The following is a 57,671-nucleotide window of genomic DNA, read 5'->3' on the forward strand; positions in this document are numbered from 1 at the left end:
GTTATCCGCCGCCACCGGTGCGCTGGGCAAAGTCGGGCAAATCGTACTCGAAGAACACCTAAGGACTTGTGTGACCGAAGCGATCGAAAACGGCGACGCACACGATCGCGACGAGAAACTCGAAGAGCTAATCAAGCTGTTCCGCAAATACGCTGGGGTCATCGATTGACGTGACATTTTGGGTCTGCACCCTCGCCGGCTTTCTGCTCACTCTAATCGGAGTCTGGGAAACGTTTATGGCGGTCCTGCACCCAAGGGCCGTGGTGGGTCCAGTCACGACCATCATCAACCGCGCATTTCATTGCGTGGTGGATGCATCAACGATCAAACACAGTCGCTGGGTTGTCTTCACCGGCCCCGTGCTGATTACGGTCCAGGTGCTGTGCTGGGCCACCTTGCTATTGATCGGGGTTAGTTTGATCGTTTGGCCTCAGTTGGGCGAAGGCATTGTGCAAAATGGCGACAAGCCCATCGATCCCTCGTTCAGCACCGCAATCTATTACGCGGGGTTTACCATCACCACACTGGGGGTCGGTGACTTGGTGCCCCAAAACGTCGCAATGCGAATGTTGACGATCACGACGGCGGGGCTCGGGTTCAGCTACTTCACGCTGGTCCTTGCCTACGTCATCTCGATCTATTCCAGGTTGGCTCGCCGCAACCAATTTGCCTGCGAAATCGATTATCGGACACAGCGGACCGGCGACAGCTTAATTTATTTGAAGCCCTACCTGGTCGGCGACGACCCCTCGTTAATCCATCAAGATCTGTACACGCTCGCATCCCACATGGCCGAGTTGCTCGAGTCACATCACTTCTATTCGGTGTTGCATTACTTTCGCTTCAATGAACCGCGGTACGCGATGAGCCGGATGTTGCGATTCTGTTTGGAAGTCGCCTCGCTGCTGAAGGCATTGCGTGAAGCGGGAGGTGCAAATGCATCGTCGATCTCCGAGCCCGAAGAGCGTCTGTGGCACGCCAGTCGACAGATGCTCGACGACACCAGCAAACATTTCATCGTCCATCCCTCAACCGATCACGAAATCGATACTTCGATCGCCAAGCGTTTGTATCAGCAACTACAGTCCGTGTCACCGAATTCCAGCCCCTCCGATCCAGCGAATTTCATCGCGGTGTATACCGAAACATGCAAACTGTGGTCCCGCGATCTGCGTTCGCTTGAAATCGGATCGGGGGATTAGCGGTCACTTACATTGCCAACATCACTAGCGCCATCGCGATCATCACACTGTTCTCGATGATGGTGACCGCCGACATCGGCAAATTGAATGCGGTCCCCAGACAAGCACACTGAATCGCTTGCTTCTTTCTGACCGCCGCAATCACTCCCACCAACCCGATGCTCATCACAATCGCGGTCACGACGTTCGCCGCCATCAACTGCGTCCCGGTGACAAATAACAACCCCAGAGTCACTTCGATCCAAGGGTAAGCGAGCGCGTAGGGACGTGATCGGCGGGCGATGATATCGTAGGTTGAAAAGGCGTCGGCGAATTTTGAGATATTCAGCAACTTGAAAAACGCAAACCCCAAAAAGAAGAATCCCATGAAGTAACTCATCGCACGCGGCCATTGCCAATCATCGTGAATGGACTCAACCAACACCGTGGCGCCAATCACATAGCTGACGACAAGGAACAATGGCTTGTACGTCGCCAAGCTAAACGCGGGTTTTGCTGCGGGGGTCGCAATCGCTACGGTTTCCGGTTCATGGGGAATGACCGATGCAGTAAAACCCGCTTGCCCGATCAAGTCAACGATATGCTCGGGGCGGCCTTCGGGAGCTAGTTCGACGTGAATCAGTTTTCTCGGATCGCTCAAATCCGATTTCCATTGCCGGACACTCGGTTCGTTGTCCAAAAAGGGAGTGACCTTGCTGAGGCATCCACCGCAGGTCATCGAGGTCGAAAACGTCGTGTTCATGATTTCATGTTCCGTTGTGATTACAGGTGTTTGTTTCACCAACGATTGCTTCAATGATGGGACAACCCGGGACTCTTCCCCGACCCGAGCAATCGTGAACAAGCTGAGAGAGCGTGGCTTCCATCTGTTTAAGATCCGCAATTTTTTGCTGGATCAAACCCAACTTGGCTTCCGCCATTGCTTTTACTTCCCGCCGTGACGCTCCGGGCTGCTCGGACAATCCAAGCAATTCTTGGACCTCGGCAAGCGTGAATCCAAGATTCTGAGCTCGCTTGATAAACCGAATGCGATCCACCGTCGCGTCAGGATATTCGCGAAAGGATGTCTTTATCGGCGTCGGCTCGTCGATCAATCCGCTGCGTTGATAAAAGCGAATCGTCTCGACTCCTACGCCGGACGCCTTGGCAACTTTCCCGATCGTAAACCCCGCCATCTCATCTTCCTCCACCACCTATTATCGACTCCGTACAACAGTACAGAGTCAAGTGTAATTTGATCGAGTTAATAGAAAACGTTATGTCCCCGCGCTAGACCAAAGAAACCGTTCGATCTCCACGCCCGGAACAAAGTGCCCATAGAACCGAGGGAAATCGTAACCCACGTCTCAAATGTGCCGACGACGGTGTCCCTCAAACAACCTGCGAGTTCTCAAATGGCTCAAGCATAGTGCGGACAACGGGTTGTGTGGCCGACGCCGCCCCTGATCGACGCGAAAGGCGTTGGCCAGCCAAACGATTATACAACGAGAGCCCGCGTGGAATGACGAAGGAAGGCGTTTGCGGCATGGATGCCGCAACTCCGCGGCCACACATTGCTAGGCGTCTTGAGCGTCCGCTCCCGTGTCAGCGTCCGAACAACGTTCTTCGATAGCAACAATGCCAAACCATCTTTCGATCCGGCGCCGACAACGATTCTCAAATGCAGCTTGGGTATTGGTCGTGCGACGACGAATACCAGATTCAATTACAACTGTTCTGCCGACAAGGATAAAACCATAAAGAATCGCTGACACAGCACAAATCAATCTGTAGTGTGGGAAGACGACGTAGATCGCCAAGAGCAACAGAACGGCGAAGACGGCCGAAACAATCGTTGCCAAATGATGGCGATTCTTTTCATGTCGCGGATGCGGTTTGGTGGTCATCACCTCTGTCGCCTAACGGAAGGTTTTTACGTCACCGCCCTATACGAAGCGAGTGACTATGAACTAATGAAATTGTACCAACGCGAACGCCCGTTGCCACAGAGCGAAGGTGATCGCGCAGCGACTAGCGTAAAAACCATGTTGGGCGACCGTCGCATTACTCTTCACGCCATTCATGACCGATGAATTCACAGTCACAAGTCATCAATTGGAAGTTGCATTTTGGACATTGCTCGTAGTCACAATCGAAACTATGCAGCTTGCCATGAATGGTAGAGCAGTGGCGACACGGCCCATTGCGAGATTCGATTGGCGTCCGAAACGTCTCGGAGCCGTATGGGATGCGTACGTAACTCCCATCAGCGTCGCGGACCACCGTGTCGCTCTGTTCCGCGATTAGAGCTTCCGCCCAGTCGCGAGTCATCATTTGGCCAAACAATGGAACCAAGTCGTCGTCGCTCATTTGCGGTAGGTCGCCAAACGGAGTTATGTACGACTCGGTGCCGTACTTTACGGGGAGGAGGCCCCACGCTGGAGACTCGCTTCTGATTGCCACGATTCTATTTCATTCTTGCTGGCAAGGTACTGTGGGGTGCTAATAAGTTCAGTGTGTAGGAGTTGACCTTGCTAAGCATCGCTTCATTGATCAATCAAGCGAAGCTGAATTTACAGGAAGATGAGACACAGAAAAATGGTCAGCCCCCAAATGCAGCATCATCATTTTTCTGTCATCCATTTTCCTGTATTCTCCCGACCGCGTAATAAAGTAATACTCGGCGAAACATTTAAGCGGAGTAGTGCGATGCATCGAGCTGCACTCCCCGCTAGCGTTTCGTAGTGTCACGCGACGTCGCGTTGACGAACCAGCCGCCTCCCGCCACGAAGCGGCTCGCCTTGAACATGAGGTTTGGATCAGGCTCGTCCCTCGCTGACCCAAAACCCTAAGCAGTTATGCAACGGTGCGTGATCTCAGAGTTGCCCAAGAGGGAGTAGGTAATTGGAAAGCATCGCAATGCAGGCAATCGCAAAGAATAGCCATGCAGCAACGTGTACGCGGACGCGGATGAACACCGGCATGAGAATCAGTGTGGATACCACAACCACGGACCACGAGAATGCAAAGTTGCGGGCGGTCGTGATAATCGTCGTGTACCAAGTCGACTGCCACGCAGAGTAATTCGGAACGGCCAACGCAAAGAATGCAGCGGTGAACGCGATGGCAGCGAAGGCACCACGAATCGTGAACTGTGGATGGACGTTACGCGGTTTGCTGCTAATTGGTTGAGTCGGCCAACGGAAGGGTTTGCCGACGGCGATTCTCAACGAAGCGAAAGACGTCGAATAATCAGATCATTCTACCACCGCTAGCCCACGTGGCCTACAATGGAAGGCGTGCCGAAGGACCGTGCGGCAAAACCATGTTGGACGACCGGCGAACCTCGGAATTATGTTGGAGTAGACAATGAGCACTGGTATCCCAAACAGTATGGAGCCATTCGTACAGAGAATGGTCGCTGGTCGTCGATATTTAAGTGAGCAGGAAGTGGTAGCCGAAGGGTTACGAATGCTTGAGGCTCGTGAGACCCTTCGCGAGGAAGTTGCGAAAGGCTTTGCGAGCCTTGATGCTGGAAAGGGTGTACCAGCAGATCAGGTGTACTCCCGCGCAGAGAAACGTATTGCAGAGATTGAACGAGGAGAGAGGTAATGGCCAAGGTCGTCTACGCACCGGAAGCAGATGACGACCTGGAGTCGATCGTGGACTACATCGCACGAGACAAGCCACAAGCGGCGAGAGATTGGCTGATGGAGTTGCGAACTACTTGCGAGACGATTGCAACCCAACCGGGTGTAGGCGAGGAACGGAAAGGGTTCGGAATTTCGGGTTGCAAGTCGTTCAGTGTTGGGCAGTACGTGATATTCTTCTGACCGATCGACGGTGGAATTGAAGTATCTCGCGTCATCCACGGAAGCCGCGACTCGTAATACGATAGGTCGCCCAACGGAAGGTTTTTACGCCACCGCCGTTGCGATGCCATTCAGTTTTGAACAACGAGCGATTCTACCACCAGAGGGCGGCTTGAACAAACGACAGCGGTGTGCCGAAGGTCTAGCGTAAAAATCATGTTAGGCGACCGAACACTCGCGTTGAATCTCGGCCAACAGCGAATCATCGCGACCAATGGAGAGCACGAGGAAGTTGACAAATGTGTTGTCGTTGTAGGCCGTGGTATTGAGAAAGAAGTTGGCGATCGAATCAATGGATTCGTTGTCGTGCCACGTTGTCATCACAAATTTCTCGGGGGTCAGCTCTGGGTCGAGCTCCAAGTTCGCGTAGTCTACCGAGTCGTCCCAAGAAGAGCAGTCATGCCCCATGCAGACCGCATATCGACAGCCGAACCTGACGAGGGCGAGACTGATTGCGTATTGATCGGAGGAAGAAATGTCGGCGTCATTGTTGACGATCAGAGCGACGAATGCGTCACCACCAAAGGGCGCGGCATCGAGCGTGTACGGCGGGGCCAAACAAGTATGAAAAACGGCTTTACCGCTTGCGCTAGTGGCCAAGTTTTCCATTGGATTCGGGTAGGTCGCCTAACGAAAGGTTTTTACGACATCGTCGTAAACGAAGCGGGTGACTTTGAATGAAGATAGATTCTACCAATGCGAACGCCCATTGCCAAAGAGCGAAGGTGATCGCGGACTTGCACCAGATGGGACGCGACCGAAGCGATCGACGTGACCAAACGAAATACTCCCCAACGACGACAGCCGCGACTTTGCGTGAAAACCATGTTGTACGATCGTCACGCTACCGCTTTCGTCCACGCCACTTCGCAGGATCGGACGCGGTATGAAACACACCGAGCACTTCCGTTGCAAGTCTGGAATGTTCAAACACAACAAGGTACGGATACCGATCAACACGGGCGGCTCGCAATGGCGGGTCAACCATACCATATGATTCGGGCCGAAGCTCAACAGCATCAAGACGAGAATCAACCGCAGCCCGAAAACGGCTCCCCAGTTCAGGGGAAATATTGTCATACCAATTCGCGGCCGCCTCAAGGTCATCGGCGACTAGTGGATGAAAGCGAAGCGGTTCAGCCATTGACTCGCCGCCATAGCTCGTCTCGATCAATGGCAATTGAGGGATCAGCCTTCAGCTCCGCGCTGCGACGTTGTGCTTCATCTCGCTGCCACGGCTGAAGAACCACCGGCTCGTCGGACGCACCGATGTCGTCCCAAAGAGCTTCGACGATGCGGAGTTTCTCGGATACCGGAAGTTTCCGGAGGTCAGTTAGGTCGATACTCATATAGATTCACCTAGGGCGTACAACGGAAGGTTTTTACGACACCGCCGTTGCGATGCCATTCAAGTTTGAACAACGTGAGATTCTACCACCGGAGGGAGGCTCGAACAAACGACAGCGGTGTGCCGAAGGCCTAGCGTAAAAACCATGTTAGGCGACCGGTGAATCGGCGGAAGCGTCACCACGAGTGATGAGTTCAAGCAATTCAGTGGCGAGCGGGTTAATGTCGCGCAACCCACAGATATTGCCCGCGTGTTGCCCGCCGACGAATACCGACAGCCAAGGAATGTTGAGGACGCCAACAGATTTGGCAAAGTCAAAGCACGAAGGATCGTCGATGTTGCAGGACGTGAAATGAACGGAATCCGGCAAGCGGTCGCGAATCTCTGTGAGTCGTGAATCCATGGGTGGGTCAACGCCATTCCAAACGGCCCAAAAGTGGACGATGACAATTGGGTGAGCCGTCAAGACATCCGCGATAGTGTCGGAAGTGACCGGCGGCGATGACGGAGAGAAGTTAGCGACTGGACGATGCATTGGGGTGTCGGTCATGGCCAATACGGTAGGTCGCCTAACGGAAGGTTTTTACGACATCGTCGCCACCGAAGCGAAGATAGTCTGAATCTATTTTTGATTGTATAATGAAGACGCGGTCGAATCCACGGCGAAGATGTCCCCGAAGGGGCCTAGCGTAAAAACCATGTTATGTGCCCCTGCGCATTGGAGTGAATGATGAATCTTAATTTGCCGAGTGACATCAATGCGTTTGTAAAATCGTTAGTTTCTGAAGGTCGATTCGATTCGGAAGAAGCGGCGATCATTGAAGGCGTCCGGATGTTAATGGGGCGTGAGCAGTTGAAAGCCGAAATTCAAGTTGGTATTGACCAATTAGATAACGGTCAGCACCTGGATGAAGAAACCGTATTCGCAGAAGTGAACGCAGAAATCGACAAGGTCGAATCTACGCAGCAAGGAAGCTGATCTTATGCCGAGGCTTCGGTACTCCGCACAATCGAAAGACGATTTGAAACAAATCGCTCGATTCATTGCCAACGACAAGCCCGATGCTGCACGGCGATGGGTTTCCAAGCTTCGCGAGAAATGTCGACTCGCATCACAGCACCCAGAGATTGGAGATGAGCGTCCAGAACTGGGCGAGGGAATCCGGTCGACCTACCTGGGCAGCTACGTGATATTCTTCCGACGCACCAATGGATTCGTGGACATCGTCCGTGTCATTCGTGGCGACGTCGACAAACCAAATATCTAGGGGCACATAACGGGAGGTTTTTACGTCACCGCACTCCACCGAAGAGCACGACGTTGAACTACGAAAGATTTTACCAAAGCCAACGCACGTCGCCAAACAGCGAAGGCGATCGCGATTGCACCAGATGGCACGCGACCGAAGCGTTTGACCGTTAGTCACCGAAAGACTCTCCAACGACAATAGCCGCGACCTTGCGTAAAAACCATGTTGTACGACCGTCTACTACCGACGCAGCAGCGCGTTCGCCAGCAGGCCGAAACTGCACGCTGCGGCAAACATCAGAATGCCACCACCAGTGTAGTCGTTTGCGTTTGCCATAGCGGCGACACCGCCGATGGTGGCGATAACGCCAACGGCGATAGAAGCGAGTACGGCGCACCCAATCAGTTTGGATCCAGGTTTGTCTGGCTCATTCTTCGGTGATGTTGCCATGTGAATCGGTTAGGTCGCACAACGGAAGTTTTTTCGACACCGCCCTAAACGAAGCGAACGATGTCTGGACTACGAGAAATTGCACCAACGCCGGCCCGCGTGACCAACCAAGGAAGGTGTGCCGAAGGCCTAGCGTAAAAACCATGTTCGCCGCCGCCTACCCCTGAGTGACCTCGCAGGCGAGGTTTGAGAAATCGCGATTCGCCAAATCTTCGTTGCGGATGAAAACGTACATCGGGTCTGCATCGTTTATGTTGAGATTCATCTCGAAGTTGGAGTCAACTCTCAATAGCAAACGCCATTCATCAACATGCGATTGAATCATCTCGCGATTTGAAGTAAGCCACACAACACCATCATGCATGTCGCGATACATTGCGACTAGGCTCTTGTCATCACGCCATTCTTCAATGTAAGCCTCGTATTCTTCCATCGAATCCCAGTAGTCGTTGTAGACGAGCGGGCGTTTGCCAAGTAGTGCGAGCACCACCTGGCGATAGAGGTTCTCCTGGTCGTCACCAGGATTGGCAAATCCAAGCAACTGTCCAATTTGCCCATCAGCACACAAGTCAGATTCAAGGTCCATCAATCGCATTTCACCGTCATCGTCGTCAACTTCGGCCGTGTTCTGTTCGACGTGAGAACGAAACTGCTTGCGATAGCTAGCGATTGAAACCGACGGGACAGCAGAAATTCGTTGCGGAATTAAGTCAACGAGGTATTCGTTGCACAGGGATTCAATTGGCGGATTCGAGCGACGTTCTAACTGCGAGGTGTCTCCGTCGTAGAAGATTGTGTCAAGGATGGCAGGGCTGGCTGCAGCCTCCATGAAGCGAACAAAGATGTACAGAACGCCCGTTTTTGGGAGAACGTCATCACCGTCAACGTTCGGCAGTTCGGCGAAATTGATTTGTGCGACGAAGTTCGCAAAGCGGGCATTGTCGTCAGGGTCAGTGGGCCAGGACGCATCTTTCGGGAGATCGGGTTCACCACCAAACCGAGTGTTGCCAGTCGTGGAGAAATCATCCGTTTCAGTGGCAACGATCGACAGGCACGGTGCGGCGTTGGCACGGATAGCGTCACCAACCGATTCAAGGCTGTGACTCGCGATCGCTTTGTCGAGGGATTTCAAAAGCGTGGGCGAAAGTTCAGGCATGATTTCAGAGAAGACTGGCGGCGGCTAACGGAAGTTTTTTACGACACCGCCCTGAACGAAGCGGGCGATGTTTGAACTGCGAGAGATTGTACCAATGCCAGCCCGCGTTGACGAAGTTAGAAGGTGTGCCGCAGGCCTAGCGTAAAAACCATGTTACGCGACCGAAGACTACGGAATAGAGTTGAGATATGAATAGCGAAAGGCACAGACGAGGCAGACGTGCAGACAAGCAACGCCAGCCCAGCCTACAAATTCGTTGACGACATTGTTTGGATTGGCAGTGAAGATGATAGCGGCAGACAACAGGCACCCGGACGCAAGCAGGAAGAACAGCAGTGCGGTCGTTCGCAACCACCGTGTAGATGGTGAAATGGGTGGACGCTCAAAGGACTCAACGGCCTCCAGTGCCTTTCGGGTCGAACCAGTCAGAAGGTCGACTGCGATTGCGAGTAAAAACGTAAGCATCTGCTTTACGGTAGGTCGCGTAACGGAAGGTTTTTACGTCACCGCCATGAACGAAGCGAGTGACCACGTGAAAGTGAAATTGTACCAACGCGAACGCATGTTGCCAAAGAGCGAAGGTGATCGCGAAGCGACTAGCGTAAAAACCATGTTGTCCGCCCGTGAACCGGCATTACGGCCAGCGAAAATCAAACTCGCCGCAATACGATAGTTTAGAGGTTGAGCGAAGTGTTGCGTCAAAGCCACCGAGAGCATTCGGAAACACCAGAAGCAGAATGTTTGCGTCGGGAACAGCGGATTGAACAACATTCAAATCGCCATCGTTGACCAAGTACGTTTCAAGATATTTGTAGCGGCGATGCCCGTCGATGGTCTCGATGAAGTCCGAATCAAGGTAGGCGTCACCAAGGTCATTGCGAAAACCCCAAACCGGGTTGCGATCCTCCCACGCCGCGTACTCCTCGTCACTGACGGAATCGTCCGGTTTGGGCTCCCATTGCGCTTCAGTGTAAAGGCAAGCGTCAGCACGCGATGGAAACGAACCAGTGAAGACGTGCAGTTTGCCTGCCATCAGGGAAGACTCGGTGCGGACAACGGAATGTTTTTACGACACCGCCCTAAACGAAGCGAGTGATGCCTGAACTACGAGAAATTGTACCAATGCCAGCCCGTGTGACCAACCAAGGAAGGTGTGCCGCAGGCCTAGCGTAAAAACCATGTTGTGCGGCATTACGGTGTCCATGCGAATCGGCCATCTTTGTACCGCGAGGAGTTGTCGGAGGCCAATTTTTTAGACCATGAGCTGTAGGTTGAACTGTATTGCCACCATTCATGCGTGTGGTCTTCGGGAACCGGATATTCAGCTCCAACAACAGGTTCGATTGTGTCGCTGTGAAGACTCCACCAGCGGTAAACGCGAATCAAGACGCGTCGATTGCCGCACAAATGGCACGATTGGCTAGACGTCTCGCGCCAGTGGGGCGTGGTTGGAAGAAGCAAAACGAGCAATGTCACGACCACCGCAATGACGCACCATTCCGATTTCGTTGGGTAGCGAAAACGCATGAACGATTGCCCGCACAACGGAAGGTTTTTACGACACCCGCCCCGAACGAAGCGAAAGAGTGTCGAATCGCCAAACATTGTACCAACGGATCGCCGCTTGAACAAAGAGCGCGGGTGTGCCGCTGTCTCCATCGGAGAAGAACGTCACCGAAGCGATTGACGTTCATGGCCGGAAGATTCTCCAACGGTGAGCGGCCCAGCGTAAAACCATGTTGTGCGACGTTTTACTCAGAGGGAGTTTCATTTGGAGGATCGGCGTCTGTGGCCAGCCAATCACGTAAACGCAGGCCGTTTATCGCAAGATAGACCAACCCAACGGCCGACATCACCGCCAGTTGAGGGCCGATCGCCTCTCGAACGTTTTCGCGGAACGTGTAGTCGTTCGCACCGAACGCGGTGCCGATTGCGCGAGCAAGTACCATGAAAGGCACCAAGAGGAAGTATGGCAACATCATCACGGAATCGTTTAGGAGAACGCGATACCATTTACGACGTGCCATAGGATTACGCTGAGTCGCACAACGGAAGGTTTTTACGACACCGCCGTTGCGATGCCATTCAAGTTTGAACAACAAGAGATTCTACCACCAGATGGAGGCTCGAACAAACGACAGCGGTGTGCCGAAGGCCTAGCGTAAAAACCATGTTGTACGCCGTTCACCGCCGCAAAATATGGCGTGCTGCCCAATGTGCGAGTGCCAGCGTGCATCCAACGCAGATTGATGCTGCTGCAATTCCCCAAAACGAGGATGGCAGAGCGTGAATTACGGCTTTCAACTCCTGTGTTGGGCGAGAGTGTTTCCCAGACACGACAGCAGGAGCCATAGCGAGAATGATTGCAGACATGATGACGCCAACAACGCCGGTTTCTGGCACCGACAAACGGACACGCTTACCTTGCTGATTGCCGATTGGACGAGACGTTTCCGGATCGGGAGGTGAGTATGGATTTTCCATGAGGCGCACAACGGAAGGTTTTTACGTCACCGCCGTAAACGAAGCGAATGACTCTGAATTGCCAAATAGTTTACCAACTAAAACCCGCGTCGCGAAACATGGAAGGTGATCCCGAAGGGACTAGCGTAAAAACCATGTTAGGCGACCGGCGACTGAGGCCAGTCATGATGGAGATAGCCAACCAATTCATGTGCATCGTCGTAAATCTCGAAACGATGCCGGAGGCTTGCATCCGCGAGCACCTGTGACACGCGGCCAGCATCACGCAACATTTCAGAAAACGTGTCAGCCTCGAATTCAATTTGCGGGTCGCCCAAATCGCCTCCATATTCCTGAAGGACAAAGTGGTCGAAATCATTGAGGCAAATAGAATAGCGCCCAACAGTCACGGTGAGTCCAGCGCGGGTGAGAATACTGGCCATGTCGTGCATTGACGGCCAGGAATCGAGTTCGCCAAAGAGTTGGACGTCATCCATTTGAGAAGACTGAGGTCGCCTAACGGTCGGTCTGGCCGACGCCGCCCCTCAACGAAGCGGTACACGTTGGCCAACCAGAGAATCATACAACCACAGTCCGCGTCAAATGAAGTGGGAAGGCGTTTGTGGCATGGATGCCGCAACTCAGCGGCCAGACCATGTTGGCGGACGCCGTGCGACCAAGAACGCCAAGCCCGCGAGTGGTGGAAGTACGAAAACGAAAAGCAGAAACGGGTTGAATGCAAGAGAAAGCCGCGGCGCTGCAAAGATTGCCGTTTGAACAAGCACTGCCAGAGCGATTGTCAGCCAGTAATCGCGCAACGTTGTGGACGAGTTGGAAAACGTCGCAACGAAGCAAAGCGGGAGGGCGAAGAGAACCGTAGTGACGACAGCGACAACCAGCCAGATGTTGAGGCTGAATTCAAAAACGGACCAACGCGTCGGAAACTTTCCGCTTGGGTTTGAGAGGTGCCAGGCCCAAAGGTACGAAAGGAATACACCGGCGACGATCGAAGCGACGAGAAACGCAAGGCCCAGTTTTTGACGCGAGGATGACGGTTTCATGGAACGCCTGCGTCCGCCAACGGAAGGTTTTTACGACACCGCCCTAAACGAAGCGAGCGAGTGTGAACTACGAGAGATTGTACCAATGCCAGCCCGCGTTCCCAAACAAGGAAGGTGTGCCGAAGGCCTAGCGTAAAAACCATGTTAGGCGGATCTTGACTTCCGGACAGCGTCGCTATACCAATCCGGCGGATTGAGTTGCGAATCAAACCAGCCCCAATCAACGAGCGTCTCAACAAAGGCGTCACGCTCATACGGAACGTACACATCTGGATTGATGAGAGAGTAAAAGTAGCCGTCTTGCAGCAAGGATTCGCCGAGCTGACCGCTACCAATCTGGTTGGAGAAGACGTCTACCACCGTACCGTGCGGCCGCCCAAATCGCTTAACCAGTGCCGGGAATTCCAGTCGTGGATATTCGGGGCGAGTCAGCGAATAAGGCGCAACCACCTCAATGCCGAGATCGACGGCGGCATCGCGCCATGCAGCAGCCAGAAGAGCAACGACATCGGTCATTCTCGGTACGCCTAACGGAAGGTTTTTACGACACCCGTCCCTGCGGAACCGAAAGATGTCGAATCACCGAACATTGTACCAACGGTTCGCCGCTTGAACCAAGAGCGAGGGTGTTCCGCTGTCTCCATCGGAGTAAAGCGTAGCCGAAGCGGTGGACGTTCATGGCCGAGCGATTCTCCAATGGAGAGCGGCCAAGCGTAAAAACCATGTTGACCGACGCTGAATCGCCAGAAATCTAACCACCGGAAAATAGCCCTATGCACCACCGGAGCAGCAGAACGAGTTGTAGCAACAGCAGAGCCAGTGATGTCGTGAATGGCAACATGAACGGAATGCCCATACAAATGCTGCCATCCGGAACGAAGAGCCAATCGTACAACAACGTGAAAGCCATGATCGCGAAGATTGCGCCCCACCACGCGACGGTGAAGTGCAGGATCCAAGGCGCGGCAACGCCAAACGCAATCAACGACCAGTGAAGAGTCGAAACCCAGAGTGGATCGCGATAGTCATGATCGTCAGCGGTTGCCATTGTGGAAAGCCTGCGTCGGCCAACGGGAGGTTTTTACGTCACCGCCGTAAACGAAGCGAGCGACTTTGAACAAGTGAAATTGTACCAACGTGAACGCTCGTTGCCTAAGAGCGAAGGTGATCCCGAAGGGACTAGCGTAAAAACCATGTTGTGTGCCACTGGAGCGGGTTCAATCGCAATCTTCGTGATAACGAAACCCGCCACACGAAACGCATTGAAACACGTAGAAGGTCAGCGGGCCAAAGTCAGTGTCGCCAATCGCATCCCAGTCAGGCAACCGAAACCAATTCGCGATAGCATCCGCGGGCGATTCGGAATCAGGAAGCGCGCCTGCAGGCAAAGTACCGAGGAAAGCACACGGTCGGTTGCAGCAGAATTGCCAACGTTCCCCTTGCCATGAGTAGTAATCAGGCGTCCGAATGATCTCGAACAAATGTTGAGAGTCGATCCGGACGTGATACCACGTTTCGTCAGGGAAGTTCGGATCAACGGGTTGCGGAATGAGTTCGTAGTTGCCCAGAACGGGCGGATTGCCGAGTGGAAGCCCGTGAGTGCGACCCAACCTAGCATCCTCTACGCGTACCATCCCGAGTTCGGTGTCGATAGCATTGTCGACCTTGCCGCCGCGAAAACACTGGTAGCAAGCGTCGCAGAATCGGATCGTCGCGGGCGTACCGCAGACGCTACAAGTACCAGCGGGATCGGTTCTGGCATGGGCGACCGGAGCCTTGAACAACGGGAACGGCATGCCGAGGTCGTCAAACGTTTCCATGAATGATTTACTTGTGGCACACAACGGAAGGTTTTTACGACACCGCCCTGAACGAAGCGGACAATGCCTGAACTACGAAAGAATGTACCAGTGCCAGCCCGCGTGACCAACCAAGGAAGGTGTGCCGCAGGCCTAGCGTAAAAACCATGTTGTGCGGCCTACGGCTTGGAATCGCCGAAAGCCTCGATGTCGTGCGATTCGGCGTCGGGAAACCAATGACGGTGGAAATCCTGAGCGACCTGTCGATCAGAGAAAACGTTCTTGAAGTGCCAACCGTCCCGGACGCCGTATCCGACCGAGCGCACCAACGCAGTTGTTGGCACGTTGTCGCGCAACCAAAGCGAGAATGCTTCGGCGTCATCAGTTCGGACGTCGATGCGGTAGATTGCCATTGGTTTCGTGATTAGTAGGCCGCACAACGGAAGGTTTTTACGACACCGCCATAAACGAAGCGAGCGATGTATGAGCTAAGAAAATTGTACCAATGCCAGCCCGCGTGACCAACCAAGGAAGGTGTGCCGAAGGCCTAGCGTAAAAACCATGTTGTCCGACCCTACGCTGCGAATTCGGCCAACGCGCGTTCGAGTGCCTTGATTACGCGTTCTCGCTTGCCGGTTTTCTGCAGGTATTGAGGAACGCGTTCGTACCAACGTTGCGTCACGTCATGTTCGCCCCACGTGGGCATCCGAGTGCTTGGATGGATTTTGTCGCGGTAGAACTCGAGCGCGACTTGGATTTGAGCAACCGACCAGAACTCAAAGGTGAACCCGCAAACACGCACGAAGTACGCAACGCCGGGGTCGAGTGTGGGATGGCCAGACGGTTCTGGTGGAGGCGCAGCGTAAGGCGAGTCCACGAAGCCGCCGCCCATTGGGTGGCCACCGTGAAAATGGTTGGCAGGGGCCGAACGTTCGCCTTTCCAGATTTTGGCCATCAGAGTTTGCTGGGTTGGACAACGTAGTTATGTACGACGATGTGTCGTACTTTATGGGGGTGAGGCTCCACGGCGGAGGCTCGCTAAACGAGATTGCTGATTTTAATCGCTTTTTACTCTCGGGGGACAGATCGTTGCTGCAAAATTTTTCGGTTTGTCGTATGCGTTTTGTGTTCGGGGGCGGCAAATGTGCGAACGCTTAGCGACGCGTCTGGCGGAATCGACGGGTTTTGACTGAAGCTTATTCCGGATGACGCCCCGTTGCGGTGGGTTACACCGGCTGGCGCCTGGGGAATTTTAGGTAGCGGCAGGTGATTTGTGTTTGCAACATTTTGAAAAACTCGGCGGTGGCGAATCGCTCTTGCTGTTCTCGCGTGAGCCAGCGGAGTGAGTCGCTCCACTGCTCTTCGGGCGGAATCGATAGCGTCACAAATCCTGGCCGCTCCATCGTCGCGGTGATGCCGGTGAAATAGATCGGACGATCTCCGTTTTGCACGCCGATCGTCACTCGGCTCGATAACAAATCGCCTGCCGCGTCGTATTCGGGTTTGAAATGCAATCGCAAAAAACCGGCTCGCTTGGCATCGCGTGTTTTGATTGGCCTTGCAGGGATCGCGGAATCGACGGAGGCGGTGGGATCAACGCTGGCGGCCGAATCGATTTGATCCAGCGGGCTGGGCAGCATGCCTTCGCCTGGGCGAGCGATGTGCACGTAGATCGTCGTCGTTTCCAGATTGACATGTCCGAGGGCTTTTTGGATACGGCGAATGTCGCAGCCATTTTCATAGCTGTGCGTGGCAAAGCAGTGACGTAGTGTGTGCGGCGTGGCGTGTTTTTTGATCTCCGCAATTTTCACCGCTCGAGCCATGATCCGCTCGGCCGTCCGCGGCGAAAGATATCGTCCTCGTTTTTCGCCCGGAAAAACATACTCCGCCGCGTCGTGCTGCTCGCCGAGATTTTTCAGCAGCGGCCGGTAGCTGTTGGGCAATGTGACCGATCGATCGGTGCATCCCTTGCCTTGCCAAACGCTGATCACTCCGCGATCAAAATCGATGTCGCGATACCGCAGTCGCACCACTTCACTGACCCGCATTCCGGTTGCGTACATCAACCCCAAGCAAAGTTTGTCTCGCAGAGAGGGTGTCGCTTGCAGCAGCCGCTGGATCTCGGCCGTACTGAGGATCACTGGTTTGCGTTTTGGTTTTCGGGGCGTGGCGATCCCGAGCGTGATCTCGCGAAAACACATTTTGTCGAATACCGTGCGAATGACCGATAAGTGCCCCGAAACGGTGGAGGAGTCGAGGCCCGCATCCACCAAGTATTCGAGGTAATCACGAACGTGCTCGCGGGTGATCGCGTGCGGTGCGTTGCCAAACCAACGTAAAAATGATTTCAGATTGCTACGGTAATTCGATTGCGTGTTGAAGGTAAAGAAGTTGATTTTTAGTTCACGCCGGATGATTCGCATAAACTCGGCCGCGGTGGGACGAATGGAATCGAGATCGATCACGGCTAGCCGGCTCGACAAAAAGTCCTCGATCGCTTCGCGAGGCGCGTAGCGGCCGCGGGGCTGCGTGTACAGTCGGCCATCGCGGTAGACGCCCAGCCAACGCGTCGACAAAGGACTTGTGCCGCTGTGAGAAGAAGTGTTCATTGCCTGGGTGCCCCGCATCCAATGAGAAGAAGATGAGTCGCGTAGATCCGCCTTAATGAACGCGGATCGAAACGCAAAAGCGGGGAACCAGCCTACCACAATTTATGGGTGTTGCCTAAACGAATTGGCTTTACAAGCATTGCAAAGGTGGTTACATGTTGCCGCACGTTTCAATTGGGCTGGTCTCGAACGCTGGCATGGGCGCCGGCTGAAGCCTGGATTTTAGCGGGATGAGTAAAATGCAATGGTAGGTCGCGGAGTTTTAAACGCAGAAACGCTGAGGGCGCAGAGAAGTAGCGGGGGGGGGTAAGAAGCATTTGCTCTGCGCTCTCAGCGACTCTGCGTTTAGTCTTATCCGCGTCTAGTGCGGACTGCTGCGGGTGAATGAACGCTATCGGCTTGGAAAGCCGAGCGGCTTGCACTGACACCTTCTATGGACCTGGGCCGATGCGGAAAAGGCAGGGGCGGCGTGCGTGTCATCATGGCCAAAGCCACGAATCCAACGGACACCACCCCCGCGAGACCAGAAGGGGAGTTGGGAGACAAGGAAACATTGGTTCACCTCAACCTCCACCGCTCTTACTCCCAACGTGATTAACGTAGTGCAGGTGCTTCAACGCCTTGTGACTTCAGAATCGCCAAATACTTTGCCGGATCGGCAGCGATCTTTTTCGCACAGCCTGGGCAGCAGATGTAGATCGCTTTGCCAGCCGCATTGACCTTGAACGGGCCGCCCATTGCATCGAGCGGTTCGTCCATTACCGGGCATTGCTTTTGTGCGGCAATGTAAGGTGCATCCGCCGGGCTGACTTTGAACACACCCTCACGCACCTGTTCCCCTTGGGCGGGAACGCTCGCTGTGGCATGCTTTCCGGCAGTCGTCGATTCCTCCGCAGGCGCCGAGTCGCCGTAGACCATGGCCAGATATTTGGCTGGCTCTGCTTTGATCTTTTTGACACATCCCTTGCAACACAAGAAAATAGGTTTGTCCCCAATCGTCACTTTGACCGGCTGTCCCATGCTGCCGAGCGGCTCATCCATGACAGGGCACGTGGCCTGCTTTGCCACCAAGGCAGCGTCCGCAGCGGTGGCGCTGGCGACGGTGATTTCCGGGCGTCCGGCTGCATATTTCGCAGGATTCGATTTCACCGCGTTGACGCATCCGGCGCAACAGACATAGACCGTTTGTCCGTTGATATCGACGCCAATGGGATCGCCCATGCTGCCCAGTGGTTTGCCAGAAACAAGACAAATCTTTTGTCGCGCAATCGCCGCGGCGGCAAGCTGGGTTTCGCTGGCCGGGACCGTCGCCACTTCTTTAAAGACAACGGCTTGGCCACTCGTGGACGGCACGCCGACCAATTGAACATCGATCTCGATTTGTCGTCCTGCGATTGCCGACAAGTTCACTGCTGACGACAAACCGCCTTTGCCGTCGGGAAGCAGATCGTAGCGATAACGTTTTGCGTTTCCTTCGACGCGAAGGGACGCCGCCCCTCGGCCTTGCTCTATCGCAACAGGCGTTCCGGCGCGGTCATACACGAACAATTGGATCCCGCCTTGAGAAACCACGGTCTCCAGTTGCACCCCGCCGGTTTGTCGCAACGATCCTCCATGAGGTCCTTGCACCGGTTGCTCGGCAGTCGCCACGGCCGATGAACCGTGGGCGGCATGACTATGTCCAGCGTGGTTTTCAAGGTTTTGTGCGTTGACCGACAGCGATCCCGTCGCAAAGGCACCGGCAACCAAAGTCAGTGCAAAATGTAAATTGCGTTTCATCCTTGTTCTCTCTCTTAAAATTGGGGGGAATCTTTCGACAGGGTTTCCATTCCAATGGTGTCCGTCACCGATTGGATGCTTGATCACGAGAATCCTTCACGAAGAAGGTGTTTTTTTCGGAGGTAGATGTAAGGGAAATGATTCATTGACCAATAAATCTCGGCTTGCGGCGTTGGCGTTAAACGAGGTTCGATGTCGCGGTGCGGCGCGAACCGCCCAGTGTTTTGCGAACGTTTTTTTCATGCCACTAAACATGAGCATCACTCGCTGCTAAGTGCTTCGGTTCTGTCATCGCGGTGGAATCCTCAACGTTGTCGTCGCTACGCTGCCACAACGTGTCGTTGAATCCCAATCGCATTTTCATTTCCAAATAGCCGCTGTAGAGCGTCGGCACGATGAAGGAGGTAAACGGTTCGGCTAACATCCCGCCGAACACGGGAATCGCCATCGCACGGGCGACGTCGGCTCCACGTCCCGTGGCAATCAAGACCGGAATTAGCGCCGCCAACGTCGTTACGGTCGTCATCATGCAAGGTCGAATGCGTTTCAATCCTGCCTCGTACACCGTGTTGCGAATGTCTTCGACCGATTCGATTTTTCGTTTCCGTAGCAATTGGTGAATGTAGGTCGCCATCACGACTCCATCGTCGACGGCCAAACCGAATAACGCGATGAAGCCGACCCAAACCGCGGTGTTCAATTCCACATTCATCCATCCCACCAAAACCATTCCGCCAGCAAACGCCACGGGAATTCCGGTAAAGACCGCCATCGCAATCGGCAGGTTACGGAACTCCATGTAGATCAGCATCAGGTTGATCAAAATCACCAGCGGAATGATCCACATCAATCGCTGGTTGGCTTCGATTTGATTGCGAAAACTCCCCACGGCTTCGAGCGAATAGCCTGGTGGCAGCGACAGATGATTCGGATGTTGTGGGGGCAGTGCCTGAGCTTCAAGCAATTGTTTTTCAATGGCCGATACCGACTCTAAATCGCCCGCCGCGCCGTTGGCCATAAACGACACGTGTGCCACTAAGCGAGCGTTCTCGCTATTGATTGCACCAGGGCCCCAGGTGGTCTCCAGCGTCGCCAGTTCCTCCAACGGTACCACCGCACCGCTGTCGGTAACGACTGGCAATCGACTCAATTGATCGATGTGTTCTCGCAGGTCTCGGTCATAACGCAGTCGAACGGGGTAGCGTTCACGTCCCTCGACCGTCTTGATCAAATTCATGCCGCCCAGTGCGGTTTCGATGACTTCGTTGACCTTCGAGGCACTCATCCCATACCGCGACGCCGCTTCGCGATTGACCGAAAATTCGACATACGGTTTCCCTAGCACGATGTCGGGGTTTACCGTCCCTGCATTGATATACGGAGACTGCTTTAGCGTTGCGGCGACAGCCATCGCGGCATCGGCGAGCGTTTGTAAATCATCGCCATACACGCGAATCGCCATCGGAGCTTTGATGCCGCTTTGCAGCATCACCACTCGGCCTTCGATCGGTTGCAGCGCCGAGGCTGGCGTCACCCCAGGCAAGGTGGCGACGCGATTGATTTCGTCCCAAACGTCACGCGCCGTCACTCCCTCGCGCCACTCGCTTTCGGGCTTCAACATCACATAGGTTTCCACCATCGCGGCGGGCGCTGGATCGAGTGCCGATTCAACGCGTCCGATCTTCCCGAGCACATCTTTGACCTCGGGGATCTGGCCGATCAGTACGTCTTGTGTCTGCAACACCTGCATCGCCTGTGAAAAACTGGCGGCCGGATAAAGCGTCGGCATGTAGAACCAACTGCCTTCGTCCAGTGCGATCCAATCATCACTGCGTAATCCCGTGAAGATATGTTTTGCATCGACGTAGCCCGGAAATTCGTTCAGATCGGCACCGAACCAACTGGCGACCTTTTCGACCGGCCGCATGACCGTGGGCATGCCGACATAGGCTCCAGCGCCCAACACCAACAAGATCGCAGGAAACGACAACGCGATGACTTTGTTGTTCAGGGCGTAACGTAAGCGGGCAGCATAGATCCAGCGGACAAATCGGCTCGACGGGATCTCTTCGATCGGACGAATCCGCTCACGCAACAGTTGCCACCCCAGTACAAACCCCAATACGGCTGTCGCTGCGGATACGGCCCAGACGGGAATCGCCAACCACTCGGCAAGACGACTTCCCCATAGAAAATGAGCCGCCGTCGCGAGCAGAATTGCCAGCGCGATGCCGGCAACCAGCGCGGTTCGCTTTTGATAGTTGGCACTGCGAAGCAACAAGCGACTAAGTGCAGGCACAATCGTTACCGCGGTGATCATCGCCGCCGCGATCGCAAACGTTTTGGTATAAGCGAGCGGTGAGAACAACTTGAAGTCGCGTCCGGTCAAAAAGAAGACAGGCAGAAAACTAACGATCGTCGTCGCCACCGCAGTCACCACGGCGGGAGCCACCTCGATCGTCGCCTCGTAGACGACGTCGCTTCGCGATTTCAGAGGGGGAGAGGAAAGTGAGGAGTGAGGAGAGGTCAGTGAGGAGACGGGCAGTTCCCTCTCTTCACTCCTCACTCCCTGCTCCTCACTGCTTTTTTCCCACTCCGCCAAATGCTGATAAATATTCTCCGAGACGATGATCCCCATATCGACCATCGTACCGATTGCAATCGCAATCCCCGCCAATGACATGATATTGGCTTCAACCCCGACGACGTGCATAGCGATGAACGACATCAAAACCGCGGCGGGCAAACTGATCGCAACGACAAAGCTGCTGCGAATGTGCAATAGGAACAGCAGGATGATCACGGCGGTAATCAGAATCTCGTCGCGCAGTGCGTGCGTCAGCGTGGCCATCGTTTCGTCGATAAGGCTGCTGCGGTCATAGACGCCCTGGATCGTGACACCACCGAGTGCCGGCTGGATCGCCGCGATTTTTTCTTTGATCCGATCGAGCACCGCACGCGGGTTTTCGCCGTACCGCATCACCACAACGCCACCGACCGCTTCGGCGCCGTTGTAGTCCAGGGCACCCCGTCGAAAATCAGGCCCGAGTTGGACGCGTGCGACGTCCCTCAAGTGCACCGGCACGCCATCACGCTGCAGAATCACCGTCTGTTCCAAGTCGATGATCGCTTGATTTTTATCGCCGTCGCTGCCCAAGAATCCTTTGCCCCGGACTATGAATTCCATCCCCGTGGTCTCGACCGTCTTCGCGCCGACGTCCAAGTTCGATCCTTTGATCGCCATCGCAACCGCATCGAGTGTGATGTTGTGGAAGCGCAGTTTGTCGGGATCGACTTCGATCTGGTACTGGCGAACGTAACCGCCGATCGAGGCCACCTCGCTGACCCCTTCGACCGCTTGCAATTCAAATTTGACAACGAAGTCTTGCAGACTGCGAAGCTCCGCCAACCCCATTCCGCCCTCGGGCGGCTGAAGGACGTAGTAGTAGATCTGTCCAAGCCCCGTTGCATCGGGACCGAGCTGTGGAACCACGCCGTCGGGTAATTGCGACGCGGCGCTACCGAGCTGTTCGGAGACACGACTGCGTGCCCAATAGAAGTCGATCTCGTCCTTGAACGTGACTTGCACAAAGCTGTACCCAAACATGCTTTTGCCACGCACTGATTCGGCACCCGGCACGGCCAGCAGTGACACGCTGAGCGGATACGTGACTTGGTCTTCGATGTCTTTGGGCGACCGACCTGGCCACGGCGTCAACACGATGACTTGGTTCTCGCCCACGTTCGGGATCGCATCGATCGGAATGGCTTGATAAGCAAACCATCCGCCGACCGACAGACAGATCGTCATCAGCACCACGAGCCAAGGCTCACGAACGCAGAAACGAATCAGCAGGTTAAGCATTTGATAGGATCAGTGAGGAGTGAGGAGTGAGGAGAACGGAGCGGAAAGAAAAGGTATCATGAGGTCGAATTTCCAGTTTCGCGTATTAGGAAGTTACAATCATGAGCATTATTAAAAGCCATCGAGATTTGTTGGTGTATCAAAAATCCTTTGCTGCAGCTTGCGAGGTGTTCCAGACAACGAAGCAATTTCCTCGAGAGGAAATATTCTCGTTGACAGACCAAGTCCGCCGGTCTTCTCGAAGTGTTTCTGCGAATCTTGCGGAAGCGTGGAGAAAGCGTCGGTACGAAAAACATTTCCTCAGCACAATGAACATTGCCGAAGGCGAGGCCGCTGAAACTCAAACTTGGATCGACTTTGCAGTGGCTCATGAATACATCGACTCCAATGTGGGCAACGAACTGAACGAACGATACGAAGAGGTGCTACGAATGCTTGTTGCCATGATTAACCATCCCGAAAAGTGGACCCTGTAAACCAACTCCTCACTCCTCACTCCTCACTCCTCACTCCTCACTCCTCACTCCTCACTCCCCCCCAAAGACTCCTCACTCGCCTTCCCGAGGGCTAAATCACGGACGACTTCGCCGCAGTGCAACATCTCGCTGCCCCAGTACGGGTTGACTAACTCACCGCCCGGCTGCATCCAATCGCCCCCGTCGCCGAGCACCATCGGACAGTAATAATGCGTCAGCTTGGTTGCCGTTTGCGGCCCGCGTGCGATCGCCGCAGCACGCAGCATCGCGTGACTGACCCCTCGAAACGCTTCACGTGCGGTCTCGATCGATCCGTCCATTCGTCCTGCGCTGCGTCTTGCCGACGCCAACTCTTTCTGTACGCGGTCGGGAACATCGCCCAACAATTCCAATTGCGAAAGATTTTCGAGCAATGTGTTCAGCGCCACAGGCGACGGCGTCATGTCGGCAGCCAACGCACTTTGGATCTCAAAGTAGGCTTGATAGGCTTGGTCAAACCGTTTCCCACTCTCGTTGGCCAACATCAGCGGTTCCGCTTGCGGCAACGCCATCGGACCGGGTGCGTAACGCGGTGCCCGACTGGGGTCCATCAGCGATGGATTGCCGGCGAGTTGCATCTGTGAATCGATCAAGAAATTCCCACCCGTCGCCACGGTTTCGCCCGCCGCCAAGCCTTCGACGATTACAGCTTCATCGCGATTCATCGCACCGAGCGTCACCCGCCGAATCTCAAAACGGCCTGGTTCCGTTTCGACATACAACACGCTGTTGCTGCCGGCCAACAGCACGGCATCGCGGGGCACCGTTACCACCTCTTGCTGCGCAAGCGGCGTCGGGGAAAATCCCAGTGTCGAAGTGGACACCAAGTCCATCCCACACAACGGACACTCACCAGCGTTATCGCGGATCACTTGCGGATGCATCGGGCTGATGAACTTGCCCGCGAGTGCCGGGTCGTAAACCAAGTCGGTGGCCACTGTGGGAACGGTAATGCGTGCGGTCGCGTAGTCGCCTGGACGAAGTTTGCCATCAAAATTCAAGATCTCAACTCGCACGCGAACGGTGCGAGTTCGCGTGTTGACCGTTGGATCAATAAATGCCACACGACCGGTAAAAACCTCGCCAGGTCGCGACTGAATCTCGGCTTCGACTTGCTGGCCAAACCGAACCACCGAAGCATCGTCGGGAAACAGATCTAACATCAACCACACCGACGATAAGTCCGCGATACGATAAATCTTTTGACCTGTTTTGACGTAGTCACCTTCGACGGCAGATTTTTCGATCACGGTGCCGGTTTGAGGCGACTTGATGCGAATGCGTGACTGCGGTTTTCCACTCTTGCGAAGCGTTTCAATTTGTGATGGAGTCATCCCAAGTTCGGTAAGATTCTCGCGAGCCATCTCGTTCAAATTGGCATCGTTGGTACTGAATCGTCCTACCGAACCACCGTCGATGCTGGTGATGAATTCGGTCTGTGCCGAATAGAGTTGAGGACTGTAGATCAGTGCCAAATCGTCATCTTTTTTGACACGAACGCCAGCGTAATTGGCGTACATTTTCTCCAATCGGCCATCGACGTAGGCCGAGATGGTCGCCAGTTTGCTTTCGTCATAATCAATCGCACCGATCGTGCGAATCACGCGATTGACATTGCCCATTTGGGACGTCGCGGTTTGGATACCCACCAACCGACGCGCCGCCGCTTCGATCGTGACCGATTTCCCATCTCCGCCGCCACCGCCAACCGCCTCGACCAGTTCCATGGCACAAACCGGACACTTCCCGGGTTCGGTCGATGGCGGAGTGCACATCATCGGACAGATGTAACGCTTGTTGGCGTCGCCCTCACTGGCCTGCGAAACCTCACTTTGCGTCGCTCCGAAAAAACCATCGGGTGTGATCCATCGAGACCGTTGGGCGACCCCAATCATCACCAACAACAGCGCGCCGACGACCAACACAGCCGCTGCCTTTGCACCGATCCGAACCACCCATTTCCATCCGCTGCGATCCTCGTCCAACGCTTTGGGGATCGATACATCGCCAGCAATGTTTTCAGGTTCTTCCGCTGGACTCGATGAAGAATCGGGGGCCGATGAAAGAACAGGTTCGTTCGTCAAGGGCGTGCTGGAGTCGTTAGGTTTTGGTTTACCGGTCATCATATATTCCGTTGCGGATTTCGTAACCACTGTCAAACGGGATCGAAATGGGTCGATAGAGATGGGGGTTGCGCAAACAGGTCATCGCATGGAAGACGAGTCAGGAAAGCAACAACGCGACATCATCACGCAGCACTTCTAAAGAATGCACCAACGCGAAAATCAACAGAAGAAGAGAGTTGCGATGAACGCGCAACTCAAGCGCAGACGCTAGATACGCCAAATACAGAGCACACGCTGAGAAAAGTGCTCCGCCGGTACATCGACGCCAACTAGCTCACCCTCGGGGCGAACGCTCGAGAGCGCAGCTTCGGCGTCAACGACACGAACAAAGTAACTGAGAACATCAAAGTCCCGCAGCTCGTTGATCGGAGGACGCGGACTCGAATCACTCAGCGGTGGCGAGGTCACACCACACAGACACGCGGAAAGATTGCGGGCGTCTGCTTTGTGACTTTCTGTGATCGCTTGCTCAGCAAGCAAAACTTTGTTCGCTGATTTGGCCGACGGCGACGTCGCGATGGACGGGGATGTCACCGCCGCAGCATCATCGTGATCGCAGCTTGATGTTTTCTGATCCGTTGGGGCAGTTTCAGTCGCAGCCGTTTCATCCGCGGCAGTGTTACTGGCACAGCAGCAACCACACTGCGTCGCTGCTATCGCGACTTCGCAACATCCACACCCTTGGCACATCAAGCTCGCAGCGGATTTCGTAGGGCAAGATGCTTCGGCCAGACATAACGCCATCGGCTGGATCATCGTTGCGACGATCAGCGAAAGAATGACGGCGATATGACTTAAGCGGAAGATCACTACTGAAACGCTCCGATGAATATACCCATGACCGGTATACGCATTGTATCGGTCATTTGCCCGATTGGTTCAAGGGGAATTTACGGACTGGGCAAGTTTTACAGTGGCATTATAGCTACACCAAATCAAAAAGTGACGCTTTTCATCGCGGGAACTGGCATGCAAACGCTTCAACCAATCCGAAAAAAACGCCTGTTACTGTTAGCCATCCTAGTAGCTTCCGCCGGGGGGTGCACATCAGCCCGCAACCGTACCGCTCCCTTGGCAAACGCGTCCGTTTTACCGGTTTGCGGACCTGTGGATGCGGTCGCAGCGGAAAAAAACACGGGAATCGCCACCGCGAATGACCCCGAATCCCCCATTCGCCCGGTCCGTTACGACGATGCCGCAGTCTTTGCTGCGATGAATTTGACGCTGCTGGACGAAGCCGAGGGCAACCTCGATGCAGACGATCAAGATGCGAACCAGGCAAACCAATCGCCGCAGCTGAATCCGGCCACCCCTCCGCCGCAGCCAAATGAACCATCGTCCAGCCAACAGGAAACGGCGTCCTCCGGCGGCCAACCGGTCGAATACTTTGTTGGCATCGCGTTGGCGGGACATCCAAGAATCCAAGCCGCCCGACATCGCGTTGCCGCGGCAACCAACGTGATCCCGCAGGCCAACGCACTGCCGGACCCGATGTTCAACAACACCTTTTGGCCACTGCATGACCAAGCCCTGCAAACCGCGGGCGGACGGGTCGCGCATCAAATGTCACTTTCCCAAGGCGTCCCCTGGCCTGAAAAGTTGCGCAGTAAAGCAGCGATCGCCAGCCGCGAGGTCCAAATCGCTCAAGCGGAGGTGGACCGCATCGAACGCGAGATTACCGAATCGGTACGCATCGCCTACTACGAACTCTGGTACGCGACCCGAGCAATCCAAATCGTCGATGAGACAACCGAACTGGTGGATGACTTAACGAAGGTGGCCGAGGCGCGCTATCGCAGTGGCGGGGCGCAGCAAGACGTACTGCGAGCGCAATTGGAATCGGATCGACTCGAAGATCAACGCATTCAGCTGACCCAACAAAAACAGATGGCGCAAGCCGATCTCGCGGCGTTGTTACAGCAACCGGTGTCGATGACCCCAGAAACCAGTAAAGAACTAGAGCTTTCCGATGCCTCTCGCCAACTGGATCAATTGATCGCATCGGCGGAAACGTGCAGCCCTGAACTGCAAGGCTTGGCGTGGGAAATCCAGCGTGATCGCGAACGACAACGACTGGCGTGTTTACAAAAGTATCCGGACTTGCAAGTCGGCGTGAATTTGTCGATCCTCAGCGACGATGACAACGTGCTCAGTGGTGTTGCCAACGGTCACGACAACCTTAGCTTCACCGTCGGCACGACGCTGCCGATCTGGCGAGACAAGATCAATGCGGGCATTCGCGAAGCGGCCCATCGCACCAACAGCACCACCAATCGCATGGAAGCCGAACGTGACTCGTTGTACGGCCGGTTGCGACGTTTACTCGCCCAAGCCGACTCGTTGGTCCAACAGCGACAATTGTACGAAGAACGGATCATTCCCCGCACTGAAAAAACGTTGCAGCTATCCGTGGCCGATTACCGCGGCAAACGCACCGACTTCTTTAGCTTGATTGAAACCTACCGCGAACTGTTGATGTTCGAAACCCAGCTCGCCCGATTCGACGCCAGTTTGGCGACGACGATCGCCAAGATCGACCGCACCGTCGGATGCCCTTAATCTAGCTAAAAAACCAATAAATCAGAGGGGAAAACTTTTTTTCAATTTTCTGATGAGAATTCTTTTGAGTGTTCTCTCTTAGAGTATACGAAACACTCATAAAGAGGAAAAATGAAATGAAAGAAGCAATATGGTTACGATTTCAAGGCAGCCAGGCGGAGTCGATTCAGCAGGCAATTGAGAATCGAGGCGAATTCACAGCGACGGTTGCTAGGTCGGAAGTGAAACCAAAGAAGCACCAAGTGTGCCTTGTCTCACTGCAGTACTCGGAAATGTATCAGATCGGTGACGTCCCCGATTTCAGTGTCGATTACGTTGGGATTTCTCGATCAGGTTCGCTGGTGGCAACCGACGAGAAGCGGATCAAGGTTAGCAATCTGATCTCAGCCGGTCGGATCGACGTTCAATCGTTAGTTGACAAAATGCCTAAACGGCATGGCTGCCGAATCCCCTTGGGCTTCGGCGCCCCAATTCGTTTGCCACCCAAGCTGACTGAAGAACTCTTGGGAGCCATCCAGGGTGAATCTCAAACGGTCCGGTCGGGTATGCCAGGGATTCGTTCACGCCTCGCCGAAATGGGACGCATCGAACTGAATCCCGAGGGCGGACTTGAAGTCTTTGAACGGGATGCGGTCATCACGTCACTCGAAACTTTCGGTGGCACGAACTTCCGAAAAGCAATTTTACAAGGCACGCAACCAGCTACCGCAACAACGCCGAGTTTTCTTAATCGTTTGTCTCACTACGATGTCCGAGAAGACACGCAGATCAACTTCGATGCAGTCACTTTCCCTGGATTCAAGGTTTCCCACGCAGAAATATTCGGAGCCGTCCAGGTGGTTAATTCGACCGGGCAACAACTTACAATCTTAAACTGCAATCGTCAGCCCCTCGAACACACCTTGGGCGTCGATCTGATTTACTACAGCCATAATTTTCGATCGTTTGTTTTGGTTCAGTACAAACGACTCGTAGCTGAAAGTGGTGGCAAAGCGGTCTATCGGCCCGACTCCGATCGCAACTACGCCGTTGAGTTAGAAAAGATGAACAAGGCGACCGAGGACTTGGGCCGATTGCCATCGACGATTAGAAGCGTGAATGACTACCGGCTTGGATCAGACGCCTTCTTCTTCAAATTTTGCGAAGCCCGTCAGAAAAGTTCTTTGGACGCTGGGATGGTTTCAGGCATGTACATTCCGCTGGGTATTTGGAATCAATTTGCCGGTTCAGATCAAGCAAGAGGACCACGTGGCGGTCTGCGTATTGACTGGGATAACCACCCACGTTCTTTTAACAACAGCCGGTTCTGCCAACTGCTAAAGGAAGGTTGGATTGGCTCATCAGCCGAGCAGACGGAGCGTTTGGATGAAATCATCGAAGGAACGCTGGCCGCTCGGCGCATGCTGATCTTGGCGACCACGTCGCCCGGCGAAAGTCGTAGTGATCAATTGCGTGACGACTACGGTCGGTTCACCGATGCAGACGATCCGCTTGGCGAAAGGTAGTTTGATTCATGGTGTTAGTTCATAGGTCGGCTTCATATCCAGAGCCGACCACGAACTATACATAGAGTACTCCGGCATAGTGAAGTCGATGGGTAGGGTCGTGATAGTTCCAAACTGAAACTGCACCGTCTTCCCGTCTGTGCTGCAGGTGTATTTCTGCTCGACACGATGCTGACGGCCACGGGAATCACGACAGCGAATAAACGCGGTGCCCTTAATCATCCGCTCTGGTTTTTCGCTATTATTCAAGGCATCCGGGATGAAGAAGAAGTTAGTTTGCTGCTCAGGAAGCATGTGCATTGGCGACGTCGGAAAGAGTTTTTTGTCATTCCCTTCGTAGCTGACCTCAACGTGCAACGCTGGACCGGCTCCATAGTTTGTAAGAGTTGGAATGGGCGTATGGTCGATCACGACGCCGTCTTTTCGAACCAAATCAAACCGGCGTCCTTTCACGTCCGTAGCCTCAACCGGAAATGCGAATGTCACACGATCGAACGCCACGAATGGCTGCATCCGCAAATCGCGTTCTGCCTCAAATTGCTGTTGCTGTTGTCGCATTTGATCGACCGCCAAGTCGCGTTGCTCTGCAGCGTGATTCGCTCCAAGTACCAATGCGACGACCGCAACGATAGAGGCGACTACCGCGGCGATCCCCGAAATCGCTGACCAATTCATCTCACGGCTCTTCTTTTTGTCTGTCATTGTTCTCCTTTGTGTATTTCTAGCAACAGCTTCTTGGCACGAGATTAAGTGCAACAGGGCGCGCCAATCATTGAGGTGTGTCAATTAACTTCCGCAACTCGCGCCGCGCTCGATTGAGCCGCGATCCCACGGTTCCCTCGGGGATGCCGAGTGCCAGCGATATTTCTTGGTAGGACAATCCGCTTTCTTCCTTTAGCGTGAAGATGGCTCGCAACTCTGGATCGATCGCCTCAAGTGCTTGCCGGACGATGACCGCGCGTTCGCTCTGTTCCAGTCGATCGGCGGGTTGAATCGTGGGTTCGACGAGCAATTCCTTCGTCCGCCGATGCTTCTCGCGGCGCAAATGCTGCAACGCCTCGTTAGTGGCTAATCGATACAGCCATGTCTCGAACTTGGCTTTACCATCGAATTGGCTGAGTTTTCCAAACGCTTGAACAAAGGTTTGCTGCGTTAGATCCTCAGCGTCTTGCCGTCCTACCATCCGCACCATCAAACGGAAGACGCGATGGGACGTTTGTTCGTAGAGATTGCGACGCGCAGCCCGAGCGCCCGACGCAGCGGCACGGACCGTTGCGTCGTCGATCGATTGGATCGGACTGGGGTCGACTGGATTCTCCATCCGCCAAATTGTAGCGATACCCGGCGGGGGTACCAGACGCTCTTGCCGGCCCCCCCGGCGTTTAGGCGATCAACGGTCTTGTAGAGACTTGCTGCGACGCTCGCGAACTTCAACGCGGAAGCATGCTGGAACGAAAGATGTTCACGACCACGCTGACCACGCCCTCAACGAGTAAACGCGAATACACGGCTCATCGCGGCACGCGACTTGCCCTTCTCTTACTTGTTCGTACTGCGTCGGGCGGTACTGATTTCCAATAACGCTTTTTAGGAGAAACAACATGAAAGGCCATCATAACAAACCACGCAATCCGCTCGCACTTGGAGTCGCTGGAGTGGCACTTGCGTCGCTTGTTGCCTTTTCAATTCAGTCGATGACATTTGCACAAACAACGGGCGAGAGCAACAAAGAGATGTCGTCCAAGTCGATGTGTCCGATGATGACCGGCTTAACAGGAATCAAGCTGACCGCTGACAGTCCACCGTTGCTGATGGCACGAGCGGACGAACTCAATTTGACGGAGCAGCAGAAGCAGCAGTTGAAGCGGATCGCCGAAGAAGCTCAGAGCAAGGCGACAAAAGTGTTGACATCCGAGCAGCGTTCGATTCTTGGCGATTCTCCTGATAAACCGATGTCAATGATGGAAATCGCGATGATGCGGTCCCAAAAAATGCACGGCGAAACGTCAGGCGAGATGTGTCCAATGTGCAAAAAGAATATGGACGAAATGATGAAACACAAAAAGTAAAAGGCCTTATTCATCTCGTTCCCAATAGAGCTTCCCGCCAAACGAGTGAGCATCGCCATGCGCACGGTCGTTGTGCCCCTCGCTCGTTTGCGATCTGGAATTGCGTCGAACCTCGAACACAGGAAACAGTACCGTGACCCAGTACCGTATTTTTGCCGCCATGATCGCGACATCCACGGTCGTGATGCTCTTGTTGATGTACTTGAATACTTATGCGATCGATCACATTTATTGGAGCGAAACCCGCTTTTACATGGCACTAATGATGGGGGCGACCATGGCGACAATCATGCTGGCGTTCATGCTTGGCATGTACAAAAGCAAGAAGAAAAATATCGCCATCTTTGCCACAAGCTTCGTTGTCTTCGCTGCGGCGTTGTATTTGGTTCGAAGCCAACAGACCGTTCAAGACGTTTCTTGGATGAAAGCGATGATTCCTCACCACTCGATTGCCATCCTAACCAGCGAGCGAGCGGAGATTAGCGACCCGCGAGTCCGTGAATTAGCGGATGCGATCATCGCGACTCAAAAGAAAGAGATCGCTGAGATGAAAACGCTAATCGCTGACTTAGAGAACAAGTAAACGACAACGCGTCACGTCGTAGCAATCGCGGCATTCAACCTGCGAGCGTTTCAACCTGCGGGCGCTATCGAATCCATTTCCCAATCGTGCTCGATTGTGAATATCACCTCCGTCGCAAACTTGGCCGATCCCCTTGGCCCCAGCCAAATCGATATCGCGAGTGGAACAAAAAGCGAAGACCCGAGTCAAGATTCGGCTACGGCAACCATGACCGCAGCCGACGTAAACGCGTGCCTCCCCTCGCCGGACGAGATTTCAACTTTCAATCCCTTAGTGATCGTGAGCTTCCTCTTTGAAATCACCCGAGTACGGGGTGCCTTCGATCACACCGGTCATCGTCCCTTCGTACTCTTGGACCACCCCAAGTTTTTCATGCGTGCCGATGAAGCGTGACGCTTTGCCCTCGGGGTCATTGTCTTGCGGAGTCGCTTTAAGGGTGACTACCATTTCGGGATCAACGATACTTAGCTCGATCGATTCGGCATCGATCGGTGCTGGTGTCTTTTCATCGCCTCCGAGCACATAGACGGTCGCTTCGGTCTTGTCGTGATCAACCGTGAATTCAACGTGATACTTTCCCCCGCCCCAATCAGCAACGACGCCGTCATGGGGACCAGCACCGTGTCCATGTCCAGCGACGCTGTGATCGTGGGCTTCACCATCGGCATGATCGTGACCATGTTCGTCGGCAGTTTCGGCTGGAGGCGTTGGAATGGGCGCGGTTTCCTGTTTGCAGCCCACGAAGCCCAAGAGTGAAATCGTAAGCGTTAGAAACATGAAAACTTTCATCAGAATTTTCCTTCATCAATTTGCGATTGTTGATTTTTGATTGGAGATTGAAAGGCAACCATCAAGAATCGCGGCAGTGGGAACAATCTCAATGGTTTATAAATTTGGATTTCGAGAGGCATCGAATTCGTCAATCGACAATCGCCGATTTTCAATCGCAATGGCGTCTTTGCCGCTGAACTTCCAAAACAATCCGGGGTGAATCAAGAACTCACAAAACGTCGACGTGGTCAATCCGCCGAGAATCACCGTTGCCACTGGGTACAGGATTTCGCGGCCTGGTTCTTGCCCGCCCAAGACGAGTGGAATCAGCCCAATCCCCGCAGTCAGAGCGGTCATTAAAACGGGGGCAAGCCGTTCCAGACTGCCACGAACGATCATCGCCTGGCTGAACACTTCTCCCTCTTCTTTCATCAGGTGGAAATAGTGAGTGACCAGCAGAATGCCGTTGCGGACCGCGATCCCGCCAAGCGAAATGAATCCGACCAAACTCGCGACCGTCAAACTTTGTTGGGTGATCAAAAGTGCCATCACACCGCCGATGAACGCGGTCGGCAAGGCGTTCAAAACCTGTAAGACAATCCGCACCGAAGGGAACAGAATTAACAACACGACAAACATACCGACGACCGAGATCGCGGCCAGCACGATGATCATCTGAGTCGCCCGCTGTTGGCTTTCAAATTGGCCGCCGTATTCAATGAAATAGCCAACGGGCAATTGAACTTGAGCAGAAACACGCTGTTTTATCTCGCCTACCGCGCCGGCCAAGTCGCGGCCTTCGGTGTTGCAGCGAATCACGATTCGGCGTCGCGCGTTCTCGCGATTCACCGAGTTCGGCCCCGTCCCCTCACCAACATTGGCGACCTCATGCAGTTCAATTTGGCCGCGTTCGGCATCGCCATCAACATGGGGCAAGTCGATACGAAGTCGATCCAGGTTGGCGTAGTCCGTCCGATATTCCTCTTCGAGACGCACCAGCAAATCGAATCGACGTTGTCCCTCTAAGACCTGCGAAACCACTTCCCCTTGTAGTGCCGTCTGCAAAACGTCGGCAACGTATTGTCGCGTCAATCCGTACAGCGCCAAATCGTCAGCTCGCAATTCGATATGCAGTTCCGCTGTTTCTTGAATCGGTTCGACGATGGGCGGTGTAATACCGGGAACGTCTTCGATCGTCCGCTTCACCTGTTCAGCCAACCGCTGCAATGTGTCGAGATCATCGCCGTGAATTTTAATCGCAATTTGAGCGTACACGCCCGAGATCATATGACTGATCAAATGCGCGAGCGGTTGTTCCACCTCGATGTCCACGCCCGGAACCTCGTCGCTGATCTTTGCTCGCAGTCGAGCGATGATTTCGTCACGCTCGCTTGGCGAATCGGGATTCATACTGAGTATGTATTCTCCCGAATTGACGGGCGATGCGTGCTCGTCCATCTCGGCACGCCCGGTGCGGCGAACAAAGTGCAAAATCTCGCCGGCGGGATGCTCACGGGTTTTCCGCATCGATTGGAACACCGAATCAATCGACCGAGACACTTGATTCGATGCGTCCAGCGACGAACCGGGCGGCAAATTGACGTTGACCTGAATGCTGCCTTCATCAAACGGAGGCAAAAAGTTTTTGCCCATCTGTGACATTTGCCAAGCGGCGAGCCCCACGCCAATCCAGGTCAAGATCAACAGTGTGCCGGGCATCGCCATGCTCAGTCGAATCAGCGGCGTAACCAGATGCTTCAAACCACGAAGCAAGAAACCGTCGCCTTCATGATGGGTCGCACCGGATTGAGGCAGCAGGTAATACGACAGCACGGGAGTGACCGTCATCGACACCACGAATGAAGCCAGGATCGAAACGATATAGGCAAACCCCAGCGGTGTGAACAAGCGACCTTCGACGCCGGAGAGGGCAAACAGCGGCATAAACGACAGGATCACGACGGCGGTGCCGAACACAATCGAGCTACGAATTTCTTTGCTCGCCTCGAAGACCACGACGATGGATGGCTTCTGCGTTTCGCTTGGCAAAGCGTTGTTCTGTTTCAATCGACGAAAGATATTTTCGACATCAACGATCGCGTCATCGACCAACTCACCCATCGCAACGGCGATGCCGCCAAGCGTCATCACGTTGATCGACAACTCGCTGCCGCTGAGCATCCCGATCACGCGAAACACTAGCGTCGTGAGCACTAGCGACAAGGGAATGGCGGTTAGTGTGATAAAGGTCGTACGGAAATTCAGCAAAAACAAAAACAGCACGATGATGACCAAGACGGCGCCGATAACGAGGGCTTCGGCGACGTTGAAGATGCCCCGATCAATGAAGTTCTTCAAGCGAAACAGTTCACTATTGACGACGATGTCCGCCGGCAACGACGCTTCGACTTCCGCAAACGCCTGCGCAACATCGTCGGTCAGTTTTCGAGTATCGATGTGCGGTTGTTTTACGGTGGTAAAGACAATTCCCGGACGACCATCGACGCTGCCGTCGCCCCGTTTGAATTGAGGCCCTTCGGTGACGCGAGCGACCTGTTCGAGCAAAACAGAGCGTTTGGGATGATTACCCACCGGAACCTTCTTCAGGTCTTCGATGACCACTCGCGACTGAGGCCCCAATCGCCCGAGGATGCGAATGGGACGCTCGGTTTCGCCTGTCACGGCAAATCCACCACTCGTGTTGATATTACTGGCCCGCAGCGCCCGTTCGACATCTTGGACGGTGACGTCGTATTCGAGCAGCGCGGTTGGATCGATCAGGATCTGGTATTGTTTGCGGTCGCCGCCAAGCATGAATACTTCCGCCACGCCGGTGACTTTCAATAGTCGAGGACGGACAATCCAATCGGCGACGGTGCGAAGTTCAAGTTGCTGTTTGGCTTCGCTGAAAAAATTCGCTTCGTGGGTACTGCCGTTGATCAGAACCGTGGCCGTTCCCAGCGGCCCCGATTGCAAGCCCGAGCCAGTATTCAGATCGTCATTCCAATGCAGGTGGGTTGGTTCCAACTTAGTCCAGGTCGACAGATCATGACGGTCCTCCGGTTGCCAAATTTGAATCTGCGGTTTGCCGTCAGCTCCCACCAGGATCTCGGCCATCATCTCGGTATTGCCGACCTGAGCTAGTCGTCCGCCGCCGGGGCCATCCTGACGATAAATACCGGCGACGACGATTTGCCCCATGATCGACGATGGAGGGGTCATTTGAGGGCGAATGCCAACGGGCAGAATGCCTTCGAGTGTGGCCAATCGCTCTTGCACCGTTTGCCGGGCCGCGCGAATTTCGGTCGACCAATCAAACTCGATATAGATGACGTTCAGCCCCGCAGTCGACTGGCTGCGGACCGCTTGCACTCCGTTGGCCCCCAACAGCGCGATTTCAATGGGCTGAGTCACCAGCGTTTCAACTTCTTCGGTCGCCAAGCCGGGCGCTTCGGTGATGATAACCACGCGAGGTCGGTCGAGGTCAGGAAAAACGTCAATCGACATTTGTGTGGCAAGGTACGAACCATACACCAACACCGCCAAACTGATCACGACGATCAGCATCCGATAGCGAAGCGAAAACTTGATAATTGAATCTAACATTGAAGATCGTCGATTGAAGATTGAAGATTGCTGAACATTGAATCGCCGACCCTCATTCACCTTTGGCTGTTTTTCGGGATGCGACCATGATTGCCGTGATTTGATTCGCTTCGTCGAGTAGTGCTTCGACTTTCTCCTTTGGTAAAAGGTCGCCTTCAATAATGAGTTCGAGCCAGTAGCAACATTCGTCTGCTTCCTCGATGACGATGCTAAGCTTTGAGACGAACTCAGCTCTCGAACGCCCGCGACACGCGGCTCGATAGTTCGCCCCAACAGATGTCGCACTCCGGATCAATTGATTGCCGATGGGACGCCCGACTGCATCTTTCGGCAAAGCACCGACGAGCTTCATCACCCTCAGTGCAAGCTGCTTTGTCCTCTTCTTCAATTCCGAATCATTCATGTCTGGTTCCTTTCAATCTTCAATCTTCAATCTTCAATCAATGTGCCGCGTGCACCGTACCGTCAGCATGCACATGCACACCGGGAGCTTTTCCGCTAGCCGACTGTGACTTGAGCACCCGATTAAGCGAAGCAGCGGAACTCTGGGCCAGATAGCTACCCGGTGAAATGCTGCCGTCATTGGCGATCACGATTGCAAGACGATCTTCGTGCAGTACATGGACGGGCAGTTGCTTGAACAAATCGCCGTTCTGGCGAAACACATACGCCTCGGGTCCTTCTCGCACCACCGCTTCAGCAGGCAACACAAAGACGTTTTCAAATTGCTCGACCGGAACTCGAATCCGTGCCCGTTGGCCTGGTCGAAAACGCCACACCAGAAATGTGTTCCCCAATTTTTCATAGGCATGCGACTGATTCGAAAGCGGCACGAAGAAATCGAACGTGCGGCTGTCGGGATCGATCGTATTGGAGAGATGTCGAATCACGAACGTTTGCTCTACCACGGGCCAATCTGCCGTGTTGACTTCGGCAAACTCAATCTCGACCGCACGATTCGCCTCGGCCGCCTGCTCTAGAAACGACGCCTCGCGTTTGAACGCATGACCGATCACGTACAACGATTGATGATTGGATAGTTTGGCCAGCAATTGGCCGGCCTGGACCTGCTGGCCCATCTCCACGCTCAACTCTTGAACTTCATAAGCCACGTCGTTGGGCGAGACCGAATCAGTGACCAAACTGGCTTGGCGAACTGCGTTTCCATGACCATCCTCAAGCGACGTTTGAGGCATCAACGGCGGCGCCGTAACTTCGATTGTCGAAACAAACTCACCTTGCTGTTGCACTTGGTCGATCTGATCGGGAAGCAATCCACGGGTCAACAAATCTTGACGCGAGGATTGAATGACCGCTTGCTGGCGAGTCAAGTTAGCCCGCAGCTCAATCATCTTGCCTTGAGAAATCGCTCCCACCGAGGCGGCACTCGACAACCGGTCTAATTCCGCTTGAACGATGAGTGTTTCTTGATTGGCCTTGAACAACTGCGTCTGCGTGTTCTGCAAGTACTCGCTGAACAATCGTAACGTGAATAGCGAGTCGCCGGGACGCATGGTGTCACCGGGAAAGGCGTGGATCGCGGTAACGATACCGACCGCGGGCGAGGTGACACCGCGGTCGGACACGCCAGGACGATCAGCAACGACACCTGGAATCGTGACCGATCGCCAGTACGTCTGTGGCCGCGCGGGCTTGGATACCAAGCCAAGGTTCCTCCTCGCTTGGCCACTGATTTCGAGCACAGTTTGCTTCTCGTCGGACTTGCCCGATGGGCTAGCCGTCGGCGTTTCAACCGCTTCGTGGCTGCCCCATAATTCGGCACGAAAGAACCAGATCGCCGCGACGACGACGATGATGATTGCGGGCCCAAGCAAAGCGTTTAAGAGTGATTTCAAAGGTTTCTTCATCGGTTCATTCTCGACAAATTCGCAGCGGGCAACACCGACCGCGCAGCCGTAGGTGCAAGGGTAAAACAGGCGGGAGCAAGCCAAACGCAAGCGGCAAAATCTCAGCAGCTTGATTTTCATACAGGGCCGGTTCCTACCGACCAAGCCTTCCGAGCGAATCGCCGGCGGGAACCGGACCTACTTCGATCGCCTACTCGAATTTGCGCACAATCAAAACACGCGCAAGGGAGCGTCCGCTATAGCCGAAGCGAGGCTGTGAGAAGATAGATCGGCAGTGCTGCCATCGGATCCGGCGGATCGCTGGTTCGATAACGACACCGCGTATCGACCTCATACGGGACGATGAAAACATCCCAATCCGCAGCCTGAACCTCGATCGTGATCGATTGAGAATGACGCGTCAGTGATTGCTCGGATGCCGCCAGGTAAAGCGCATCCGAATCATGATCCGGCGCTGGCGAGATACCTTGAGCATCCGCTGCTAGATCCTCTTCACCGGCATGACGATCAGCGTGATCATGATGATGTGTTTCGTCACCATGATGGTGGTCGTGCGAATGCAAATGGAGATGCGGACGCAAAGCGTGACCATCCGGTTCAGCTACGCTGGTCCCCGCGTGTGAATGAGGCAGAGCTTGCCCCAGCACAAAAAAGGGAATCAACAGTAGTGAAACAAATCGGATCATAGTGCAAATTTTAGTTACTCATTGCCCCAACGACTAGAGCGGTTCCGGCACGAGTGACGAGAAGCATGGGATTAACGATTCTGAAAACTCCCCCATTCTGCCTCGTGATGTTCACTTTCATCCTTCATTTCAGCGCTTCAGATCAGGCATTTTCGGCGAATCGCTCGTCGTTGATTCCTAGCCGCAGCTTCCATTCCATCACGCTGCAGTACAGCACCGGGACCACCAGCATCGTGATGATCGCGATCGTCATCCCGCCGAAACTGGGGATCGCCATCGGCACCATGATGTCGCTACCCCGGCCGGTCGAAGTGAGCACCGGGATCAGGGCCAGCAGTGTCGTTGCCGTCGTCATCAAACAAGGACGAACGCGTCGCATTCCGGCGATGACGGTAGCTTCGCGAGCTTGATTCGCGTTTGCAATCCGCTCCTTGCGAAAACTTTCGTCCAAGTACGATGCGATCACGACGCCATCATCGCTTGCGATGCCGAACAACGCCAAGAAACCAACCCAAACGGCAACGCTGAGGTTGATCGTGTGAACTTGAAACAGCTCACGCATATTTGTGCCAAACAGCTCAAAATTGAGGAACCACTCGGTGCCATAGAGCCACAACATGATAAATCCGCCAGCCCATGCGATCATGATCCCACTAAAGACCAGCGACGTCGTGATCGCCGATTTAAATTGCAAATAAAGGATCAGGAAAATGATTCCAAGCGCCAGTGGCAATACGATCGACAGCGTCTTTTGAGAACGAAGTTGGTTTTCGTAATTGCCAGCGAACGTATACGTCACGCCGGCCGGAAGCGTCAATTCACCTGACGCAATCTTGGTTTCCAAGAATGCCTGGGCATCTTCGACAACGTCGACTTCGGCATTGCCCGGCTTCATGTCAAACAGCACGTAGCCAATCAAGAACGTGTCTTCACTCTTGATCACTTGCGGGCCGCGTAGATAGCGAATGTCGGCCAATTGACCGAGCGGAATCTGTTGTCCCGTAGGTGCAGGAACAAGAATTCGCTCGAGCGATTCAATATCATCACGCAGTTCACGAGCGTAGCGGACTCGCACAGGAAATCGTTCTCGCCCTTCGACCGTCGTCGTAATTTGCCGCCCCCCGATCGCGACTTCGATCACGTCCTGGACCGTACGGATGTGCAATCCATATCGCACGATTGCGTCGCGATCGATATCGATTTCCAAGTAGGGCTTTCCCACGATTCGATCGGCAATGACGGCCGATGCTTGTACCGATGGTACCTGCTTGAGCATCGCTTCCATCTCGAGCGCGACGCGTTCGATGGTTTCCAAATTGGGGCCTTTGATCTTCATCCCCATCGGGGCTCGCATCCCGCTTTGCAGCATGACTATCCGAGCAGCGATCGGCTGTAACTTTGGCGCCGACGTTGTCCCGGGGATCTCAGCCGCTTCGGTGATCGCTTGCCAAATGTCGTTGGGATTTTGAATTTCATCTCGCCATTGACGAAACGGGCGTCCGCCATCGTCTGCAATTAATTCACCGTTCGGATCACGCACAAATTCACCCGTTGCGTCATCGTACTCGAATTCCAACCGATGACCGTTTTTGTCTGTTTTGTATTCGGATTTGTAGGTGATGTAGGTTTCAATCATCGACACCGGCGCGGGATCTAGCGGGCTGTCGGCGCGGCCGATCTTACCCACCACCGACTCGACTTCGGGAATCGAAATCAGCAATTGATTTTGCAATTGCATGACGTCCATCGCCTCGCCAATCGAAGCGTGCGGCATGGTGGTGGGCATGTACAGAAACGAACCTTCGTCGAGCGGCGGCATGAACTCTTTGCCCAGCCCAGGAAGCGCAGTCGACGCCGCTTGCCAAGGCGACGACGTGCGGACGGTTACTTCGGGCACCCCAACGGCGGCCAATGTCCGCGGCACAAAACCAAAGACGCGATCAAACCCGAGCCATGCACACCCACCCCATATCAGAATCACCGTTGGCAATGAAAGAAACATCAACTTGTGGTTCAAACACCAACGCAAAGTCGGCTCATACAGACAACGCTGAAACACGGTGAAGAACCCGAGGATGCCGCCGATCAACAGCCCAACAAACATCAGGTTTCTCAGCAGACCTTTCTCGGGCCCCAACGGCAACCAGTGATCCGTCAACAGCACGGCGACGACGATCACCGCCAAAACACTCGCCGCAGTAGGTCCGTAGTGCCTAAACCGCTCGGGAATGCGGTCTTCCCACAATTTGAAGGTCGCCAATCCAATCAAAATGCCCCCGATCCACCAAACGAGCATGATCGATGCCGTAATCCCCGCGACCAAGAGTCCCAACCACGCCACACGCAAAAGCAGCGTCGAACGAAGCCGGCCTCCCATCAACATGTGAGCCGCAGGAGGAATGATCGTCAGTGCGACCACGACCGAAGCGACCAACGCAAAGGTTTTAGTAAACGCGAGCGGCCTAAACAATTTGCCTTCCGCTCCGATCATCGTGAACACGGGTAGAAAACTGACCACGGTGGTGGACACTGCGGTCAAGACCGCTCCAGCGACTTCATGCGACGCTCTGAAAATCAACGGCATCCGATCTTCGTCGGGATCAGCTTCGTCGAGATACTTCAAGATGTTCTCGGTCAGAATGATCCCCATGTCGACCATCGTCCCGATCGCAATCGCGATGCCCGACAGTGCGACGATGTTGGCATCCACCCCAAATGACTTCATCGCAATGAAACACATCAACACCGCCAACGGCAGCAGGGCACTGATCAAGAACGAGCCTCGCAGGTGAACCACCATCACCAGGATGACGATGATCGTGACCAAAATTTCTTCGCTCAGCGCCGTATTGAGCGTACCGAGCGTTTCATAGATCAATCCCGTCCGGTCATAGAACGGCACGATCGCAACTTGGCTAGTCGTAATCCACGCGGGCCATCGCTCGGTGGGGATGCTGCGCAGGTGCTTCACCCACGCAGCATCGTTGGTATTACCCGCAGTGATTGCGTTCAATCCGTGCAAGTCGGCATAGTCGTCCACCTCGCGTGTGGTCACCCGGGTGTAATCGACAACGACCTTCATCGGCAAGCCAGGCGAAACTTCCTTGACGCGTTGTTTGATATTCTTGATCGCCGACAGCGGATTGAATCCATATCGCACCACCGCAACCCCACCGACCGCTTCGCTGCCCGCTTTATCAAGTGCTCCGCGACGCAGCGCCGGCCCGAGCGATACCGTCGCGACGTCCTTGACCGTGATCGGCACATTGTCGGTCACTTTCACGACCGTCTTTTCCAGGTCCTCGACTTGCTCAACAAAGCCCAGTCCGCGAATCACATACTCGACTTTATTCAGCTCGATCGTTCTCGCACCGACGTCCACATTGGTCATCCGCACCGACTCGAACACATTGGCCAGCGTCACGCCAGCGGCACGCATCGCATCGGGATCGACATCGATTTGATATTCTTGGACAAAGCCGCCAATCGACGCAACTTCACTGACACCTTCAGCGGACGTGAGCGAGTAGCGAACGTAATAATCTTGGATCGTCCTGAGTTCACGCGGATCCCAACCGCCTGTGGGTTGCCCCTCAGGGTCACGACCTTCGAGCGTATAGAGAAAGACTTGCCCGAGCGCGGTGGCATCAGGCCCAAGCGTGGGCTGCACGCCGGTGGGCAGCGTGCCCGAGGGCAGACTGTTTAGTTTTTCCAGCACCCGTGTTCGCGACCAATAGAAATCGGCGTCTTCGCCAAAGATGATATAGATGCTCGAGAATCCGAACATCGAATAGCTCCGGATCGTCTTGACCTCGGGAATCCCGAGCAGGGCCACGGTTAGCGGATAGCCGATTTGGTCTTCGACATCTTGCGGACTACGGCCCATCCACTCGGTGAAGACAATTTGTTGGTTCTCGCCTATATCAGGGATCGCGTCGACCGGTACCGGGTCGCGAGGCAACGCACCGACTTGCCAATCGAATGGCGCGACCATCACACCCCAAACCATTGTCGCGATGACCAATAGCAACACGACCAACTTGTTGGTCAGACAGAACCAGATGATACGTCCGAGCATCGTCCGCCGCGCGGTGGACAGAGAAGAGTCCAGAGGATTGGGGTGAGAGTCAGACATTGTTTCGTGTTGCAAAGCCGAGTCGCGTTCTTAAATACCAACCATCCGACGAGCAAAATCTTCTCCGCTACCTGCTACTACTTACTCTCGCCCCTCGCCTCTAACTTCTCGATTCGATCCGCGCATTTCAACATCGACGCACCGTAATAGGGATTGCGAACGGCGTCATCCGACTGGATCCATGACGCGCCGCGACCATCGAAGGCCATGGGGCAATGCAGTTCATATAACGACTGCGAAGCGGGCAAGCCGAACATCCGCTGAAGGCTCAGCATTTGTTCGGACAACAACGCAAAACTACTTCGCAGTGTTTCCAGGTCGTTGGCCTTAGAAAGCCTGGCAGTGATTTCGGACAAGTCACGTCGTTCTTTCGTCCAACGCTCGATCGCTTTCCCAGAGCCTTCGACCGCAGACGTTGCTGCGATCCAGTCGTGTAACTTCGAGACCGACTGTTTTGCATGTTCGCTTTCGTCCGCCGCTAACGCCTCGCTGATTGCTAGATAGATCGGCACAAGTTGCTTGATTTGAGTAACCACTGCCTGCGGTGCATCGAGCACTTCGACTGCGGGTTCGTCGTCATCCATTGACAATGCAAACTGATTTTTTAATTGTTCGATATGTCTGCGGGTGACGGCAAAGACACGATCGGCGTCACGCATGCTTTGAACATCCCGACCTTCGACCGAATCATTTTGCAGCAACATTGCAAGCTCACGCCACAGCCCCGACAACTCGGGTGAAAGGTTCGCGGGAGGTACGCTCGCCATTTTTTCGCCCAGGGTGACAAAGTTAGCTTGGATAGCTTGTAAATCTGCCGCCTCTAGCGATTCACGGAGCGTTTCATATTGATCCACCACCGCGATCGCCGCAGTGACGAATGCCGGAGGCAGCGACATGGCGTGCCCCGACATTGCGATCGACGAATCGAGGGGCGTTGGCGATTCATTACCGTGGTGGTGTCCTGTGGATCCGCCGCCACCTTGAGGCGTCATCATCGAAGGCTTGGCTGAAATCTGCAGTGCACTATCGAGTTTAAAATTTCCGTGAATAACGACCAACTCGCCTTCGCGGAGCCCCGATTTGACCAAGTAGCTGTCGCCTGCGCGAGCACCGATGACGATTTCACGTCCCTCGTAAGTCGGCTTATCGGCATCGGGGATCTGGATGTAAACAATCGCTCGAGTGCCAGTCAAAAGCACCGCCGAGACGGGAACCACCAGTGGCTTTGCGGTATCCGAAGGCTCTGCGGTGACGTACCCCAGTGTTTCGGCACGCACCAGCGGCATGCCACAGATATCACAATTGCCTGGTTCGTCTTTGACAATCTCGGGGTGCATCGGGCTGATCCATTTACCAGCCAACGAGGCGTCTAGGACGCGGCCGCCTGCGGCAACGTTGGATTCCACGATCGCACGGACAAACATCTCGGGTTTTAAACGGCCATCTTCGTTGCTGACGTTGACACGAACCCGTACGGTGCGGGTATCGGCATTGAGCACCGGATCAATAAAAGCGATTTGACCGCGAAAAATCTCGCCGGGATAGGCTTCGGTGGTGAATTGGACCTGTTGACCATAACGCAACCACGCCAAGTCCGATTCGTAGGCATCCAATTGCACCCACAGCTGACTCAAATCAGCGACCGTATAAATACGATCCCCCGTTTGCACACGCTCGCCTTCCTGTTTCAACTTTTTCACCACGATGCCGCCCACGGGCGAATAGATAGTGACCGATTCCGATGGCGTGCGTCGCTGCTCGATCTCTTGGATTTGCTCTTTTGTCATCCCCAACCGCCTCAGTTTCTCGCGAGCGGATTCGGCCAAGTCGATCGGTTGGATGAAGCGTGAAGAGCGATTGGATGTCGCTGCCGACTCGGTGGCCGCGATCAATTCTTCTTGTCCGGTGTACAGTTCTTCGCTGTACAGCTGGACCATGTGATCGCCCTGGTTGACGTTGACACCGGTATAATCAACAAACATGCGTTCAAGCCGTCCGGAAACCCACGCGGTGATGTGTGCTAATCGCGTTTCATCGTACTGCAACTTGCCTACCATTCGCACTTCGGCAGTGACATAACGTCGCTGGACGGGAACGGTTTCGACCTTCATCAACTTTTTGACGGCATCGCTAATCGAAACAGTACGGATGCCGCCCGCAGATTCGCGAACAGGAACCAAATCCATGCCACAGATAGGACAATCGCCCGGCCCATCGCGACGAATTTGAGGGTGCATCGAGCAGGTCCATATCGCCGGCTTGCTAGGTGCACTAACATCATGCGAGGTGGAAGTCGACACAGCGGTGGGTGTTTGGGAACCGCCGCCGAACCATGACGCGACCGCAAAACCCAGTAGCACAAACGCGATAGCTTGGGCGATCCAAAGCGACTTGCGATGTCGCGTCAACCAATGATTCATCGTTGTCCCTTTGGATTGAGTGCACTCAAATTAGGTTTATATAACTTGGATCTCGGGAGCGAAGGCGACGCGGAAAAGGTTGATGTGTCGCACCTCAGGCTCCCTCTATCCCAACTCCCGCTCTTCCCGCTTTCTTCTCTAACCATTTCACCAGCGTTGCCACTTCGGCTTGATCCCGCACTCCGACCGCGGTGACATTTCGTGAACCTTGCTTCCACGTCGCAGCGATGCTGTGGTCGAGATCGATCAAGCAGCAATCCTTGTCACCGCAGGTCGCCATGCTTGACGGCCGATCACCGAACCACGCCGCCTCTTGATCGTCGTGTTCGAACAACACCAACGTTGAACCGTCATTCCGCCGGCACACCGCTTTAACGCAGGTGCAGCAGGGCATTTTCAGCACGCTGGTCGAAGCCAACGCATAGCCCTCGGGTAATCCATCCGAAACGATGGGCCGGTAGCCGACCAATCTGACCGCGCCGTCGACGTCGACCCGCTCGCCGTTGTATCTCGTTAGCAGCATCCGTTCCGCTGCATCAGGTTCGCTGTGCAATTTTTTCAAATAGTCGTTCATCACCCCCGTGAATTCGGCCAAGTGTTGGTGCGACACGTCGTGTTCGCCCTGGTGCGAGTGCAATGCAATTGCAGCCCCTGGCTCTTCCGAGCCGTACCAAAGCCCTAAACCGAGCAATAGCAAGACCGATGCCGCCATCGAGACGAAGCCCGCGACGTAAGGCGACGGGCCAATCGAATCCGCAACACGCCGCAGCAACGTCACAGACTCCGGAACGGGAACAGGCTCAAGTTCGCTTTCAATTTTCTGCCACAACTGGGGTGGCATCGCAGGCAGCGAGGTCTGAGCGAAATCCAAGCTAAGTGACTCGAACGAGCTCAGATCGGCGGCGCACTCGTCACACGCCTCGATGTGCCGCGCAACCTCCGCCGTCTGACCCGCCGACAGTTCCCCGTCGTAGTAGGCCGACAAACATTGCTGCACGGTTTTGCAATCGTTCGATGCCATGACTGGTTTATTTCCTGAAAGATATTTCCTGAAAGACGCTTTGAAGGACATCCTTTTTGGATGCCCGACGATCGGGTTTCTTCAGCTCGGACGGCGAAAACATGAAATCCTTTTGCCACACGATGAGAAATCGATGAAGAAAGGCGTGCCTCATGCATCTAAAAAGGCCACCTGCGTCCAAACGTACTTCATCCAAACTTTCACACCTCTATCCTTGCAAAGGCCAAGTTGATGCGACTGATAAAATCCATCCCCCTCATTTTAGGCGGCCTGCTTGTTTTCGGCATCTACGGATGCAATACACCTTCGGCCGACTCCGTCACGCCGCCCGCAACGGAGACCAGCGAAATGGGCGACGATCATGTCGGTCACGAGCACGAGGATCATGACCATGCCGCCGACGATCCTACGATCGATACCAACTCCCCCATGGCGAAGATGATGCCGGGGCTCAATGAGTTGTCAGCGGAAGATTACAAGTCTGCGATGGCCCAACACATTTGCCCCGTCACCGGCAAAATGCTCGGCACCATGGGAGCCCCTGAGAAAGTGGACGTGAACGGCAACTCGGTCTGGATCTGCTGCGATGGCTGCAAAGATAAACTGTTGGCAGATCCAGAAAAGTATCTCGCGAAGTTAAAACAATAGCCGCATACAAGGCTTGCACCGCAAATTCATTTACCCCTGATCGCAAAATACGGGGATCGCAAGCCACGCGCATTCGAGCCCTAAAGAAGCAGTCTCCGTGACAGGTTGCTCCGCGGGCTGACCCGATAGAGCTTGCCGTAAGACAAGCAGATGACTATCCTGAGAAACATGAAGAACCCGTTCCTTGCCCTACTGTTGATGGCCAGTTTACTGGCGTGTCCAGTGCGTTGCCTTTCGTGTGAAGCGAATGCAGCGGTGGGCGACGGGTCTGCGACCGCGGTCTGCTCCTGTTGTTCGCACGACGAAGTGCCCCCAACAACGGACTCTTCGAATTCGTGTCCCGAGGGTGAATGTGATTGCCAAAATTGCATCTGCGAAGGTGCGGTGATTGAGCTGGGCGTGGAGATGCCTGACTCGGCGATTGCAGTGTGGACGTGGGTTCAACCGCAGTTCGCGATGCTCGCGCAACCGACTGGATGGAACGGTTCTCGCCGGCTCCAACCCCAGCAGCCACATGGGCTGTGTCTTTGCGGGCGTGATGTGTGCGTCACGCATCAATCTTGGTTGATCTGATCCCGCCTAGGGTGAAGCCGAGTGGCAATGTCGCATTGGGAATCGTAAATCCCAAGCGATAGTCGATTCATGCTCGTGTTTCCCCTCTTCTTAAATTCCCATGGCTCAAGGGATGCGCGCAAGGTCGGCATCCGATTGGGCGATGGCGTGTCGATGCTGGCCTGCACCTGGGGAGAGGGTTTTAAAAACGCTCCCCGCCCAACTCCAACTCCTTCATTTTCACCATGCTTCTTCCCTGGGAATACGGTGTTCGCAACTTGGCCCGGCGGCCGGTGCGCACGGCATTAACGCTCGTTGCGTTGGCGACGGTCGTGATGCTGGTCTTTGTCGTGGTGGGATTCATTCGCGGCTTGGAACAATCGTTGTCGGTCAGCGGGGACGAGGACGTTGTCTTGGTCTACTCTGTGAACTCCGAAGAGAATATCGAAAACTCGTCGATCGAGGCGCGTACGCCCGCGTTATTAACGGCGAGCTTCGATGGCGTGGTGAAGCGTTTTGGTGTCACCCATGTTTCGCCAGAGTTGTACCTGGGAACGCGAGTCAAAACCGTCAACGGCGAGGGCGGACTGGGGTTAGTACGAGGGGTAAAGTTGACCACACCCTTGGTACGCCGTTCGGTGAAATTGGTCGAGGGAGATTGGCCCGGCGACGGCGAGGTGATCGTGGGGCGTTTGGCAGCAACAAAACTGGGCAGCCCCGACGAGGCGATGGCGATTGGCCAGCAGCTCGAGTTCGAAGGACGATCCTGGAACATCAGTGGACGTTTCGCAGCCGGAGGTGCGGCGTACGAATCGGAAATCTGGTGCAAGCTCGAAGACTTTCAAACCGCAACAAAACGACAAGACTTGAGCCTGGTGGCGATGTTATTGTCGCCCGGCAGCTCGCCTGCGGAAGTGGAATTGTTTTGCAAGGAACGCACCGACTTGGAACTGAGGGCGATCCGCGAAACCGATTATTACGCTTCCCTGCAACAACACTACAAACCGGTGCGAGTCCTTGCCTGGTTCGTTGTCGTGCTGGTGTCAGCTGCCGGAGTCTTTGCGGGATTAAATATGATGTATGGAGCGGTAGCGGGCCGGATACGTGAGATTGCCACGCTACAAGCACTGGGATTCCGACGCCGCGCGATCCTAGTCAGTTTAATTCAAGAAGGAGTGCTGCTTGCCGCCGCCGGGTCTCTGTTGTCCGGCGCGATCGCGTTGACGATGCTCAACGGCATGGCAGTGCGATTCACGATGGGCGCCTTTGCGTTGCGAATCGACAGCGTCGCCATCGTGATCGGTTGCAGCGTCGGCTTGCTACTCGGCGTGCTAGGAGCGTTGCCGCCAGCACTGAAAGCACTTCAGGCAGAGGTCGCGACAAGCTTAAAAGCAGTTTAGAAAGAAATGTGTTTCGTTTTTACTTTGGAGATTTGAAATGAAGAAATGGTTCGGTTTGCTTAGCCTGTGTTTACTCGGTCTCGGTTTGCTCGCTAGCGGTTGCACTCCATCGGAAGTCGCGAGTGGCCCTGATGCGGGTGACGCGTCCTCGTCCGCAGTGAGTTCGCAATTTGTTGTCGACAGTGAACCCGAGGGAGCGATCCCCGTCGGCGAAGCGCGTCAGTCGATTCAAGACGAAGAAGCGGTCACCTTAGTCGGACTGATCGGTGGCTCTAGCAACCCGTTCGTCGACGGCTTGGCTGCGTTCACCATTGTCGATGCCAAGGTTCCCTACTGTGCTCCCGAGGAAGGTTGCCCAACGCCGTGGGACTACTGTTGCGAAACCGACGCGGTCAAGGACAACATCGCCACGGTGAAGCTCGTCGACGCTACAGGCAAGCCGGTTGCGAACGATGCGCGTGAATTGTTGAACGTGAAAGAGCTTTCCACCGTTGTCGTCGAAGGCACGGCGAAACGAGACGAGCAGGGGAACTTGAGCGTCAACGCGAGCAAAGTCTACGTGCGTCCCGAGTGAAGAAAGGTGTGAAAGACAGAGAGGGGGAGTGGGGGAGACAAGGAGACAAGGAGACAAGGAGAGTGGGAGAGTGGGAGAGTGGGAGTAAGAAGACAACTCCTCACTCCTCACTCCTCACTCCTCACTCCTCACTCCTCACTCCTCACTCCTCACTCCTCACTCCTCACTCCTCACTCCTCACTCCTCACTCCTCACTCCCAATCTTCAATCTTCAATCTTCCCAATGCCTCCCCTCGACCTAAGCCAACTAAAACTCGATCGCTCGCCTTCGGACGAGACTAAAACAGCGAACTTGCGTCCTACGCGGTGGGTCTCACGCTACGTTCTCCCGATCGGCATTCTGCTCGGATTCGTCACTTTGTTGGGCGTGGCGACAGGCCGGGGACTCTTGCCGCCGACCACGGTAACGGTCGTCCCCGTGGTTGCCAAACGGAGCGAGGTTGTGCAGGCGGGAACGACCCTTTTCCAATCACCCGGTTGGATCGAACCGCGGCCAACGGCGATGAGTGTCGCCGCCTTAGCGCCCGGCGTGATCGAAGCGCTGTTGGTTGTCGAGGGCCAGCCGATCAAGAAAGGCGAACCCATCGCCCGCCTGATTTCAATCGACGCCGAACTACAGGTCGAGCAGGCCCAGAACGCGCTTGCCATCCGCGAAGGCGAACTGAACCGAGCCCAAGCAGAGCGTGACGCCGCTCAGATTCGTTTGGACAACCCGGTCCATTTAAAGGTCCAACTTGCCGACGCCCAAAGCATGCTGGCGAAGGCTCAAACAGAACTGGCGAAGCTGCCGTTTTTGATCCAGGCGGCCGAAGCGAACCTCAAGTTCACCCTCAGCAGCATGCAGGGCAAACAGGCCGCCGAATCGGCGATTGCCGGACGAATCGTACGACAATCGGAAAGCCAGTATGCCACAGCGCAAGCGAATTTAGAGGAACTGCGTCAACGCGAACCCAACATTGGCCGCGAAGTCGATGCACTTAAAAGCAAGGTCGATGCATTACAGAACCAATTGGATCTAGTCGTCGAAGAAACTCGGCAATTGCGAGAGGCGGAGGCAAAAGTTCAATCTGCGATGGCGCTGCGAGATGAAGCGAAACTGCGTTTACGCCAGGAACAGCTATCGCTCCAGCGCAACACCGTGCGAGCTCCGATGGATGGCCGTGTTCTAAAGCTGATTGCTGCCCCAGGAACTCGCGTGATGGGATTGGACACCAACGCTGGCCAAAGTTCGAGCACGGTGATTGAGATGTACGATCCTGCGAAACTGCAAGTGCGAGCCGATGTGCGGCTCGAAGACGTGCCGATGGTAACACGCGGCCAACCCGTTGAAATCCAAACCGCTTCATCCAACGGCGTGATCCACGGCCGTGTCCTGCAAACAACCAGTTCGGCCAACATCCAAAAGAATACACTCGAAGTGAAAGTCGAACTGATCGATCCACCGTTGACGGTTAGTCCCGAGATGCTTGTGACCGCGACGTTTTTGGCAGCGGTCGTCGCCGACAAGCCATCGGAGTCTGTCGAGAGTCAACGTCTCTTTGTGCCCAACCCGCTGATCCAGTCCAACGACGCCGGTTCATTCGTTTGGGTTGTCGACTCAAACGCTCGGGCCCAGCGACGCCCGATCGAAATTGGCCAGCCCAGCGCGGAAGGATTACGAGAGGTCAAGTCAGGGTTAAACATCACCGATAAACTGATCGCGTCAGGTATCGAGTCGTTACACCCGGGAACCCGAGTCCAAGTGCTCGGCGACGACTCCACGATCGGAATTTAGCAAAGGCGAATAATAGAAATGGCAACCAATCACAGCACACGGAGCGTGAAATGGCGTTGGTAGAATTGCGTGGCGTTTGCAAGAGTTTTCGCAAAGGCGATCAGACGATCACCCCCCTGGACCATATCGACTTGGACATCGAGGCGGGTGAGTTCGTTTCGTTGATGGGGCCGAGCGGGACGGGCAAGAGCACCTTATTGAACCTCGTCAGCGGGATCGATCACGCCGATGCGGGGACGATTACCGTCGACGGTACGGTGGTGAGCGAGCTATCACGAAGCAAAAGAGCCGATTGGCGTGCAGCCAACCTCGGCTACATTTTCCAAACTCACAACTTGATCCCCGTGTTGACCGCGTACGAGAATGTCGAACTCCCCACCCTGCTGTTGAAACTATCGGCGAAGCAACGTCGACAACGCGTCGAATTGGCATTAGCGGCGGTCGGCTTGAGCGATCGAGCGGAACATTACCCTCGCCAACTCTCGGGCGGGCAAGAGCAACGCGTCGGCATCGCACGCGCAATCGTGGCCCACCCCAAAGTGGTCGTCGCGGACGAACCAACCGGCAGCCTCGATACCGAGACGACCGAGCAAGTCCTGGAACTGCTACAACGGCTCAATAAAGAACTGGACATCACGCTGTTGATGGTCACCCACGACACCGATGCAGCACAGATTGCCTCGCGTCCCTTGCTGCTTGACCGTGGAAAGTTTCTCGAGCCAGCCCGGTAGAAGTCAATCCTCAATCCTCAATCCTCAATCCTCAATCCTCAATCCTCAATCCTCAATCCTCAATCCCATGACCACGTACGTACTGAAAACTCTTTGGCGGCATCGCACGCGAACGCTGTTGACCGTGACCGGTGCGGCGGTGGCGATGTTTGTGTTTTGCTTTGTGGGCTCCGTGCAAGAAGGCATGCAACGCTTGACGACGGGGGCGGATGCGGACCGCAGCTTGATCGTGTTCCAAGAGAATCGGTTCTGCCCGACCAGCAGCCGATTGCCTGAAGATTACGCCACGAAGATCCGCAAGGTGCCAGGCGTTCGTGAGGTGATGCCGATCCAGGTTTGGACGAACAATTGCCGCGCCAGCCTCGACATCGTCGTCTTCAACGGCGCCGATCCCGATCAAATCCAAGCGACACGGCCTATCAAGCTGACGCACGGCAGCTGGGAATCGTTCGGATCACAACGCGATGCGGCCATCGTCGGCCGCAATGTCGCTCAACGTCGCGGCTTAAAGACGGGAGACCAGTTCTCGATCGGCGATCTTTCCGTCCAAGTCGCGGGGATTTTTGCATCGGCGGTGCCCTCCGAAGAGAATCTGATTTACACCAGCTTGGCGTTTCTCCAATACACTCGCGGGCTCGATGCTGCGGGTCTGGTCACGCAACACGAGGTATTGCTAACCGACGATGCCGACGCCGATCGTGTCGCGGCCGAAATTGATCAAACGCTGCGGTCCGGTGCCGTCGCCACCAAGACCCGGCGCAAAGGTGCGTTCCAAGCCAGCACGTTATCCGATCTCGTCGATTTGATTGGCTTCGCCCACTGGCTCGGATACGCCTGCGTGGGACTGGTGTTGTCACTCGTGGCCACGACGACAGTGATGAGCGTGCAAGACCGCATCAAAGAATACGCGGTACTGCAAACCATTGGGGTTCGGCCACTGCGTGCGATGCGATTGGTATTGGCCGAAAGCACCCTTCTTTGTCTCGTGGGAGGCAGTCTCGGCACCCTCTTCGCCCTCGGAGCGCTGGCGCTCGGAGGCTTCGCCATTGGAGCGGAAGGAGCCACGATTGCGTTTCGGCCCTCCCTTGAATTAGCACTCTCAGGAACGCTTGTATCACTCGTCGTCGGCATCGCCGCCGGACTAGCCCCCGCCGTGCAAGCGGCGACCGTCAGCATCGTCGGTGCGTTAGCAGAAGCCTAGTGCACCGAGTAAATATCCGACAAGACAGAGGGAAGCGATCCAACGTTGTGGTTCGATCTCAGACGCGGTTCACCTGCTTTGTTGTGGCGTGTCTTTCATAACCCGATGCGTCAGCGAGGGAATCTCGATCTTGACTCGGTCCCTCGCTGACGCTTCGGGTTATGATTTGTTTGAAAAAACCACACCAGCGAGACTTCGACATACCTCAGAGGTGAACGGACGTTGAATCAACGAGATGAAATGATCGTGCGGCTGGGGTGCTTTGCCGGAGTGTTGTTAGTGATGGCCGTTTGGGAGCTACTCGCACCGCGACGAAAGCTGAGTGTGGGAAAGCCATGGCGTTGGAGCAACCACCTGGGGCTGGTCGCGTTGAACGTGATCCTGGCTCGCGCCGTGGTTCCGGTCACCGCGGTCGCCGCGGCAAGCTTCGCTCAATCCCGACAATGGGGCGTGTTGTCCCTCGCCGATTGGCCGAACTGGGTTGAGATCGTGGTCGCCGTTACCGTGCTCGATCTCGCGATCTATCTCCAGCACGTGCTGTTTCATTCCGTTCCCCTACTGTGGCGATTGCACATGGTCCACCACGCGGATCTTGATTTCGACGTCACCACCGGCTTGCGATTCCACACACTGGAAATCGTGCTTTCGGCGTTCATCAAATTGGCCGTCGTCGCGGCTCTAGGTCCGCCGGCGATCGCCGTCGTGATCTTCGAAGTCCTACTGAACGCGACCTCCATGTTCAATCACAGCAATGTTCGAATGCCGACCGGGCTGGACCGAGTACTGCGTTTCGTGGTCGTCACTCCCGACATGCATCGTGTTCATCATTCGGTGATTCGTCGCGAAACGAACAGCAACTATGGGTTCAATTTACCATGGTGGGATTTCTTGCTCGGCACCTACCGTGATCAACCCCAAGAGGGGCACGAACGAATGACGATCGGCATCAACCACCTGCGCGATGAAAAACAGAATGAACGGTTGCCGGGAATCTTGAGCATGCCGTTTGGGAGCAGTCCAGGCTCCTATCCGATCACATCGGAACGTGACGACGGTGACGTAGCCCAAGACCCCAAAACGCGGTGACGCAGCACCGCTAGCGCATTTTCATCTTTGATGTAGCTACCGTCGCCAGACGGTGGACCACGTTCTGGTGAACGCAGCTACTTTTTTTACCTACGTCATTTCTCAAATCGCTCTAGCGATGAAAGCCGACCGGACCGCGGTCGAGATTGCTCGCTTGGCGTGGGGGATCGCATTGCCAGCCGGAGCGAGCATCCATCACATGATAATCTGGCTTTGTGTCGACGTGCGACCTCAAACCCTCACAACAAAACATCCGCTCCGCTGATACTTCAACGGAGCGGATGTTTGGATAGCGATCGTTTCTGCAAAATCGCCTACGCGACAATCACTAACTTACAGCGGAGCGGGATCGAGTGGGGCATCGTCCAACGCATCTTCCGCATTGGCCGGAACATCCTGGCTCTCAATCGCCTTCTCCGCATTATCCACTGCCTCGCCAGCTTCGGTTTGATCTAATGCCGGCGTTTCCGCAGCCCGTTCAAGGTTGTCCTGAGCACGGGGTGGTTGATTGCGATTGGCATCCACTTCCACGTTTGCATTTGCGTTTTCATTCACACTTGCAGCTGCATTTACTTCTGCGTTGGTGTTGGCGTCCGCATCCACATTTGCGCGTCCGTTCAAGCTGGCATCTGCATTCGTGTTGGCATCGAGTTCCGTTTGCGATTGGCCATCTCGGTTCATCTCGCCCGTTTGAGGCTCAGCGGGGTACGCTTGACCGTTGGTGGATTGCGAACCGCTGGCTTCGTCGTAACTACCATAGCCCGCTTGATAGCGATCATCTTGGTGATGGCCATGTTGAGCGGTCCCCGAGTCAAAATAGACAGGTTGTCCATGAACACAAATGAACTCACGTCCGGAAGCATCGTGCCGCAAGGGATAGACAGTGTCGGTCGTCATCGCGTGGTTGCTAGACCCGTAGCTGAGATAACCCTGGCTGCCATACCCATGGCTGGGCGTTGCCATGTAGCGATGCGACGAGTGATGACCACGGTGGCCTAACTTTCCATGTCGATGTCCTGATCGCCCATAATGATGCCCATGGTGACGACCGTTGGAATCGTAAACTTGGCCACCGTATGCTTGGCCTCCGTAGTGCACCTGCCCCTCGTACACTTGGCCCCCGTACACTTGGCCCCCGTACACTTGGGCCCCGTGGGCGTGACCACGATCCCACCCAGCTCGTTGGTTGGATTCATAATGAAGATTGCCGCGGTGGGTTCCCTGGTGCCGGGAATGAAGCTGTTGCGATGACTGAACATTGCCTTTGACATTCACGCCGTTGACACCAACTCGCTGCTGCGCCCCAGCATTGGTGTCCTGGGACGCTGCGCCTTCGACGCGATTGACTGCGTCGTTAGCCCGCGAGGCCGTGCTTCCGACTTGGTTACGAACCTGGTTGCGTGCATTATTTGCCGCATCCTGGGCTTGCCCGGCCGTGTTGCGGACGGCATCACCCGCCTGGGAAAGCGAGTTACCGGCAATGTCTTGAGCGCCGACAACGCTCCCCGCAAACAGAACGCCACAGCAAGCCGCAGTAGTCAACAGTTGTCTCATGTTTTGCACCTTAAATCTGAGTAGTATTTGAGACGCACTCATCGGTTCGACACCCACGTCGTGTCTGAATTCATCCCTTGGAGTGCAGGACAACAAGAAATGCAACTTGCGTGCCCAACTCCGTTTTTTAGAGGTGCAAGATCGCAGCGCAAACCGATTGCCGCCAATCCACGCGGATCCAAGCCACCAGCGAGCGGCGGACGAGATAGCGAATGCAACCGCGGTCGTGATCGATTTCCGATCACGTTTTCGATCACCTTGGCTCCTGAGCGATCGAGTCAGCGACTTAAGAGAGATCGCAAGACGAAGCGGGTGAAGCCGAGCGCCCTCGAGTTCATTTGTCAGCAAACGCGTGGAGACGATCGCCGTCACGGCGAAGCAGATCAATCGCTGCCAATGCCGGGCACCGAACCAATGCCGGGCATAGAAAAGGGACGCACCTCAAAGACACGTTGGCATCCGCGGTTGCCCCCTAACCCCGCCTTGTCCCTACACGACGAGAGGTTCTCGATCCGTCCCTCGGATCGATTTATTCGTAGGTGGTGACTCGCATTTCCTCAAAACGGATATCGGGATTCGCGCGGTGAAGCGCTTTGATATCCCATTCAGACTGCAGCAATACGGCGTCGTGTCCAAATTGGTCCAGTGCGAGTTTGGCAGAGTAGGGGAGTTTGATGTTCGACTTTTGTTCCGCCGTTGCATTAAACCAACGCGCCAATTTATAAGGCCGCCAGCTCAGCGACGTGGGAGCGTTGTACTCGGACTCGAGTCGATAGCGGACGACATCGAACTGCAGCTCCCCCACGGCGGCCAACAGGTTTTCGCGGCGTTTGGCGTGAGCATCATGAAAGACCTGGATCGCCCCTTCTTCGATCAGCTGTTTGAGGCCGCGGTCGAATTGCTTTCGTCTCGCCGTATCGGTGCAATCAAGCACGGCGAAGAACTCGGGTGAAAACTGAGGCAATCCTTCCTGGTGCACAATTTCATTTTGGCAAAGTGTGTCGCCCAGTCGAAACTCTCCGGGGCAAACCAAGCCAATGATATCACCCGGATAAGCCTCTTCGATCGTTTGACGGTCTTGGCCAAAGATGCGAAAGGCGCGAGAGAGCCGAATCTTTTTCATCGATCGCGCAATCGTCACTTCCATGTCTCGCTCGAACATGCCGTTGCAGACTCGCAAGAAGGCAACACGGTCGCGATGCCGAGGATCGAGGTTGGCCTGGATCTTAAAGATGAATCCAGAGAAATTAGATGAAGGCTCTGCCGGACGCTGCTCGGGCGTCTGTCGTGACCCTGGAGGTGGACATAATTTGAGGAACCCATGCAGGAAATGTTCAATGCCAAAGTTGGTGAGCGCACTGCCAAAGAACACAGGCGTTTGCGCGCCACCGAGGAATTGACTCCGCTCCAACGACGCTCCCGCCATTCGTACCAATTCAACCTCTTCGCCCGTC

The 57,671-nt window shown here is 54.8% G+C and carries 55 protein-coding genes (2 of these 55 running past the window's edge); 18 read left to right on the forward strand and 37 right to left on the reverse strand.

Going from position 1 to position 57,671, the window contains the following annotated elements; all coding sequences use genetic code 11:
• Together Pla52o_RS15675 and Pla52o_RS15680 are read left to right on the forward strand one after the other, a co-directional pair.
• A protein-coding gene (locus Pla52o_RS15675) for a metal-sensitive transcriptional regulator (RefSeq protein ID WP_146595525.1) crosses the window boundary here: on the forward strand, positions 1-169 show its 3' portion. Its footprint begins 119 nt before the window's first position; only the last 169 of its 288 coding nucleotides appear in the window; its start codon lies beyond the left edge, outside the window; it ends in the stop codon at positions 167-169.
• A 1-nt stretch (position 170) separates the two neighbouring features.
• A complete protein-coding gene (locus tag Pla52o_RS15680; protein WP_231612389.1) occupies positions 171-1,202 on the forward strand; it encodes a potassium channel family protein in 1,032 nt (343 codons plus the stop codon).
• A gap of 7 nt (positions 1,203-1,209) precedes the next feature.
• On the opposite strand, the gene Pla52o_RS15685 is transcribed toward Pla52o_RS15680, so the two are convergent.
• The 5 genes from Pla52o_RS15685 to Pla52o_RS27465 form a co-directional block, all read right to left on the reverse strand.
• Positions 1,210-1,944: a heavy-metal-associated domain-containing protein gene (locus Pla52o_RS15685; RefSeq protein WP_231612390.1), complete on the reverse strand. Its 735-nt coding sequence runs from the start codon at positions 1,942-1,944 to the stop codon at positions 1,210-1,212.
• 4 nt (positions 1,945-1,948) lie between these two features.
• Positions 1,949-2,395, reverse strand: coding sequence for a MerR family transcriptional regulator (locus Pla52o_RS15690; protein ID WP_231612391.1), 447 nt, complete (start codon positions 2,393-2,395; stop codon positions 1,949-1,951).
• 363 nt (positions 2,396-2,758) lie between these two features.
• Positions 2,759-3,091 (reverse strand): hypothetical protein, encoded by a 333-nt coding sequence (locus Pla52o_RS15695; protein WP_146595528.1) that lies wholly within the window; start codon positions 3,089-3,091, stop codon positions 2,759-2,761.
• Between the two features lie 154 nt (positions 3,092-3,245).
• Positions 3,246-3,551, reverse strand: a complete 306-nt coding sequence (locus Pla52o_RS15700) for a hypothetical protein (RefSeq protein ID WP_146595529.1) — start codon at positions 3,549-3,551, stop codon at positions 3,246-3,248.
• A gap of 506 nt (positions 3,552-4,057) precedes the next feature.
• On the reverse strand, positions 4,058-4,411 hold the full coding sequence (locus Pla52o_RS27465) for a hypothetical protein (RefSeq protein ID WP_146595530.1): 354 nt from the start codon (positions 4,409-4,411) through the stop codon (positions 4,058-4,060).
• Positions 4,412-4,550: 139 nt separating this feature from the next.
• Here Pla52o_RS27465 and Pla52o_RS15710 point away from each other — a divergent pair, with 139 nt between their 5' ends.
• Positions 4,551-4,793 (forward strand): ribbon-helix-helix domain-containing protein, encoded by a 243-nt coding sequence (locus Pla52o_RS15710; protein ID WP_146595531.1) that lies wholly within the window; start codon positions 4,551-4,553, stop codon positions 4,791-4,793.
• Positions 4,793-5,014: a type II toxin-antitoxin system RelE/ParE family toxin gene (locus Pla52o_RS15715; protein ID WP_146595532.1), complete on the forward strand. Its 222-nt coding sequence runs from the start codon at positions 4,793-4,795 to the stop codon at positions 5,012-5,014. The genes Pla52o_RS15710 and Pla52o_RS15715 overlap by 1 nt, the downstream gene beginning before the upstream one ends.
• Positions 5,015-5,212: 198 nt before the next feature.
• Here the strand turns inward: Pla52o_RS15715 and Pla52o_RS15725 are convergent, their stop codons facing one another.
• From Pla52o_RS15725 to Pla52o_RS15740, 4 genes are all read right to left on the reverse strand, one after another.
• Entirely contained in the window at positions 5,213-5,653 is a 441-nt protein-coding gene (locus Pla52o_RS15725; protein ID WP_146595534.1) for a DUF7684 family protein, read from the reverse strand.
• A 244-nt stretch (positions 5,654-5,897) separates the two neighbouring features.
• Entirely contained in the window at positions 5,898-6,197 is a 300-nt protein-coding gene (locus Pla52o_RS27930) for a type II toxin-antitoxin system RelE/ParE family toxin (protein WP_146595535.1), read from the reverse strand.
• Positions 6,190-6,402, reverse strand: a complete 213-nt coding sequence (locus Pla52o_RS15735) for an addiction module protein (protein WP_146595536.1) — start codon at positions 6,400-6,402, stop codon at positions 6,190-6,192. The genes Pla52o_RS27930 and Pla52o_RS15735 overlap by 8 nt, the downstream gene beginning before the upstream one ends.
• A gap of 147 nt (positions 6,403-6,549) precedes the next feature.
• Positions 6,550-6,951 (reverse strand): thioredoxin domain-containing protein, encoded by a 402-nt coding sequence (locus Pla52o_RS15740; RefSeq protein WP_146595537.1) that lies wholly within the window; start codon positions 6,949-6,951, stop codon positions 6,550-6,552.
• Positions 6,952-7,131: 180 nt separating this feature from the next.
• Between Pla52o_RS15740 and Pla52o_RS15745 the strand changes: the two genes are divergently transcribed.
• Together Pla52o_RS15745 and Pla52o_RS15750 are read left to right on the forward strand one after the other, a co-directional pair.
• Positions 7,132-7,380 carry a ribbon-helix-helix domain-containing protein gene (locus Pla52o_RS15745; RefSeq protein WP_146595754.1) on the forward strand — a complete coding sequence of 83 codons (249 nt, stop codon included), beginning with the start codon at positions 7,132-7,134 and terminating at the stop codon, positions 7,378-7,380.
• Positions 7,381-7,384: 4 nt separating this feature from the next.
• Complete coding sequence (locus Pla52o_RS15750; protein WP_146595538.1) at positions 7,385-7,669, forward strand: type II toxin-antitoxin system RelE/ParE family toxin; 285 nt, start codon at positions 7,385-7,387, stop codon at positions 7,667-7,669.
• 222 nt (positions 7,670-7,891) lie between these two features.
• Here Pla52o_RS15750 and Pla52o_RS15760 read toward each other — a convergent pair whose 3' ends face one another.
• The 14 genes from Pla52o_RS15760 to Pla52o_RS15825 all read right to left on the reverse strand — a co-directional run bounded on the left by Pla52o_RS15760 (position 7,892) and on the right by Pla52o_RS15825 (position 22,833).
• A complete protein-coding gene (locus Pla52o_RS15760) occupies positions 7,892-8,101 on the reverse strand; it encodes a hypothetical protein (RefSeq protein WP_146595539.1) in 210 nt (69 codons plus the stop codon).
• Positions 8,102-8,258: 157 nt separating this feature from the next.
• A complete protein-coding gene (locus Pla52o_RS15765; RefSeq protein ID WP_146595540.1) occupies positions 8,259-9,257 on the reverse strand; it encodes a DUF1963 domain-containing protein in 999 nt (332 codons plus the stop codon).
• Between the two features lie 634 nt (positions 9,258-9,891).
• Positions 9,892-10,290 carry a hypothetical protein gene (locus Pla52o_RS15770; protein WP_146595541.1) on the reverse strand — a complete coding sequence of 133 codons (399 nt, stop codon included), beginning with the start codon at positions 10,288-10,290 and terminating at the stop codon, positions 9,892-9,894.
• 158 nt (positions 10,291-10,448) lie between these two features.
• Positions 10,449-10,784 carry a hypothetical protein gene (locus Pla52o_RS15775; protein ID WP_146595542.1) on the reverse strand — a complete coding sequence of 112 codons (336 nt, stop codon included), beginning with the start codon at positions 10,782-10,784 and terminating at the stop codon, positions 10,449-10,451.
• A 224-nt stretch (positions 10,785-11,008) separates the two neighbouring features.
• Positions 11,009-11,284, reverse strand: coding sequence for a hypothetical protein (locus tag Pla52o_RS15780; RefSeq protein WP_146595543.1), 276 nt, complete (start codon positions 11,282-11,284; stop codon positions 11,009-11,011).
• Between the two features lie 594 nt (positions 11,285-11,878).
• Entirely contained in the window at positions 11,879-12,217 is a 339-nt protein-coding gene (locus tag Pla52o_RS15785) for a hypothetical protein (RefSeq protein WP_146595544.1), read from the reverse strand.
• A gap of 708 nt (positions 12,218-12,925) precedes the next feature.
• Positions 12,926-13,297, reverse strand: a complete 372-nt coding sequence (locus Pla52o_RS15790; RefSeq protein WP_146595545.1) for a hypothetical protein — start codon at positions 13,295-13,297, stop codon at positions 12,926-12,928.
• Positions 13,298-13,532: 235 nt separating this feature from the next.
• On the reverse strand, positions 13,533-13,829 hold the full coding sequence (locus Pla52o_RS15795; protein WP_146595546.1) for a hypothetical protein: 297 nt from the start codon (positions 13,827-13,829) through the stop codon (positions 13,533-13,535).
• Between the two features lie 169 nt (positions 13,830-13,998).
• Complete coding sequence (locus tag Pla52o_RS15800) at positions 13,999-14,601, reverse strand: CbrC family protein (RefSeq protein WP_146595547.1); 603 nt, start codon at positions 14,599-14,601, stop codon at positions 13,999-14,001.
• A 158-nt stretch (positions 14,602-14,759) separates the two neighbouring features.
• The gene (locus tag Pla52o_RS15805; RefSeq protein ID WP_146595548.1) at positions 14,760-14,993 is read right to left on the reverse strand and encodes a hypothetical protein; all 234 of its coding nucleotides are present in this window, start codon (positions 14,991-14,993) and stop codon (positions 14,760-14,762) included.
• A 161-nt stretch (positions 14,994-15,154) separates the two neighbouring features.
• Positions 15,155-15,535 carry a hypothetical protein gene (locus tag Pla52o_RS15810; protein ID WP_146595549.1) on the reverse strand — a complete coding sequence of 127 codons (381 nt, stop codon included), beginning with the start codon at positions 15,533-15,535 and terminating at the stop codon, positions 15,155-15,157.
• A 271-nt stretch (positions 15,536-15,806) separates the two neighbouring features.
• On the reverse strand, positions 15,807-17,189 hold the full coding sequence (locus Pla52o_RS15815; protein WP_197169271.1) for a tyrosine-type recombinase/integrase: 1,383 nt from the start codon (positions 17,187-17,189) through the stop codon (positions 15,807-15,809).
• A gap of 594 nt (positions 17,190-17,783) precedes the next feature.
• On the reverse strand, positions 17,784-18,968 hold the full coding sequence (locus tag Pla52o_RS26950) for a hypothetical protein (RefSeq protein WP_197169272.1): 1,185 nt from the start codon (positions 18,966-18,968) through the stop codon (positions 17,784-17,786).
• Between the two features lie 247 nt (positions 18,969-19,215).
• On the reverse strand, positions 19,216-22,833 hold the full coding sequence (locus Pla52o_RS15825) for an efflux RND transporter permease subunit (protein ID WP_146595551.1): 3,618 nt from the start codon (positions 22,831-22,833) through the stop codon (positions 19,216-19,218).
• 101 nt (positions 22,834-22,934) lie between these two features.
• Here Pla52o_RS15825 and Pla52o_RS15830 point away from each other — a divergent pair, with 101 nt between their 5' ends.
• Positions 22,935-23,309 carry a four helix bundle protein gene (locus Pla52o_RS15830; RefSeq protein WP_146595552.1) on the forward strand — a complete coding sequence of 125 codons (375 nt, stop codon included), beginning with the start codon at positions 22,935-22,937 and terminating at the stop codon, positions 23,307-23,309.
• Positions 23,310-23,353: 44 nt separating this feature from the next.
• Here the strand turns inward: Pla52o_RS15830 and Pla52o_RS15835 are convergent, their stop codons facing one another.
• Together Pla52o_RS15835 and Pla52o_RS15840 are read right to left on the reverse strand one after the other, a co-directional pair.
• Positions 23,354-25,471 (reverse strand): efflux RND transporter periplasmic adaptor subunit, encoded by a 2,118-nt coding sequence (locus tag Pla52o_RS15835; RefSeq protein WP_390620887.1) that lies wholly within the window; start codon positions 25,469-25,471, stop codon positions 23,354-23,356.
• 210 nt (positions 25,472-25,681) lie between these two features.
• Positions 25,682-26,284, reverse strand: coding sequence for a hypothetical protein (locus Pla52o_RS15840; RefSeq protein ID WP_146595554.1), 603 nt, complete (start codon positions 26,282-26,284; stop codon positions 25,682-25,684).
• A 261-nt stretch (positions 26,285-26,545) separates the two neighbouring features.
• Here Pla52o_RS15840 and Pla52o_RS15845 point away from each other — a divergent pair, with 261 nt between their 5' ends.
• On the forward strand, positions 26,546-28,033 hold the full coding sequence (locus tag Pla52o_RS15845) for a TolC family protein (RefSeq protein WP_315852955.1): 1,488 nt from the start codon (positions 26,546-26,548) through the stop codon (positions 28,031-28,033).
• A 116-nt stretch (positions 28,034-28,149) separates the two neighbouring features.
• Positions 28,150-29,538: a hypothetical protein gene (locus Pla52o_RS15850; protein ID WP_146595556.1), complete on the forward strand. Its 1,389-nt coding sequence runs from the start codon at positions 28,150-28,152 to the stop codon at positions 29,536-29,538.
• Positions 29,539-29,544: 6 nt separating this feature from the next.
• On the opposite strand, the gene Pla52o_RS15855 is transcribed toward Pla52o_RS15850, so the two are convergent.
• Both Pla52o_RS15855 and Pla52o_RS15860 read right to left on the reverse strand, forming a co-directional pair.
• The gene (locus tag Pla52o_RS15855) at positions 29,545-30,240 is read right to left on the reverse strand and encodes a hypothetical protein (RefSeq protein ID WP_146595557.1); all 696 of its coding nucleotides are present in this window, start codon (positions 30,238-30,240) and stop codon (positions 29,545-29,547) included.
• A 67-nt stretch (positions 30,241-30,307) separates the two neighbouring features.
• Positions 30,308-30,859 (reverse strand): RNA polymerase sigma factor, encoded by a 552-nt coding sequence (locus Pla52o_RS15860; protein WP_146595558.1) that lies wholly within the window; start codon positions 30,857-30,859, stop codon positions 30,308-30,310.
• Positions 30,860-31,139: 280 nt separating this feature from the next.
• Here Pla52o_RS15860 and Pla52o_RS15865 point away from each other — a divergent pair, with 280 nt between their 5' ends.
• Together Pla52o_RS15865 and Pla52o_RS15870 are read left to right on the forward strand one after the other, a co-directional pair.
• Entirely contained in the window at positions 31,140-31,607 is a 468-nt protein-coding gene (locus Pla52o_RS15865; protein WP_146595559.1) for a hypothetical protein, read from the forward strand.
• A gap of 133 nt (positions 31,608-31,740) precedes the next feature.
• Complete coding sequence (locus Pla52o_RS15870) at positions 31,741-32,190, forward strand: DUF305 domain-containing protein (RefSeq protein WP_231612393.1); 450 nt, start codon at positions 31,741-31,743, stop codon at positions 32,188-32,190.
• 270 nt (positions 32,191-32,460) lie between these two features.
• Here Pla52o_RS15870 and Pla52o_RS15875 read toward each other — a convergent pair whose 3' ends face one another.
• The 8 genes from Pla52o_RS15875 to Pla52o_RS15910 form a co-directional block, all read right to left on the reverse strand.
• Positions 32,461-32,979 carry a hypothetical protein gene (locus Pla52o_RS15875; protein WP_197169273.1) on the reverse strand — a complete coding sequence of 173 codons (519 nt, stop codon included), beginning with the start codon at positions 32,977-32,979 and terminating at the stop codon, positions 32,461-32,463.
• Positions 32,980-33,075: 96 nt separating this feature from the next.
• Positions 33,076-36,567 carry an efflux RND transporter permease subunit gene (locus Pla52o_RS15880; protein ID WP_146595560.1) on the reverse strand — a complete coding sequence of 1,164 codons (3,492 nt, stop codon included), beginning with the start codon at positions 36,565-36,567 and terminating at the stop codon, positions 33,076-33,078.
• Between the two features lie 52 nt (positions 36,568-36,619).
• Complete coding sequence (locus Pla52o_RS15885) at positions 36,620-36,970, reverse strand: four helix bundle protein (protein ID WP_146595561.1); 351 nt, start codon at positions 36,968-36,970, stop codon at positions 36,620-36,622.
• Between the two features lie 37 nt (positions 36,971-37,007).
• Complete coding sequence (locus Pla52o_RS15890) at positions 37,008-38,435, reverse strand: efflux RND transporter periplasmic adaptor subunit (RefSeq protein ID WP_146595562.1); 1,428 nt, start codon at positions 38,433-38,435, stop codon at positions 37,008-37,010.
• Between the two features lie 236 nt (positions 38,436-38,671).
• Positions 38,672-39,121: a hypothetical protein gene (locus Pla52o_RS15895; RefSeq protein ID WP_146595563.1), complete on the reverse strand. Its 450-nt coding sequence runs from the start codon at positions 39,119-39,121 to the stop codon at positions 38,672-38,674.
• 142 nt (positions 39,122-39,263) lie between these two features.
• Entirely contained in the window at positions 39,264-43,256 is a 3,993-nt protein-coding gene (locus Pla52o_RS15900) for an efflux RND transporter permease subunit (RefSeq protein WP_146595564.1), read from the reverse strand.
• 77 nt (positions 43,257-43,333) lie between these two features.
• The gene (locus tag Pla52o_RS15905) at positions 43,334-45,676 is read right to left on the reverse strand and encodes an efflux RND transporter periplasmic adaptor subunit (protein ID WP_146595565.1); all 2,343 of its coding nucleotides are present in this window, start codon (positions 45,674-45,676) and stop codon (positions 43,334-43,336) included.
• A 94-nt stretch (positions 45,677-45,770) separates the two neighbouring features.
• Positions 45,771-46,697 carry an anti-sigma factor family protein gene (locus Pla52o_RS15910; RefSeq protein WP_146595566.1) on the reverse strand — a complete coding sequence of 309 codons (927 nt, stop codon included), beginning with the start codon at positions 46,695-46,697 and terminating at the stop codon, positions 45,771-45,773.
• Between the two features lie 231 nt (positions 46,698-46,928).
• On the opposite strand from Pla52o_RS15910, the gene Pla52o_RS15915 reads away from it, so the two are divergent.
• The 7 genes from Pla52o_RS15915 to Pla52o_RS15950 all read left to right on the forward strand — a co-directional run bounded on the left by Pla52o_RS15915 (position 46,929) and on the right by Pla52o_RS15950 (position 54,663).
• Positions 46,929-47,345, forward strand: a complete 417-nt coding sequence (locus Pla52o_RS15915) for a hypothetical protein (RefSeq protein WP_146595567.1) — start codon at positions 46,929-46,931, stop codon at positions 47,343-47,345.
• A gap of 797 nt (positions 47,346-48,142) precedes the next feature.
• On the forward strand, positions 48,143-49,297 hold the full coding sequence (locus Pla52o_RS15920) for an ABC transporter permease (RefSeq protein WP_146595568.1): 1,155 nt from the start codon (positions 48,143-48,145) through the stop codon (positions 49,295-49,297).
• 37 nt (positions 49,298-49,334) lie between these two features.
• Positions 49,335-49,871, forward strand: coding sequence for a hypothetical protein (locus Pla52o_RS15925; RefSeq protein ID WP_146595569.1), 537 nt, complete (start codon positions 49,335-49,337; stop codon positions 49,869-49,871).
• Between the two features lie 223 nt (positions 49,872-50,094).
• Positions 50,095-51,645 (forward strand): efflux RND transporter periplasmic adaptor subunit, encoded by a 1,551-nt coding sequence (locus Pla52o_RS15935; RefSeq protein ID WP_146595571.1) that lies wholly within the window; start codon positions 50,095-50,097, stop codon positions 51,643-51,645.
• A gap of 50 nt (positions 51,646-51,695) precedes the next feature.
• Positions 51,696-52,376, forward strand: coding sequence for an ABC transporter ATP-binding protein (locus tag Pla52o_RS15940; RefSeq protein WP_146595572.1), 681 nt, complete (start codon positions 51,696-51,698; stop codon positions 52,374-52,376).
• 67 nt (positions 52,377-52,443) lie between these two features.
• The gene (locus Pla52o_RS15945; RefSeq protein ID WP_146595573.1) at positions 52,444-53,577 is read left to right on the forward strand and encodes an ABC transporter permease; all 1,134 of its coding nucleotides are present in this window, start codon (positions 52,444-52,446) and stop codon (positions 53,575-53,577) included.
• 222 nt (positions 53,578-53,799) lie between these two features.
• Positions 53,800-54,663 carry a sterol desaturase family protein gene (locus Pla52o_RS15950; protein ID WP_231612394.1) on the forward strand — a complete coding sequence of 288 codons (864 nt, stop codon included), beginning with the start codon at positions 53,800-53,802 and terminating at the stop codon, positions 54,661-54,663.
• 333 nt (positions 54,664-54,996) lie between these two features.
• Here Pla52o_RS15950 and Pla52o_RS26955 read toward each other — a convergent pair whose 3' ends face one another.
• Together Pla52o_RS26955 and Pla52o_RS15960 are read right to left on the reverse strand one after the other, a co-directional pair.
• Positions 54,997-56,217 (reverse strand): hypothetical protein, encoded by a 1,221-nt coding sequence (locus Pla52o_RS26955; protein ID WP_197169274.1) that lies wholly within the window; start codon positions 56,215-56,217, stop codon positions 54,997-54,999.
• Between the two features lie 529 nt (positions 56,218-56,746).
• Positions 56,747-57,671, reverse strand: partial view of a peptide chain release factor 3 gene (locus Pla52o_RS15960; protein ID WP_146595574.1) — the 3' portion only. The gene runs 722 nt beyond the window's last position; 925 of the gene's 1,647 nt are visible here — the last part of the coding sequence; its start codon lies off the right edge, out of view — the gene reads right to left on this strand; the stop codon is at positions 56,747-56,749.

This window comes from Novipirellula galeiformis (assembly GCF_007860095.1).
Lineage (GTDB): Bacteria > Planctomycetota > Planctomycetia > Pirellulales > Pirellulaceae > Novipirellula > Novipirellula galeiformis.

Coding starts and splice junctions, on each gene's coding strand:
- Pla52o_RS15685 (WP_231612390.1), bottom strand. CDS start 1,944: ATGAACACGACGTTTTCGACCTCGATGACCTGCGGTGGATGCCTCAGC.
- Pla52o_RS15700 (WP_146595529.1), bottom strand. CDS start 3,551: ATGAGCGACGACGACTTGGTTCCATTGTTTGGCCAAATGATGACTCGC.
- Pla52o_RS15710 (WP_146595531.1), top strand. CDS start 4,551: ATGAGCACTGGTATCCCAAACAGTATGGAGCCATTCGTACAGAGAATG.
- Pla52o_RS15715 (WP_146595532.1), top strand. CDS start 4,793: ATGGCCAAGGTCGTCTACGCACCGGAAGCAGATGACGACCTGGAGTCG.
- Pla52o_RS27930 (WP_146595535.1), bottom strand. CDS start 6,197: ATGGCTGAACCGCTTCGCTTTCATCCACTAGTCGCCGATGACCTTGAG.
- Pla52o_RS15735 (WP_146595536.1), bottom strand. CDS start 6,402: ATGAGTATCGACCTAACTGACCTCCGGAAACTTCCGGTATCCGAGAAA.
- Pla52o_RS15740 (WP_146595537.1), bottom strand. CDS start 6,951: ATGACCGACACCCCAATGCATCGTCCAGTCGCTAACTTCTCTCCGTCA.
- Pla52o_RS15745 (WP_146595754.1), top strand. CDS start 7,132: ATGAATCTTAATTTGCCGAGTGACATCAATGCGTTTGTAAAATCGTTA.
- Pla52o_RS15750 (WP_146595538.1), top strand. CDS start 7,385: ATGCCGAGGCTTCGGTACTCCGCACAATCGAAAGACGATTTGAAACAA.
- Pla52o_RS15760 (WP_146595539.1), bottom strand. CDS start 8,101: ATGGCAACATCACCGAAGAATGAGCCAGACAAACCTGGATCCAAACTG.
- Pla52o_RS15765 (WP_146595540.1), bottom strand. CDS start 9,257: ATGCCTGAACTTTCGCCCACGCTTTTGAAATCCCTCGACAAAGCGATC.
- Pla52o_RS15770 (WP_146595541.1), bottom strand. CDS start 10,290: ATGGCAGGCAAACTGCACGTCTTCACTGGTTCGTTTCCATCGCGTGCT.
- Pla52o_RS15775 (WP_146595542.1), bottom strand. CDS start 10,784: ATGCGTTTTCGCTACCCAACGAAATCGGAATGGTGCGTCATTGCGGTG.
- Pla52o_RS15780 (WP_146595543.1), bottom strand. CDS start 11,284: ATGGCACGTCGTAAATGGTATCGCGTTCTCCTAAACGATTCCGTGATG.
- Pla52o_RS15785 (WP_146595544.1), bottom strand. CDS start 12,217: ATGGATGACGTCCAACTCTTTGGCGAACTCGATTCCTGGCCGTCAATG.
- Pla52o_RS15790 (WP_146595545.1), bottom strand. CDS start 13,297: ATGACCGATGTCGTTGCTCTTCTGGCTGCTGCATGGCGCGATGCCGCC.
- Pla52o_RS15795 (WP_146595546.1), bottom strand. CDS start 13,829: ATGGCAACCGCTGACGATCATGACTATCGCGATCCACTCTGGGTTTCG.
- Pla52o_RS15800 (WP_146595547.1), bottom strand. CDS start 14,601: ATGGAAACGTTTGACGACCTCGGCATGCCGTTCCCGTTGTTCAAGGCT.
- Pla52o_RS15805 (WP_146595548.1), bottom strand. CDS start 14,993: ATGGCAATCTACCGCATCGACGTCCGAACTGATGACGCCGAAGCATTC.
- Pla52o_RS15810 (WP_146595549.1), bottom strand. CDS start 15,535: ATGGCCAAAATCTGGAAAGGCGAACGTTCGGCCCCTGCCAACCATTTT.
- Pla52o_RS15815 (WP_197169271.1), bottom strand. CDS start 17,189: ATGAACACTTCTTCTCACAGCGGCACAAGTCCTTTGTCGACGCGTTGG.
- Pla52o_RS26950 (WP_197169272.1), bottom strand. CDS start 18,968: ATGAAACGCAATTTACATTTTGCACTGACTTTGGTTGCCGGTGCCTTT.
- Pla52o_RS15825 (WP_146595551.1), bottom strand. CDS start 22,833: ATGCTTAACCTGCTGATTCGTTTCTGCGTTCGTGAGCCTTGGCTCGTG.
- Pla52o_RS15830 (WP_146595552.1), top strand. CDS start 22,935: ATGAGCATTATTAAAAGCCATCGAGATTTGTTGGTGTATCAAAAATCC.
- Pla52o_RS15835 (WP_390620887.1), bottom strand. CDS start 25,471: ATGACCGGTAAACCAAAACCTAACGACTCCAGCACGCCCTTGACGAAC.
- Pla52o_RS15850 (WP_146595556.1), top strand. CDS start 28,150: ATGAAAGAAGCAATATGGTTACGATTTCAAGGCAGCCAGGCGGAGTCG.
- Pla52o_RS15855 (WP_146595557.1), bottom strand. CDS start 30,240: ATGACAGACAAAAAGAAGAGCCGTGAGATGAATTGGTCAGCGATTTCG.
- Pla52o_RS15860 (WP_146595558.1), bottom strand. CDS start 30,859: ATGGAGAATCCAGTCGACCCCAGTCCGATCCAATCGATCGACGACGCA.
- Pla52o_RS15865 (WP_146595559.1), top strand. CDS start 31,140: ATGAAAGGCCATCATAACAAACCACGCAATCCGCTCGCACTTGGAGTC.
- Pla52o_RS15875 (WP_197169273.1), bottom strand. CDS start 32,979: ATGAAAGTTTTCATGTTTCTAACGCTTACGATTTCACTCTTGGGCTTC.
- Pla52o_RS15880 (WP_146595560.1), bottom strand. CDS start 36,567: ATGTTAGATTCAATTATCAAGTTTTCGCTTCGCTATCGGATGCTGATC.
- Pla52o_RS15885 (WP_146595561.1), bottom strand. CDS start 36,970: ATGAATGATTCGGAATTGAAGAAGAGGACAAAGCAGCTTGCACTGAGG.
- Pla52o_RS15890 (WP_146595562.1), bottom strand. CDS start 38,435: ATGAAGAAACCTTTGAAATCACTCTTAAACGCTTTGCTTGGGCCCGCA.
- Pla52o_RS15895 (WP_146595563.1), bottom strand. CDS start 39,121: ATGATCCGATTTGTTTCACTACTGTTGATTCCCTTTTTTGTGCTGGGG.
- Pla52o_RS15900 (WP_146595564.1), bottom strand. CDS start 43,256: ATGTCTGACTCTCACCCCAATCCTCTGGACTCTTCTCTGTCCACCGCG.
- Pla52o_RS15905 (WP_146595565.1), bottom strand. CDS start 45,676: ATGAATCATTGGTTGACGCGACATCGCAAGTCGCTTTGGATCGCCCAA.
- Pla52o_RS15910 (WP_146595566.1), bottom strand. CDS start 46,697: ATGGCATCGAACGATTGCAAAACCGTGCAGCAATGTTTGTCGGCCTAC.
- Pla52o_RS15915 (WP_146595567.1), top strand. CDS start 46,929: ATGCGACTGATAAAATCCATCCCCCTCATTTTAGGCGGCCTGCTTGTT.
- Pla52o_RS15920 (WP_146595568.1), top strand. CDS start 48,143: ATGCTTCTTCCCTGGGAATACGGTGTTCGCAACTTGGCCCGGCGGCCG.
- Pla52o_RS15925 (WP_146595569.1), top strand. CDS start 49,335: ATGAAGAAATGGTTCGGTTTGCTTAGCCTGTGTTTACTCGGTCTCGGT.
- Pla52o_RS15935 (WP_146595571.1), top strand. CDS start 50,095: ATGCCTCCCCTCGACCTAAGCCAACTAAAACTCGATCGCTCGCCTTCG.
- Pla52o_RS15940 (WP_146595572.1), top strand. CDS start 51,696: ATGGCGTTGGTAGAATTGCGTGGCGTTTGCAAGAGTTTTCGCAAAGGC.
- Pla52o_RS15945 (WP_146595573.1), top strand. CDS start 52,444: ATGACCACGTACGTACTGAAAACTCTTTGGCGGCATCGCACGCGAACG.
- Pla52o_RS26955 (WP_197169274.1), bottom strand. CDS start 56,217: ATGAGACAACTGTTGACTACTGCGGCTTGCTGTGGCGTTCTGTTTGCG.